This window comes from Streptomyces sp. XH2 (genome assembly GCF_049725035.1).
In the GTDB taxonomy this organism is placed as follows: Bacteria; Actinomycetota; Actinomycetes; order Streptomycetales; family Streptomycetaceae; genus Streptomyces; species Streptomyces roseoverticillatus.
This window is the reverse complement of sequence record NZ_JBMMMZ010000007.1, coordinates 1-55847: the sequence shown is the minus strand read 5'-3', so window position 1 is coordinate 55847 and position 55847 is coordinate 1. Positions and strand designations below refer to the sequence as shown.

54 protein-coding genes and 1 pseudogene (1 of these 55 running past the window's edge) are annotated in these 55847 nt (G+C 72.6%); 29 read left to right on the top strand and 26 right to left on the bottom strand.

All coding sequences use genetic code 11. The annotated features are described in order from the left end of the window. Nucleotides 1–412 carry the 5' portion of a hypothetical protein gene (locus ACOTKD_RS15490; RefSeq protein WP_424889520.1) on the bottom strand. It extends 221 nt beyond the left edge of the window, so 412 of the gene's 633 nt are visible here — the first part of the coding sequence; it begins with the start codon at nt 410–412; the stop codon falls past the left edge of the window. Continuing rightward, nucleotides 409–822, bottom strand: coding sequence for a hypothetical protein (locus tag ACOTKD_RS15485; RefSeq protein ID WP_424889519.1), 414 nt, complete (start codon nt 820–822; stop codon nt 409–411). The genes ACOTKD_RS15490 and ACOTKD_RS15485 overlap by 4 nt, the downstream gene beginning before the upstream one ends. A gap of 99 nt (nt 823–921) precedes the next feature. Between ACOTKD_RS15485 and ACOTKD_RS15480 the strand changes: the two genes are divergently transcribed. After that, nucleotides 922–2457, top strand: coding sequence for an amidase (locus ACOTKD_RS15480; RefSeq protein WP_424889518.1), 1536 nt, complete (start codon nt 922–924; stop codon nt 2455–2457). 48 nt (nt 2458–2505) lie between these two features. Here the strand turns inward: ACOTKD_RS15480 and ACOTKD_RS15475 are convergent. Further along, nucleotides 2506–2838: pseudogene (locus tag ACOTKD_RS15475) on the bottom strand (hypothetical protein); the annotation flags it as partial. Between the two features lie 154 nt (nt 2839–2992). Here ACOTKD_RS15475 and ACOTKD_RS15470 point away from each other — a divergent pair. From ACOTKD_RS15470 to ACOTKD_RS15460, 3 genes are read left to right on the top strand one after another with little or no spacing between them, the layout of a single operon-like run. Next, entirely contained in the window at nt 2993–3940 is a 948-nt protein-coding gene (locus ACOTKD_RS15470; RefSeq protein ID WP_424889517.1) for a helix-turn-helix domain-containing protein, read from the top strand. Between the two features lie 10 nt (nt 3941–3950). Further along, nucleotides 3951–4142 (top strand): DUF397 domain-containing protein, encoded by a 192-nt coding sequence (locus ACOTKD_RS15465; RefSeq protein ID WP_424889516.1) that lies wholly within the window; start codon nt 3951–3953, stop codon nt 4140–4142. Next, complete coding sequence (locus ACOTKD_RS15460) at nt 4135–4323, top strand: DUF397 domain-containing protein (RefSeq protein WP_424889515.1); 189 nt, start codon at nt 4135–4137, stop codon at nt 4321–4323. Before ACOTKD_RS15465 ends, ACOTKD_RS15460 begins: the two co-directional genes overlap by 8 nt. Before the next feature lie 657 nt (nt 4324–4980). Here ACOTKD_RS15460 and ACOTKD_RS15455 read toward each other — a convergent pair. Both ACOTKD_RS15455 and ACOTKD_RS15450 read right to left on the bottom strand, forming a co-directional pair. Then, nucleotides 4981–5172, bottom strand: coding sequence for a hypothetical protein (locus ACOTKD_RS15455; RefSeq protein WP_424889514.1), 192 nt, complete (start codon nt 5170–5172; stop codon nt 4981–4983). A 105-nt stretch (nt 5173–5277) separates the two neighbouring features. Next, nucleotides 5278–5979, bottom strand: a complete 702-nt coding sequence (locus ACOTKD_RS15450) for a FadR/GntR family transcriptional regulator (RefSeq protein WP_424889513.1) — start codon at nt 5977–5979, stop codon at nt 5278–5280. Between the two features lie 128 nt (nt 5980–6107). Between ACOTKD_RS15450 and ACOTKD_RS15445 the strand changes: the two genes are divergently transcribed. The 3 genes from ACOTKD_RS15445 to ACOTKD_RS15435 all read left to right on the top strand — a co-directional run bounded on the left by ACOTKD_RS15445 (nt 6108) and on the right by ACOTKD_RS15435 (nt 8942). Further along, nucleotides 6108–6623: a gluconokinase gene (locus tag ACOTKD_RS15445; RefSeq protein WP_424889512.1), complete on the top strand. Its 516-nt coding sequence runs from the start codon at nt 6108–6110 to the stop codon at nt 6621–6623. 40 nt (nt 6624–6663) lie between these two features. Further along, nucleotides 6664–8061: a gluconate:H+ symporter gene (locus tag ACOTKD_RS15440; RefSeq protein ID WP_424889511.1), complete on the top strand. Its 1398-nt coding sequence runs from the start codon at nt 6664–6666 to the stop codon at nt 8059–8061. A gap of 191 nt (nt 8062–8252) precedes the next feature. After that, entirely contained in the window at nt 8253–8942 is a 690-nt protein-coding gene (locus tag ACOTKD_RS15435; protein WP_424889510.1) for a signal protein, read from the top strand. 35 nt (nt 8943–8977) lie between these two features. Here the strand turns inward: ACOTKD_RS15435 and ACOTKD_RS15430 are convergent, their stop codons facing one another. Then, nucleotides 8978–10663, bottom strand: a complete 1686-nt coding sequence (locus ACOTKD_RS15430; protein WP_424889509.1) for an FAD-dependent monooxygenase — start codon at nt 10661–10663, stop codon at nt 8978–8980. A gap of 69 nt (nt 10664–10732) precedes the next feature. Here ACOTKD_RS15430 and ACOTKD_RS15425 point away from each other — a divergent pair, with 69 nt between their 5' ends. Further along, complete coding sequence (locus ACOTKD_RS15425) at nt 10733–11392, top strand: TetR/AcrR family transcriptional regulator C-terminal domain-containing protein (RefSeq protein ID WP_424889508.1); 660 nt, start codon at nt 10733–10735, stop codon at nt 11390–11392. Here the strand turns inward: ACOTKD_RS15425 and ACOTKD_RS15420 are convergent. The 3 genes from ACOTKD_RS15420 to ACOTKD_RS15410 are packed head-to-tail and all read right to left on the bottom strand — an operon-like array spanning nt 11363 to nt 14867. Continuing rightward, the gene (locus tag ACOTKD_RS15420) at nt 11363–12502 is read right to left on the bottom strand and encodes an acyltransferase family protein (protein ID WP_424889507.1); all 1140 of its coding nucleotides are present in this window, start codon (nt 12500–12502) and stop codon (nt 11363–11365) included. The two genes, ACOTKD_RS15425 and ACOTKD_RS15420, sit on opposite strands and share 30 nt — an antisense overlap. Beyond that, nucleotides 12499–13878, bottom strand: coding sequence for a polysialyltransferase family glycosyltransferase (locus tag ACOTKD_RS15415; RefSeq protein ID WP_424889506.1), 1380 nt, complete (start codon nt 13876–13878; stop codon nt 12499–12501). The genes ACOTKD_RS15420 and ACOTKD_RS15415 overlap by 4 nt, the downstream gene beginning before the upstream one ends. After that, entirely contained in the window at nt 13878–14867 is a 990-nt protein-coding gene (locus tag ACOTKD_RS15410) for a glycosyltransferase family 2 protein (RefSeq protein ID WP_424889505.1), read from the bottom strand. The genes ACOTKD_RS15415 and ACOTKD_RS15410 overlap by 1 nt, the downstream gene beginning before the upstream one ends. A 187-nt stretch (nt 14868–15054) precedes the next feature. Here ACOTKD_RS15410 and ACOTKD_RS15405 point away from each other — a divergent pair, with 187 nt between their 5' ends. The 11 genes from ACOTKD_RS15405 (at nt 15055) to ACOTKD_RS15355 (ending at nt 29586) form a co-directional block, all read left to right on the top strand. Continuing rightward, nucleotides 15055–16395, top strand: coding sequence for a DUF6716 putative glycosyltransferase (locus ACOTKD_RS15405; protein ID WP_424889504.1), 1341 nt, complete (start codon nt 15055–15057; stop codon nt 16393–16395). A gap of 395 nt (nt 16396–16790) precedes the next feature. After that, nucleotides 16791–18110 (top strand): cytidylyltransferase domain-containing protein, encoded by a 1320-nt coding sequence (locus tag ACOTKD_RS15400; RefSeq protein WP_424889503.1) that lies wholly within the window; start codon nt 16791–16793, stop codon nt 18108–18110. 54 nt (nt 18111–18164) lie between these two features. After that, nucleotides 18165–19106, top strand: a complete 942-nt coding sequence (locus tag ACOTKD_RS15395; RefSeq protein WP_106678201.1) for an N-acetylneuraminate synthase family protein — start codon at nt 18165–18167, stop codon at nt 19104–19106. A gap of 398 nt (nt 19107–19504) precedes the next feature. Then, nucleotides 19505–20737 (top strand): hypothetical protein, encoded by a 1233-nt coding sequence (locus ACOTKD_RS15390; RefSeq protein WP_424889834.1) that lies wholly within the window; start codon nt 19505–19507, stop codon nt 20735–20737. A 113-nt stretch (nt 20738–20850) separates the two neighbouring features. Beyond that, a complete protein-coding gene (locus ACOTKD_RS15385) occupies nt 20851–22092 on the top strand; it encodes an amidohydrolase (RefSeq protein ID WP_424889833.1) in 1242 nt (413 codons plus the stop codon). Between the two features lie 349 nt (nt 22093–22441). Beyond that, a complete protein-coding gene (locus ACOTKD_RS15380) occupies nt 22442–23470 on the top strand; it encodes a BMP family lipoprotein (RefSeq protein WP_424889502.1) in 1029 nt (342 codons plus the stop codon). A 267-nt stretch (nt 23471–23737) separates the two neighbouring features. After that, complete coding sequence (locus tag ACOTKD_RS15375; protein ID WP_424889832.1) at nt 23738–25420, top strand: ABC transporter ATP-binding protein; 1683 nt, start codon at nt 23738–23740, stop codon at nt 25418–25420. Next, nucleotides 25417–26523 carry an ABC transporter permease gene (locus ACOTKD_RS15370; RefSeq protein WP_424889501.1) on the top strand — a complete coding sequence of 369 codons (1107 nt, stop codon included), beginning with the start codon at nt 25417–25419 and terminating at the stop codon, nt 26521–26523. Before ACOTKD_RS15375 ends, ACOTKD_RS15370 begins: the two co-directional genes overlap by 4 nt. Beyond that, nucleotides 26520–27812 (top strand): ABC transporter permease, encoded by a 1293-nt coding sequence (locus tag ACOTKD_RS15365; RefSeq protein ID WP_424889500.1) that lies wholly within the window; start codon nt 26520–26522, stop codon nt 27810–27812. Before ACOTKD_RS15370 ends, ACOTKD_RS15365 begins: the two co-directional genes overlap by 4 nt. Beyond that, on the top strand, nt 27809–28204 hold the full coding sequence (locus ACOTKD_RS15360) for a cytidine deaminase (RefSeq protein WP_424889499.1): 396 nt from the start codon (nt 27809–27811) through the stop codon (nt 28202–28204). The genes ACOTKD_RS15365 and ACOTKD_RS15360 overlap by 4 nt, the downstream gene beginning before the upstream one ends. A 98-nt stretch (nt 28205–28302) precedes the next feature. Further along, a complete protein-coding gene (locus ACOTKD_RS15355) occupies nt 28303–29586 on the top strand; it encodes a thymidine phosphorylase (protein ID WP_424889498.1) in 1284 nt (427 codons plus the stop codon). Here ACOTKD_RS15355 and ACOTKD_RS15350 read toward each other — a convergent pair. After that, nucleotides 29549–30058 (bottom strand): hypothetical protein, encoded by a 510-nt coding sequence (locus ACOTKD_RS15350; protein ID WP_424889497.1) that lies wholly within the window; start codon nt 30056–30058, stop codon nt 29549–29551. The two genes, ACOTKD_RS15355 and ACOTKD_RS15350, sit on opposite strands and share 38 nt — an antisense overlap. Before the next feature lie 24 nt (nt 30059–30082). On the opposite strand from ACOTKD_RS15350, the gene ACOTKD_RS15345 reads away from it, so the two are divergent. Continuing rightward, a complete protein-coding gene (locus ACOTKD_RS15345) occupies nt 30083–30409 on the top strand; it encodes an ArsR/SmtB family transcription factor (protein ID WP_424889496.1) in 327 nt (108 codons plus the stop codon). 51 nt (nt 30410–30460) lie between these two features. Then, nucleotides 30461–31141, top strand: a complete 681-nt coding sequence (locus ACOTKD_RS15340; RefSeq protein WP_424889495.1) for an NAD(P)H-dependent oxidoreductase — start codon at nt 30461–30463, stop codon at nt 31139–31141. 113 nt (nt 31142–31254) lie between these two features. Here the strand turns inward: ACOTKD_RS15340 and ACOTKD_RS15335 are convergent, their stop codons facing one another. Beyond that, complete coding sequence (locus tag ACOTKD_RS15335; protein ID WP_424889494.1) at nt 31255–32562, bottom strand: MFS transporter; 1308 nt, start codon at nt 32560–32562, stop codon at nt 31255–31257. Nucleotides 32563–32624: 62 nt separating this feature from the next. Between ACOTKD_RS15335 and ACOTKD_RS15330 the strand changes: the two genes are divergently transcribed. After that, nucleotides 32625–33611 carry a LysR family transcriptional regulator gene (locus ACOTKD_RS15330; RefSeq protein WP_106681497.1) on the top strand — a complete coding sequence of 329 codons (987 nt, stop codon included), beginning with the start codon at nt 32625–32627 and terminating at the stop codon, nt 33609–33611. A 456-nt stretch (nt 33612–34067) separates the two neighbouring features. Here the strand turns inward: ACOTKD_RS15330 and ACOTKD_RS15325 are convergent, their stop codons facing one another. Further along, a complete protein-coding gene (locus ACOTKD_RS15325) occupies nt 34068–34766 on the bottom strand; it encodes an alpha/beta hydrolase (RefSeq protein ID WP_424889831.1) in 699 nt (232 codons plus the stop codon). Between the two features lie 261 nt (nt 34767–35027). Here ACOTKD_RS15325 and ACOTKD_RS15320 point away from each other — a divergent pair, with 261 nt between their 5' ends. Beyond that, nucleotides 35028–36143, top strand: coding sequence for an adenosine deaminase (locus ACOTKD_RS15320; protein ID WP_424889493.1), 1116 nt, complete (start codon nt 35028–35030; stop codon nt 36141–36143). 187 nt (nt 36144–36330) lie between these two features. After that, nucleotides 36331–36798 (top strand): hypothetical protein, encoded by a 468-nt coding sequence (locus ACOTKD_RS15315; RefSeq protein WP_424889492.1) that lies wholly within the window; start codon nt 36331–36333, stop codon nt 36796–36798. A 139-nt stretch (nt 36799–36937) separates the two neighbouring features. Here ACOTKD_RS15315 and ACOTKD_RS15310 read toward each other — a convergent pair whose 3' ends face one another. The 5 genes from ACOTKD_RS15310 to afsQ1 form a co-directional block, all read right to left on the bottom strand. After that, entirely contained in the window at nt 36938–37153 is a 216-nt protein-coding gene (locus ACOTKD_RS15310; protein ID WP_424889491.1) for a PspC domain-containing protein, read from the bottom strand. Between the two features lie 116 nt (nt 37154–37269). Beyond that, the gene (locus tag ACOTKD_RS15305; protein ID WP_424889490.1) at nt 37270–37824 is read right to left on the bottom strand and encodes a VanZ family protein; all 555 of its coding nucleotides are present in this window, start codon (nt 37822–37824) and stop codon (nt 37270–37272) included. Nucleotides 37825–37999: 175 nt separating this feature from the next. Next, complete coding sequence (locus ACOTKD_RS15300; RefSeq protein WP_424889489.1) at nt 38000–38614, bottom strand: hypothetical protein; 615 nt, start codon at nt 38612–38614, stop codon at nt 38000–38002. After that, entirely contained in the window at nt 38611–40101 is a 1491-nt protein-coding gene (locus ACOTKD_RS15295) for an ATP-binding protein (RefSeq protein ID WP_424889830.1), read from the bottom strand. Before ACOTKD_RS15295 ends, ACOTKD_RS15300 begins: the two co-directional genes overlap by 4 nt. A 38-nt stretch (nt 40102–40139) precedes the next feature. Further along, nucleotides 40140–40817, bottom strand: coding sequence for a two-component system response regulator AfsQ1 (afsQ1, locus tag ACOTKD_RS15290; RefSeq protein ID WP_173864811.1), 678 nt, complete (start codon nt 40815–40817; stop codon nt 40140–40142). A gap of 214 nt (nt 40818–41031) precedes the next feature. Here afsQ1 and ACOTKD_RS15285 point away from each other — a divergent pair, with 214 nt between their 5' ends. After that, on the top strand, nt 41032–41811 hold the full coding sequence (locus tag ACOTKD_RS15285) for a SigE family RNA polymerase sigma factor (protein WP_424889488.1): 780 nt from the start codon (nt 41032–41034) through the stop codon (nt 41809–41811). Nucleotides 41812–42082: 271 nt separating this feature from the next. Here ACOTKD_RS15285 and ACOTKD_RS15280 read toward each other — a convergent pair whose 3' ends face one another. Further along, a complete protein-coding gene (locus ACOTKD_RS15280) occupies nt 42083–42739 on the bottom strand; it encodes an ATP-binding protein (protein ID WP_424889487.1) in 657 nt (218 codons plus the stop codon). A 192-nt stretch (nt 42740–42931) separates the two neighbouring features. Between ACOTKD_RS15280 and ACOTKD_RS15275 the strand changes: the two genes are divergently transcribed. Continuing rightward, nucleotides 42932–43336: a hypothetical protein gene (locus ACOTKD_RS15275; RefSeq protein ID WP_424889486.1), complete on the top strand. Its 405-nt coding sequence runs from the start codon at nt 42932–42934 to the stop codon at nt 43334–43336. Between the two features lie 82 nt (nt 43337–43418). Here the strand turns inward: ACOTKD_RS15275 and ACOTKD_RS15270 are convergent, their stop codons facing one another. Genes ACOTKD_RS15270 through deoC form a run of 3 tightly spaced genes read right to left on the bottom strand, consistent with a single transcriptional unit; the run spans nt 43419 to nt 46733 of the window. After that, a complete protein-coding gene (locus ACOTKD_RS15270; protein ID WP_424889485.1) occupies nt 43419–44303 on the bottom strand; it encodes an aldehyde dehydrogenase family protein in 885 nt (294 codons plus the stop codon). Then, nucleotides 44296–45735 carry an aldehyde dehydrogenase family protein gene (locus ACOTKD_RS15265; protein ID WP_424889829.1) on the bottom strand — a complete coding sequence of 480 codons (1440 nt, stop codon included), beginning with the start codon at nt 45733–45735 and terminating at the stop codon, nt 44296–44298. The genes ACOTKD_RS15270 and ACOTKD_RS15265 overlap by 8 nt, the downstream gene beginning before the upstream one ends. A gap of 14 nt (nt 45736–45749) precedes the next feature. Continuing rightward, entirely contained in the window at nt 45750–46733 is a 984-nt protein-coding gene (deoC, locus tag ACOTKD_RS15260; protein ID WP_424889828.1) for a deoxyribose-phosphate aldolase, read from the bottom strand. A 587-nt stretch (nt 46734–47320) separates the two neighbouring features. Here deoC and ACOTKD_RS15255 point away from each other — a divergent pair. Further along, entirely contained in the window at nt 47321–47881 is a 561-nt protein-coding gene (locus ACOTKD_RS15255) for a PH domain-containing protein (protein ID WP_424889484.1), read from the top strand. A gap of 109 nt (nt 47882–47990) precedes the next feature. Here ACOTKD_RS15255 and ACOTKD_RS15250 read toward each other — a convergent pair whose 3' ends face one another. The 3 genes from ACOTKD_RS15250 to ACOTKD_RS15240 form a co-directional block, all read right to left on the bottom strand. Continuing rightward, entirely contained in the window at nt 47991–49667 is a 1677-nt protein-coding gene (locus tag ACOTKD_RS15250; RefSeq protein WP_424889483.1) for a phospho-sugar mutase, read from the bottom strand. 443 nt (nt 49668–50110) lie between these two features. Continuing rightward, nucleotides 50111–50932 (bottom strand): purine-nucleoside phosphorylase, encoded by an 822-nt coding sequence (locus ACOTKD_RS15245; protein WP_030369995.1) that lies wholly within the window; start codon nt 50930–50932, stop codon nt 50111–50113. A 116-nt stretch (nt 50933–51048) separates the two neighbouring features. Beyond that, a complete protein-coding gene (locus ACOTKD_RS15240) occupies nt 51049–51486 on the bottom strand; it encodes a gamma-glutamylcyclotransferase (protein ID WP_030369994.1) in 438 nt (145 codons plus the stop codon). A 165-nt stretch (nt 51487–51651) separates the two neighbouring features. On the opposite strand from ACOTKD_RS15240, the gene ACOTKD_RS15235 reads away from it, so the two are divergent. Together ACOTKD_RS15235 and ACOTKD_RS15230 are read left to right on the top strand one after the other, a co-directional pair. Continuing rightward, nucleotides 51652–53100 (top strand): NAD(P)H-quinone dehydrogenase, encoded by a 1449-nt coding sequence (locus ACOTKD_RS15235; RefSeq protein WP_424889482.1) that lies wholly within the window; start codon nt 51652–51654, stop codon nt 53098–53100. A 139-nt stretch (nt 53101–53239) separates the two neighbouring features. Then, on the top strand, nt 53240–54301 hold the full coding sequence (locus ACOTKD_RS15230) for a DeoR/GlpR family DNA-binding transcription regulator (RefSeq protein WP_424889481.1): 1062 nt from the start codon (nt 53240–53242) through the stop codon (nt 54299–54301). Between the two features lie 424 nt (nt 54302–54725). On the opposite strand, the gene ACOTKD_RS15225 is transcribed toward ACOTKD_RS15230, so the two are convergent. Together ACOTKD_RS15225 and ACOTKD_RS15220 are read right to left on the bottom strand one after the other, a co-directional pair. After that, complete coding sequence (locus ACOTKD_RS15225) at nt 54726–55292, bottom strand: TetR/AcrR family transcriptional regulator (protein ID WP_424889827.1); 567 nt, start codon at nt 55290–55292, stop codon at nt 54726–54728. Between the two features lie 196 nt (nt 55293–55488). Further along, nucleotides 55489–55847: acetyl-CoA carboxylase biotin carboxyl carrier protein subunit (locus ACOTKD_RS15220; RefSeq protein ID WP_424889480.1), on the bottom strand; the 359-nt coding region annotated here is incomplete at its 5' end.

The window sequence follows — 55847 nt, the reverse complement described above, 5'->3', positions numbered from 1 at the left end:
CGTTGACGGGGTTGTCGGCGAGGATCTCGCTCATGGACTTCTTCTCGACGTCCTCTTCCAGGAGGTGCGGATTGCCCATGGCGGCGTTCACGCCGACCTTGAACGAGTCCCGGATGTACACGTCCTGCTCGTGGTAGTAGCCCGCGGCGAGGCCGACCCGCTCGGCGAACCGGCTGCCGTCCTGGACCAGGGTCCGGACGCCCCAGTCCCACCGGTCGCAGAACGTCTTGAAGGCGGCGGCCAGCCCCTCGTGGCCCAGCTCGACGCCGCTGAGGGCGAGTTCGTCGAAGCCGCGGCCGACAGCCGCCTCGCCGGGGGTGCCGAGGGACTTCAGCTCGCCTATGGCTTCGTTGATGCCCTTGGCGATGTTGTTGAGTGCCGCCGCGTCTGCGGCGAGGTTGGGGTCGTTCACGCCGCACCCTCAGCGTCCGCGTCCGCATCAACGGCGTACGCGTCCGGCACGATCCCGACCACCGGCGGGAACAGCACCGGCTCCGGGCTGCCGACATCGAGCGCGACGCCCGCCGGTACGCCGACCGCCGGCACGACCACGTCCAGCAGCCGCGCGCCCAGCACCGTCCGGTACGCCCAGTCCGCCGTCCCGTCAGCCCCCTGCGCGAGCGCGAACCGCCCGAGAGCCGCCTCGTTCGTGAACGCGTAGATCCACCGGATCCCGCCGTATTCGGCGGACCACAAACCGTCCTGACTGTCCGACGGCACCAGCACCGCCGTGCGCCGGAACCGGCCGACCAGTGCGGCCGGCCGCCCCTCCTGCGCGTGCAGTGCGCGGATTTCGTCCGTCAATGCCGTCGATGACGTCAACTCTCGCCTCCCCAAGCCAGAGGAAGGGTACAAAATGAGGCCAGAGGTGCACTCACGGTATTCGGAGCGAAGGGCTTCGAACCACGGGGGAGGGACCGGATGACAGACAGGGCGGACACGACAGACACGACAGACACGGCAGATACAGCAGACACCTCGGGCTTAACGGACCTGACGGGCAGTGGACTGGTGGCCCAGGCACGGGCACTGGCCGCCGGCGACGTCTCCTCGCGCGAGCTCGTCGAGCGCGCGCTGGCCCGTATCGCGGCGACGCAGCCCCTGCTCAACGCGTTCCGCCGCGTACGGGCCGGGGCCGCGCTCGCCGAGGCGGACGCGGCGGACCGGCGGCTCGCGGACGGCGGGCGAGCCCCGCTGCTGGGCGTCCCCGTCGCCGTGAAGGACGACATCGACGTCGCCGGGGAGCCCACCGCCTTCGGCTGCGCAGGCGATTTCCCGCCGAAATCCGCCGACAGCGAGGCCGTACGACGGCTCCGCGCCGCGGGCGCGGTCATCGTCGGCAAGACGAACACGCCGGAGCTCGGGCAGTGGCCCGTCACGGAAGGCCCCGCGTTCGGCGCGACCCGCAATCCCTGGAGCACGGAGCACACGCCCGGCGGCTCCTCGGGCGGCGCCGCGGCAGCCGTCGCCGCGGGCCTCGTACCGGCCGCCCTCGGCTCGGACGGCGCCGGCTCGCTCCGGATCCCCGCCGCCTGGACGCACCTGGTCGGCATCAAACCGCAGCGCGGACGCGTCTCCACCTGGCCCGAGCCGGAGTCCTTCCGCGGCATCACCTGCCACGGCCCCCTCGCCCGTACGGTCGCCGACGCCGCGCTCCTGCTCCACGCGGCGAGCGGCAGCCACGGCGGGGACCTCCACCGGCCGCGCCCTGTGGACGTCCTCGGCGCCGCCGACCGCGACCCCGGCCGGCTGCGGATCGCGCTCTCCCTGCGCCCCGCGTTCGCCGCCGCCCGCCAGCGGCTCGACCCCGAAGCCCGGTCCGCGACCCTCCGCATCGCGGAACGACTGGCAGTTCTCGGGCACGAGGTGGTCGAGGAGGAGCCGCGCTACGGGCTGATCGGGCTCACGTTCGTGCCGCGCTCGATGTCCGGCGTACGGGAATGGGCCGGGCGCGTCCCCGACCCCGCCCTGCTGGACGCCCGCACGAGGGTGAACGCGCGCGGCGGGCTGCTGCTGGGCGGCGGGATCCTGCGTGTGGCCCGGGCGGCGGAGGAGCCGCTGCGGCGGCGCGTGGGGGAGATCTTCGACCGCTTCGACGTCGTCCTGACCCCGACCACGGCGGTCCCGCCGCTGCGGATCGGGGACCTGACCGGCCTGTCCAGCAGCCGTACGGACGCGGCGATGATCTCGGCCTGTCCGTACTCCTGGCCGTGGAACGTCCTCGGCTGGCCGGGCATGAGCGTCCCGGCCGGCTTCACGACCACCGGCCTCCCGCTCGGCGCCCAGCTTCTCGGCCCGGCCGACAGCGAGCCGCGGCTCATCTCACTCGCTGCGCAACTGGAGGCGTCGGAGCGGTGGTTCGAGCGCCGGCCGGGGCCGGGGCCCGTCGGCGACGTGGCTGCGGGTGAGCGAACACCAGACGGCCTTGGAGGCGCCGCACGTGAAGCCATGGGGTGAGGAGTAGACCCCCCACTTGTCGGCGAGCGAACGGACGAGGATCAGGCCGCGGCCGTCGACGTCGTAGGGGCAGGGGTCCGGCCGTGGTGCCGGCGGCAGATCCTCGGTGTCCCACGCTGTGAGCGTGAGCACGTCCCACTGCGACCAGGAGATACGGAGTTCCGCCTCGTCGACGGTGTGCACGATCGCGTTCGTGAGCAGCTCGGTAGCCAACAGCTCGGCCCTCGGGACGAGTTCGCCCAGCTCGTGGGCGGTGAGTGCGGCCCGGACGGTGCCGCGCGCGAGGGGAATGGCGCGGGCGTCGTTCGGCACGCGCAGCCGGTATTCGAACGGCTCGATCTCAGGAGCGACGGGCGCGGGCTTCGGGGCAGGCAGGAACATGGCGCCTCCGGCGGGGTGGGGTGAAGTGATCGCGCGCCCGGTGTCATTGCCGCGGCGCCTGCCCACTGCGTGGGGGCAGGGTGGGGCGGTGCGCTTCCGGGTGGGCGGTGAGCTCGCGGTGTGAGCTGCGCGACACTCAACGTAGGAGCCAAATTTGGTACTGCGCAAGCGATCCCGTGAAGTTCGCCCCATCGGGGCTCGCTGTGACACATTGGCGCCGCAAGCGCGCGAGAAAGAGGACGACATGGCGAGGCGGACCATCGTCACGGCCCGGCAGGAGCGGCTGGGCGCCGAGCTGCGGAAGCTGCGCGAGTGGGCGGGCGTTTCGGCGCGGGACGCTGCCGCGGCCGTCGGGCGCGATCAGGCGTGGCTGTCCCACATCGAGGCGGGCAACGCGGCGGTGGGCGCCGAGAGGACGCGTCTCCTGGCGGAGCGGTACGGCGTGGAGGACGCCGCCTTGGTTGATGCCCTCGCGGAGCGGGCGGCGGAGCGATCTCGGGGGTGGTGGGAGAAGTACCGGGGACGCATGAGGAGTCAAGCCCTGGACCTGGCGGAGCTGGAGTGGCACGCGAGTGCCTTGCGCAGCGTGCAGATCGTCAACGTGCCGGGGTTACTGCAGACTGAGGACTATGTGCGGTCGCTATTTGCCTACGTGGCTGATGAACTTGAGCCGTATGACGTCGATGTCGATACGGTCACTGCATTTCGCTTGCAGCGCCGAGCGGTACTCGAGCGTGACAATCCTCCGGCCATCTCCACGATCGTGCATGAGGCTGCGCTGCGAATGAGGGTGAGCGATCGCAAAGTCGCCCGCGATCAACTCCACTTCCTGCTGGCCGTATCCGACCGGCCGGGGGTCACGATCCGGGTTGTGCCGTTCGAGGCTGAGGGCTTCGCGGGTATGGGGTACTCGATGCTCTACGCGGTCGACCGCGTGGCCGCCCTCGATACGGTCCAGGTAGACCACCTCCACGGCAGCGCTTTCTTTCACGCTAAGGAGCAACTCGCCAAATACCGCAACCGTTGGAACAAGGTGGAGCGTGCGGCACTTGGCCCGCGGGAGACTCGCGACTTGATTCATCGGATCGCATGCGAGCTGTGAGGGGCTGACGATGCATATGGTTGCCTGGCAGAAATCCACGTTCTCGGGGAACGAACAGACCAACGATTGCGTGGAGGCCGCCGCGGCCGGAGCCGCGATCGCCCTCCGCGAGAGCGACGCCCCCGCCACCGTCGTGCGGACCACCCCACCCGCCTTCGGCGCACTGATACGCGCCATCAAGGCGGGAGTGCGCCATGAGTGATAGGTGGCAGAAGTCCACGTATTCGGGAACCGGCGACAACAACGACTGCGTCGAGGTCGCCGCGACCGGCGCCGCGATCGCCCTCCGCGAGAGCGACGCCCCCCGCACCGTCGTGCGGACTACCCCACTCGCGCTCGGCAGCCTGATACGCACCCTCAAGGCGGGGACCCGCGGCGGCTGAGATCCGTGCTGTGACTGCAGGTCAGAACAGGCTGGCAGCGGGGGCGGGGGCGCCCCCTCGGCGCGGAAATCCACCGGCCGGGCAGGCCTGCCTGGTGTACAAGCGGGCTGGGGGCGAGGCCCGCCGGCCCCAGCGCCACCCAGGCCTCACCGGTCCCTCTGCCCGTGCTGCCCAACTCGGCACGGCCGCGGCTGTCATGAGGGCGATGGGTCGTGCCTGCCGCCGCCGGATCCGGTACCGTGAACACGAAGGGCCCCCGCCCGGGGCCGGGAAACCACAGGGCGGGAGCTTAGAATCCGAACAGGTGCTTGACCTGAGCCTCGTTCTCTGAGGCTCAGATCAGCCCTTGAACCACCTCCCCAGCTTCCACGCTGCGCGGACCAGAACGTCCTCGACGCGCTGCCGGATCGACGGCTTCGGCTTCCTGCGACGCCCCATGGGCGCCTCCCCTCAGACCGGCCGCCGAGATCCCGGTCGACGGCCTTTCCTCAGGGTCGGGCCGGGCCCCGAGGGCACGAGGCCCGGAGACGATCCATGAGGGGAGGCGCACCGCGGTGCGCTGAGATCACCCTAGTGGCCCAACTCGGTGGGGAAGTAAATCCGTTGGGTGATGACGGGCGATGATAAATATCGACCTGCGATGTTCGCCCGCTTTCACTACCGACCCGCTCCGCGGGTCATCAGCAGCAGCGCCCCGATCGCCACGATCGGCACGATCATGATCAGTGCGAGGCCCACCGGGTTGCGGTGGTTGTAGACCCAGCGGGTGCCGTAGCGCTGGCGGATGAAGACGGGCTGGTCTTCGTCGTCGTGGGCGCGGTCCCGGGCGTGGTCGTTCTCGTGGCGCATGGGATCAGGCTACGGACGGTCGTTCGAGATGGCGATCATTTTGTCGCACCTCTGTCGTTTTGTGGCGCGCCCGCGACACTCCCGTCACGGCCCCGCCATGACCCGCTACGGCGCGAGGATGTCGAGTTCGGCCATCGCGCCGGCCGTGATCTCGCGCGTCAGGGCCTCCGCGCGGGCGGCGTCCCGTTCCCGTACGGCTTCGGCGACGCGGACGTGGAGGGTGACGGCGGCCGGGTCGGGGTCGGTGAACATGACCTGGTGTTCGGTGCGGCCGGTGAGGACCTCGGCGACGACGTCGCCCAGGCGGGCGAACATCTCGTTGCCGGAGGCGCGCAGGATCACCCGGTGGAAGGCCACGTCGTGGACCAGGTAGGCGCCGAGCTGCTGGCCGCGTGAGGTGGCGACCATGCCGAGGGCGTGCCGGGTGAGCTCCTCGCACTGCTCGGGCGTGGCGAGGCGGGCGGCGAGCCCGGCCGCCACCGGCTCGACGGCCGAGCGGAGCACGGTGAGGGAGCGCAGCTGGCGCGGCCGGTCGGCGCCGGCGAGGCGCCAGCGGATGACCTGGGGGTCGTAGACGTTCCACTCCTCGGTGGGGCGGACGGTGACGCCGACCCTGCGCCGGGACTCGACCAGGTGCATGGACTCCAGGACGCGTATGGCCTCGCGGATCACGGTGCGCGAGACCTCGAAGCGGCGTTCCAGCTCGTCGGTGCGCAGGACGCTGCCCGGCGGGTACGTGCCCGAGGTGATCGCGGGCCCGAGGGACTCCAGCACGCGCGCGTGCAGCCCCTGCCCCTGGTTTTCCATGGGGCAAGCCTACGATCCCCGCCCACGGCAAATTAAGTATGACGTTTGAGTCACAGGGGCTTGAATATGTCGTACGTAATGCGTTTCAGTGTGGCCACACCCCCGTCAATGAAGACAGTGAGGCCCCGATGAGCAGCCGTCCGGCACACCCCCGCGTCGTCGTCGTGATGGGCGTCGCCGGCACCGGCAAGACCACCGTCGGACCGCTCGTCGCCCAGGCCCTCGGGGTCCCTTACGCCGAGGGCGACGACTTCCACCCGGCCGCCAACATCGCCAAGATGTCCGCCGGGACCCCGCTCGACGATGCCGACCGGGCCCCCTGGCTCGACGCCATCGGCGCGTGGGCCGCGGACCGTGCGGGCCGCGGCGGGGTCGTCAGCTGCTCCGCGCTCAAGCGGGCCTACCGGGACCGGCTGCGCGCCGCCGCGCCCGGACTCGTCTTCCTCCACCTCACCGGCGACCACGATCTGATCGCCGGCCGCATGGCGGCCCGCAAGGGCCACTTCATGACCACCAGGCTGCTGGACTCCCAGTTCGCGACCCTCGAACCGCTGGGCGCGGACGAGGCGGGCATCGACGTCGACGTCGCGCCCGGCCCGCAGGCCATCGCCGAGCGGGCCGTAGGGGCCCTGAGGCAGCTTTAGCCCCCTTCTCTCCCTCCACCTCCTCCTCCAAGGAAGCCCCGTGAGCACTCTCAGCGTCGAGATGCTGGCCGCGGCCCCCGCCGGACCGATCACGTCGGCGGGTCACGCACAGCTGGGGATCGCCGTCCTCGTCGGCATCGCCGTCATCGTTCTCCTCATCACCCGCCTCAAGCTGCACGCCTTCCTCTCCCTGACCATCGGCTCGCTGGTGCTCGGGGCCGCGGCGGGCGCGCCGATGGACAAGACCATCGCGAGCTTCACCGCAGGACTCGGGGCGACGGTCTCGGGCGTCGGCGTCCTCATCGCGCTCGGCGCGATCCTGGGCAAGCTCCTCGCCGACTCCGGCGGCGCCGACCAGATCGTCGACACGATCCTGGCGAAGGCGGGGCCGCGCTCGATGCCGTGGGCGATCGTGCTGATCGCGGGCGTCATCGGCCTGCCGCTGTTCTTCGAGGTCGGGATCGTGCTGCTGATCCCGGTGGTGCTGCTCGTGGCCAAGCGGGGCAACCACTCCCTGATGCGGATCGGCATCCCCGCGCTCGCCGGGCTCTCCGTGATGCACGGCCTGGTGCCCCCGCACCCCGGCCCGCTGGCCGCCATCGACGCCATCGGCGCGAACCTCGGCGTGACCCTCGCCCTCGGCGTGCTGATCGCCGTGCCGACCGCCGTGGTCGCCGGGCCGCTGTTCTCGCGGGTGGCCGCCCGCTGGGTGGACATCGCCCCGCCCGAGAAGCTGATACCCCAGCGGCCCTCGGCCGAGCTGGAGCGCCGCCCGGGCTTCGGGGTCACCGTCGCCACGGTCATGCTGCCGGTCGTCCTCATGCTGGCGAAGGCGCTCGTCGACATCGTCGTGGACGACCCCAAGGACCACGTCCAGCGCGTCACCGACGTCGTCGGCTCGCCGCTGATCGCCCTCCTCGCCGCCGTCCTCGTCGGACTGTTCACGCTGGGCCGGGCCGCCGGCTTCGGCCGCGACCGGCTCGCCGGGACCGTCGAGAAGTCCCTCGCCCCCATCGCCGGCATCCTGCTGATCGTGGGCGCGGGCGGCGGCTTCAAGCAGACGCTGATCGACGTGGGCGTCGGCCGGATGATCCTCGACTTCTCCAAGGGCTGGTCGATCTCGGCCCTGCTGCTGGCCTGGCTGATCGCCGTCGGCATCCGGCTCGCCACCGGCTCGGCGACCGTCGCCACCATCTCCGCCGCCGGGCTCGTCGCCCCGCTCGCCGAGGGCATGAGCACCACTCACACCGCGCTGCTCGTCCTCGCCGTCGGCGCCGGCTCGCTGTTCTTCAGCCACGTCAACGACGCCGGCTTCTGGATGGTGAAGGAGTACTTCGGCATGGACGTCGGCCAGACGATCAAGACCTGGTCGCTGATGGAGACCGTGATCTCCGTCGTCTCCCTCGTCCTCGTCCTGCTGCTGTCGCTGGTCCTCTGACCCGCTGTCCCCGCTTCCCCGCCCCGCCGTCGCCGGTCCTCCGGCCCGCACCGGCCGGCGGCCACCGGTTCTCCGAGCCGCCGGCCGCCGGCCCGCCGGTCCTCCGTACGTCCCCCGCGTTGCTCCTCTCGGCCCTGGCCGTTCTGCGTTGCTCCCGCTCCAATGGACATATCGGACCTTAGGGTTCGCCTATGCGTATTGGAAGACCTGTCGCCCCCGCAGCGGTGCTGCTCGGCGCCGCCCTGCTGGCCGCCGGCTGCGCGGGCGCGCCCGCCCCGAAACACGCGGACGCGAAGAGCACCCCGAACGGCGGAGCCACCGCCACCGCGGCCCCCGACGCGGCGGCGGGCCCGCTCAGCCCCTCCGACCTCCAGGGACGCTGGTGGACCTGGGCGTCCTCCAGCCCCAGCGGCTCCAACCCCGTCGAGGACCGGGACGGCAGCATGTGCGCCCAGGGCCAGAAGGACGGCGGCGTCTGGTTCCTGGCCGGCACCTTCGGGGAACGCGCCGAGCGCACCTGCGCCGTCCCCGCGAACCGGCGCCTGGCCTTCCCCCTCGTGAACCTGATGAGCGACCAGGCCGGCTGCTCCGAGTTCATGGCCCCCGCCAAGGGCACCGCCACCCTCGACGGCAAGCCCCTGCGGGCCGAGCGCTACGACGCCACGCCCGTACGGGTCACCGCCGAGGAGGGCAACCCGCTCACCGACGGCGGTGGCACCTTCCGCAGCCACGCCTGCGGGCTGTGGGTGCAGACGGAACCGCTGCGCCCCGGCAACCACACCCTGCAGATCCGCGGCTCCTCCGGGCGGTTCACCGTCTCCGTCGACTACACCCTCAAGGTCCCGGCGGCGGGGGCGGCGACGAACCATGACGCGGTCTGACGCCGTCCACAGCCGCCGGGCCCGCCGGCCGCGGCTCAGTCCCGTATCGCCCGCGCCGGTGCCTGAGCCGGCACCGGTGCCTGAGCCGACACCTGCGCCAGGTAAGCCCGTACGTCCTCCGCTTCATCCGTGGCCAGCCCCACATAGCCGTCAGGCCGGACCAGGAACAGCCCCGTGCCGTACGCGGCCTTGGCGTGGCCGCCGGCGTCGACCAGATCGGGCGTAGGCCCGCCCACCCGGTACGTACGCACCCACTCGACGTCCGCCACCGCCGCCGCGGCCGGCGCGCCCGCGGCCTCCGACCCGGTGAGGTCTAGCAGGGTGAAGTGCGGGCCCCGGAAGGCGTCGAAGAGGCTGAAGGGCGCGCCCGAGGCGTCGGTGCAGGGCGCGTCGGGGGCCCGGTCACCCGCCCGCAGCCCGTCCTCCGGCAGATCCCGGCGCAGCTCGCGGGCCAGCGGGCCCGTGCGGTAGTTGAGGGTGAGCTGGTGGGTCTCCTTGCCGCGCCGTGACATGCCCCGCTCGAAGCCGACGTTGCGGTCCTGCCCGTGGACGCGGGTGCTCAGCTCCAGCACGTCGGCGGCCACCTGCGTGCGCTCGGTGTCGTACGTGTCGAGCAGGGCGTCCGGCGCGCCGTGCCGCAGGACGGCGCCGAGCTTCCAGCCGAGGTTGTAGGCGTCCTGCAGGCTGGTGTTGAGCCCCTGCCCGCCGGCGGGGGAGTGGATGTGCGCGGCGTCCCCGGCGAGGAGGACCCGGCCGGTGCGGAAGCGTGCGGCCATGCCGGCCTTCGGCTGGAAGGCCGACGCCCAGATGACCTCCTCGGGCACGAGGCCGGTGAGCCCCGTGCGCTCGGTGATGAGCCGCGTCAGGGCCTCGGGCGTGGCGTCGCGCGCCGGGTCCGGCACGTAGGAGGTGTCCGACCAGAAGGCCATGACCTGGATGGTGTCCGTCGTGAGCTCCAGCGGGCGCAGGCCGAGCAGCCCGCCGGGGGCGCTGGTCCACATGTGCCAGTGGCCGCGGTCGATCCCCGCGCGATCGAAGCCGGTCATCCGCACGTCGGCGACCATCGCGTGGCGCTCGTCGACGACCTTGACCTCGAAGGGCACGCCGAGCGCCTTCCGCACGGCGCTGCGCCCGCCGTCCGACGCGACGAGATAGCCGGCCCGCACCGTCTCCACCGTGCCGTCGGCGTGCCGCAGCTCGGCCGTGACGCCGTGCTCGTCCTGCGTGAAGCCCGTCAGGCCGGTGCTGAAGTCCACCCGGCCGCCCAGCTCTTCGAGGCGCTGGTACAGCACCTCCACCGTGCGCCACTGGGGGCACATCAGCGCATTCGGGTAGGGCGTGCCGGGCGAGGGGTCGCCGGGCTCGACGAGGGGCCACTCGCGCCCGCGCTCGGTGCCCTCCCACGACTGCACGGGCGGGATGGGGCCGGCCGAGGCGAGCAGGGCCGTGATGGCCCCGAGGTCGTCCATCACTTCCAGGCTGCGCGGCTGGAGGCCCGTGCCGCGCGAGCCGGGGAAGCCGCGCGCCTCCTGCTCGACGAGCCGGTGGCGGATGCCGCGCCGGGTCAGGTCGATGGCGAGGACGAGGCCGGTGGGCCCGGCGCCGGCGATGAGCACTTCGACGTCGGGCGCCGGAGCGGGAGCCGGACCCGAAGCGGGCAGGGCGGCAGAGTTCGGTGCGGTGGTGTCCAGTGCGGCAGTGGTCGGTGCTGCAGCGTTCACGAGATCCCCCTTAACGTTGTTAAGTTCGCGCTGTCCCCAGAGTGAACTGAACACCGTTAAGCTGTCAAGGTGGCAACTCGCATCGACCGCGCCCAAGTGGCCGAAACCGCACTCGACCTGCTCAACGAGGTGGGCCTCGAAGGCCTGACCCTGCGCAGGATCGCCAAGGAGCTGGGCGTCCAGGCCCCGGCGCTCTACTGGCACTTCAAGAACAAGCAGGAGCTGCTCGACGAGGTCGCCACGGAGATGTTCCGCCGCATGGCCGAGCCGCTGTCGGCCGTCGACAGCAGCACCTGGCAGTCGTGCCTGGCCGGATCGGCCCGCGTGATGCGCCGCTTCCTGCTCGGCTACCGCGACGGCGCCAAGGTCTTCGGCGGCACGCGTCTGACCGGCCGCAGCTACGCCGGGCCGGTCGAGGAGATGATGGAGAAGATCGTGGCGGCGGGCTTCACGCCGAGTGCCGCCGCCCGCGCCTGGTTCACCGTCAACACGTACACGATGGGGTACGTGATGGAGGAGCAGTCCGTGCACCCGGTGCCGGGCGGCGAGCGCGACCCCGCCTACGACCTGGAGGACCGCGCCGACCGCCTGAAGGGCTACCCCCTCGTCATAGCGGCCGGCGTGGAGTTCTTCGGCGAGATGGAGGCCGGTTTCGAGACCGGCCTGCACGCCGTCGTCGCCGGCATCGAGGCCACGCTGCTACCGCCGGGCGCCGCCGGGGTCGAGTGACCTGCGCAGGAGCGGCGTCAGCCGCCGCTCCACGAAGCGGTGCAGGAGCCAGGCCAGGCCCAGCATCAGGGCGATGGTCAGACCGAGCGTCGCGTACGCGGGGATGCCCAGGCCGCGGTGCAGGGCGCCGATCACGACCCACCCCAGGTGCTCGTGCACCAGATAGAACGGGTACGTCAGCGCGCCCGCGACCGTCAGCCAGCGCCAGTTCATCCAGCCGGCCCTGCCCAGGGCGACGGCCGCCACCGCCGCGTACCCGAGCGCCACGACGGCCACGATCACGTACGGGGAGCGGTACGAGAAGAAGTGCGGGTTCGGCACGTGCCACAGGCCCGCCACCGCGTAGTGCTGCCCCACGAGGAAGCTCACGGCCACGATCCCCCAGTGCAGGAGGTCGTTCCCGAAGCGGTGGACCAGGTACAGGCCGATGCCGCCGATGAAGTACGACGAGTACTCCGGCATCACGACGACCCGCAGGAACTCCACGTGCGAGGCGGTCGTCACGACCGTCGCCAGCGTCCACACCGCGCAGAACATCACCACGCGGTGCCGGGTCGCGCCCGGCAGGACGACGAAGAGCGCGAAGAGCGCGTAGAAGCGCAGCTCGGCCCAGAGAGTCCAGCACACGCCGAGCACGCGCTGGGCGCCCACCGGCTGCTGCAGCATCGTCAGGTTCACGAGCGTGTCGCTGAACGACACCGTCCTGAACCCCACCCACGGCAGTGCGAACGCCACGGTGACCAGCACGATCGCCGCCCAGTAGGCGGGGTAGAGGCGGGCCGCGCGCGAGGCGAAGAACGAGCGCAGGGGGCGGCCCCAGCCGCTCATGCAGATCACGAAGCCGCTGATGACGAAGAAGATCTCGACACCCAGGCAGCCGTAGGCGAAGGCGCCCGACAGGGTGGGGAACTCGTGCCGCGGAGACGCGCCCCACGCGCGGCTCACGTCGCCGTCGCGCCCGCCGTAGTGGTAGAACGCCACCATCAGGGCGGCGATCAGGCGCAGGGCGTCCAGAGCGCGGAGGCGGCTGCCGCCGTGGGTGCCCTGTAAGGGCGCGGGTTGCTCGGTGGGCGCCTTCCGGCGCGGCCGGGGGAGGGCCGGGGCGGTCATGAGTTCACCATCGCCTTGGCCGGTGCCTTCGCCTTGGTCAGGCGCCGCTGCAGCGCCCGTGCCCGCCGGGCGACCCTGCGGACGGCCGCGTTGCGCGGCAGGAACGACAGCTGCGACGGGATTCCGCCGGGGAGGGCGAGGGCGGTGAGGCGGCGGCGCTTGAAGTAGCGGCGGCTGCGGGGGGTGAGGCGGGTGCGGAGGTAGTCTTCGGCGGCTTCGCGCAGGTGCGGGTAGATCTGGGGCTGCATGGCGAAGCCGACCGCGGCCAGGAGGCCGTTGAGGTCCGCTTCGGGCTCAGGGTCCTGAGCGCTTGCGCTCAGCTCCGGCAGGAGCGCGTCCACCAGCGTCACCGGCACCCTGTTGCTGTTCTGGTACGGGCTCAGCCGTTCCAGGAGGAGGTCCGTGCCCGTGCGCGCCGCCCGCAGGCCGTAGAACGTCCTCGCCGTCACCAGCGCCGTCGAGAAGCAGCCGGCCACCAGCGCCGGGCGCAGCCGCTGGTAGACCACCTCCGCCAGGACCGGCGTGTCGAGGACCGTCAGGGTGACGCCGAGCCGCTCCGCCTCCTCCTCCAGCATCCGCGACCAGCGGGCCGGCGCGGCCGGGTGCGGCTTGAAGACGAGTTCGCGGTGGCCGCGCCCGGCCGCCCCGCGCAGCATCCGTACGTGCAGCTGCTCCTCTTCCTCGGGGGTGAGGATGTCGAGCGCCGACAGGTACTGGCCGAGCAGGAGCGCCGCGCCCTCGGGCGCGTCCGGGGCGGGCGCGTCCTCGGCGAGTTCGGCGAGCACCTTGGCGAAGGCCTCCGTGGGGACGATCTCCGGTGCGACGCCGAACTCCGTGAGCAGCAGCGGCCGCAGCCCGGGCACGAGGTCCAGGTGGAGCAGCCGGCCGGCGCGCGTGCCGGTCAGCGGGTCGAGCTTGTTGCGGGTGGGGCCGTAGCTCATGAGGCCGTCGGCGTAGACGTCGAGCGCGGCGTCGGGGAAGCACTGGACGATCGCGCCCGCCGGGCTGACCTGGATGGACTCGACGACGAGCGACACGTCGTCGTCGCCCAGGCCCCAGAGCAGCCTCAGGTGCCGCTCCCACAGGGGCGCGTCGTCGGGCCGGGGCGACCAGCCGGACGGGTGGAAGGGGCGGATCGCGTCGTTCCAGGACAGGACGCCGTCGAAGCGGGTGCGCAGCCGCCCGAAGCCGGGCGCCTCGTCGAGGGCCGGGGTGGTCTCCGGGACGGCGGCGGTGTTGGCGACGAGCAGCAGCCGGCGGTCGGCGGGGGCGAAGCAGCCGGCGTCCAGGGCTGCGGCGAGCGTGGCGGCGCCGTACAGCGTGGACGCGAGGAAGATCTGCGTGCGGCGGCGGGCGGGGGGCGGCGGGGCGGGCATCAGGCGGCCACCCCGGCAGTGCCCGGGGCCCCGGCCGGCCGCCGCCTCAGCCTGCGCAGCAGGACCGCGCGGTCGTAGTCCATGGAATTCACGGCGTCCTTGACGAGTTGCGGTGGCAGTCGGCGCAGTGCGCCCGCGCTCTTCGTACGCAATGCGCGGGCTACCTGCGGCTCAAAACGTTCGATATTCGTGAGGTGGTGGGCAATGATTGCGCAATACGTTCGAACGGCTTTCGGGAGGAATTCCTCCGCGTTCCGGTCGAGGGCCGTCTCCTCGATGACCTGATCGAATGCGCGCAGGAAATCGAGCTGCCGTACGTCCCCGATCTGGGTGAGTGAAGTCGCCACCCCGCGCCGGTAGAAGACGCCCAGCAGGCCGGCCACCGCGAAGGTGCGCGCCTCGCGGTGCAGCCGCCAGATCCACGGCCGGTCCTCCGCCGTCCGCAGGCCGTCCCGGAAGTGCAGCAGGCCCTCGTCCAGCAGCCGCCGGTGGTAGATCCCCGCCCACGCGTACGGGTAGTCGACGGACGTCGAGCGGTCCGCCGGCAGGATCGCGCCGCGCGGGTCCAGGACCACCCCGCGGCGGCCGTGCGGCACGCGCTGCACGGTGCGGGTGCGGCCCGTGCACTGCACGTGGTCCGTGCGGACGAAGTCCACGGCCAGCTCCTCGATGTACGCGACGAGCCGGGCGTAGTAGCCGGGCGCCAGCCAGTCGTCGCCGTCCAGGAAGGTCAGGTATTCGCCGCGCGCCGCGTCGAGCCCGGTGTTGCGGGCGGTGGCGAGGCCGCCGTTGCGCTCGTGGCGCAGGACCACGGCCCCCGGCAGCTCGCGCCCGGCGCGCTCCAGCAGCGCCGGCGTGCCGTCGGTCGAACGGTCGTCCACGAGAATGAATTCGAAATCCTCACGGGCGTTCGCCCGCAGACTTCTCAGCACGTCGGGCGCGAAGGTCTGAACATTGAAGAACGGGACGATGACGGAGAGCTTGACCACCCCGGCGACATTAGGCGGCCCCCCGGCATTCGTCTTGGCCGCGGGCGGGCGCGGAGGTGAACGAAGCGCGGCGGAATGATGAACCCGCCCCTCCGCCGGGCCGATTCGCCGATCGTCGGTGTGCTGTTTACCGGCTGTTGCCCTCGCGTTGGGCAACGAAACGGAATGGATTTCTATCGTCGGCGACGTGCCATCACGTACGCCATCACGTACCGAAACCCCGCTGCGGATCGCCGTCCTCGCCGACTCCGACACCCGGTGGAAATGGGGCGCGCTCACCGCGCACCGGCTCGTCCCGGGCGCCCGGCTCGACGGCCGCCTCCTGCGCGGCCGCGCGACCCCCACCGCCCGCCAGCTCGGCGAGGTGGGCGTGCGCGCGGCGGAGATCGGCGAGGTCACCGGGACCGAGTTCGTGCGCACGGCCGGCCGCGACCGGTACGACGTCGTGGTCCTCGCCTGCGTCGGCGGCGCCGTCCAGGCCATGCTGCACGGGCTCGCCGCCGCCTGGGAGGGCGCGCCGTCCAGGCCCGTCGTCGTGACCGGCTACGTGGGCGTCGTCTACGAGAAGCTCGCCGACGGGCTGCTGCTGCGCCACGGCGCGGACGTCGTCCTCGCCAACTCCCCGGACGACGCGGCCCGGTTCCGCGCCGTCTACGAGGGCGTGGGCGCCGACGCGGACTGCGTGACCGAGTGGGCGCTGCCGTTCCTCGGCGACCGCCGCACCGGCCCGCCGGACGGGCAAGTCCGCCCGTACACCGTCGTGTTCGCCGCGCAGCCCTCCGTGCCCGAGAGCCGCGCCGACCGCGGCTACCTGCTCCGCCGCGCCGTCGCGCACGCCCGGGCGCACCCGGAGCGCGAGGTGCTCATCAAGCTGCGCAGCAAGCCCGGAGAGCACACGACGCACATCGAGGAACTCCCGTACCAGAAGCTGGCCGCCCGCCTGCCCGGCGGGCTGCCGCCCAACTGCCGCCTCGTCTACGGGCACATGGGCGAGGTCCTCGACCGCACGGACCTCCTCGTCACCGTCAGTTCCACCGCGGCCCTGGAGTCCCTCCACCGCGCCATCCCCACGGCCGTGCTCACCGACCTCGGCGTCCGCGAGGCCCTCGGCAACCACCACTTCCTCGGCTCGGGCTGCCTCGCCTCCTGGGACCAGCTCGACGCCGGCCACGTGCCCGGGGCCGACCCGGAGTGGGCCGCCCGCCACGGCGTGCCCGCCGACGGCTCCGGCGAGGCCGTCTTCGCCGCCGCCCGGCAGCGCGTCACCGGCCTCGCCGCCCGGCCCTGCCTCCCCCCGCTCGCCCCCTACTACACCCCGGCCACCGCACCCGGCTACCTCCCCGCCGTCCTCGCCCGCCACGGCCTCGACCACCGAGGCCGTCCCCTTCCCGGCCGGGCGGGGGCTCCCCGCGAGGAGAGCGCCCTGCGGCGCGCGGGCCGCGCCGCCCTGCGCGACGCGGCCCGCGGCGCGTACCGCCACGGCGTCCAGCGGGTCGCTCCGCTGATCCGCCGCGTGGGGGAGCTGTGACCGTCCCTGCGGCGTCCGGCCCCCGGAAGAACGCCGCCGGAGCCCGGCGGGCCCTCACCGTGGGCCCGGGGCGGTGCGGCACCGCCGGGACGGCCCGCGGTGCGGCACCGCCGGGCTCCGCCGCGCCGGTTGCTCGCCGTTGCGGCGGAGGGAAGCGCTCGGCTCCGCCGGGTCGTGGTCGCCGCCACGGCGCCTTCCTTCCGCCGCAGCGCCGGAGCACCACCGCGGTGAGGGACCGCCGGCACACGCAACGGCCGCCACAGGCGGTGGGGTCCGCACAGGTACCGCCACGGGCACAGGGGTCCGCACAAGGCGCCCGCACACGCGCCGTCGTCGGCAGGCGCCCCGCCGTCGTCCGCCCGCCCCAGAACTCCCGGACACGCAAGGAGCCCGTCATGCAAGCCGTCCCGGCTACTCCGACCGCCATGGTCACCCCGGCCGAACCGGTCGCCGCGCCGGCTTCCCCGGCCGGTCCGGCCGCCGCCCCGGCGGCTTCGGCCGCCCCGGCTGACCGGCCCGCCCCGGCTGACCGGCCCGCCCCGGCCGTCCTGGCCGTCATCCCCGCCCGCGGCGGGTCCAAGGGCGTCCCCGCGAAGAACCTCGCCCCCGTCGGCGGCGTGCCCCTCGTGGCCCGCGCCGTCCGCGAGTGCCGCGCCGCCCGCCTCGTCACCGACGTCGTCGTCTCCACCGACGACCCCGGCATCGCCGCCACCGCGCGCGGCGCCGGAGCCGTCGTCGTCCAGCGCCCCGCCGCCATCGCGGGGGACACCGCCACCAGCGAGGCGGCCGTGCTGCACGCCATGGACGCGTACGAGGCGATGCACGGCACCGAAGTGGGCACGGTCCTGCTGGTGCAGTGCACGAGCCCCTTCCTGACCAGCGGCGACGTCGACGGCGTCGCCGAGGCCGTGGTCGAGGGCGGCGCCGACAGCGCCCTGACCGTCGCCCCCTTCCACGGCTTCCTCTGGCGGCAGGACTCCGCGGCCCACGGCGTCAACCACGACAAGAGCCGCCGCCCCCGCCGCCAGGACCGCCCCCAGGACCTCCTGGAGACCGGCGCCGCCTACGCCATGCGCGCCGACGGCTTCCGCGCCGCCCGGCACCGCTTCTTCGGCCGCACCGAGCTCGTCCCCACCGAGGCCGCCCGCGTCCTGGAGGTCGACGACCCCCACGACCTGGCCCGCGCCCGCGCCCTCGCGCCGCTCCTCGACGGCCCCGGCACCGCCGCGCTCCCCGCCCGCGCCGACGTCGACGCCGTCGTCATGGACTTCGACGGCACCCAGACCGACGACCGGGTCCTCATCGACGCCGACGGCCGCGAACTCGTCGCCGTCCACCGCGGCGACGGCCTCGGCGTCGCCGCCCTGCGCCGCGCCGGCCTCGCCCTGCTGATCCTCTCCACCGAGGAGAACGCCGTCGTCGCCGCGCGCGGCCGCAAGCTGCGCGTGCCCGTCCTGCACGGCGTCGACCGCAAGGACCTCGCGCTCAAGCAGTGGTGCGAGGAGCAGGGCATCGCGCCCGACCGCGTGCTCTACGTCGGCAACGACGTCAACGACCTGGCCTGCCTCGGGCTCGTCGGCTGGCCCGTGGCGGTCGCGGACGCCCACGACGCGGTACGCGGCGCCGCCCGGGCCGTGACCTCCGCGCCCGGCGGCAGCGGCGCCCTCCGCGAGATCGCCTCCTGGCTCCTGGGACCCGCCCTGACCGCCCCCTGAGCCCCCCCGATCACCACTTCCCACCGTCCCCGCACCGCGAAGGAACCGCCCCGTATGAATTCCGTGCACGCCGCCCCGTACGCCCCGGTCCGGGCCCTCGGCCGCAAGCTCGCCGGCCCCGGCCACCCCGTCTACGTCACCGGCGAGATCGGCATCAACCACAACGGCGACCTCGCCAACGCCTTCGCCCTCATCGACGCCGCCGCCGACGCCGGCTGCGACGCCGTCAAGTTCCAGAAGCGCACCCCCGAGATCTGCACGCCCCGCGACCAGTGGGACATCGAGCGCGACACGCCCTGGGGCCGGATGCGCTACATCGACTACCGCCACCGGGTGGAGTTCGGCGAGGACGAGTACCGCGCCATCGACGCCCACTGCCGCGAGCGCGGCATCGACTGGTTCGCCTCGCCCTGGGACACCGAGGCCGTCGCCTTCCTGGAGAAGTTCGACGTCCCCGCCCACAAGGTCGCCTCCGCCTCCCTCACCGACGACGAGCTGCTGCGCGCCCTGCGCGCCACCGGCCGCACGGTCATCCTCTCCACCGGCATGTCCACCCCGAAGCAGATCCGGCACGCCGTCGAGGTGCTCGGCAGCGAGAACATCCTGCTCTGCCACGCCACCTCCACCTACCCCGCCAAGGCCGCCGAGCTCAACCTCCGCGTGATCCACACCCTCCGCGCCGAGTACCCCAACGTGCCCATCGGCTACTCCGGCCACGAGACCGGCCTGCAGACCACCCTCGCCGCCGTCGCCCTCGGCGCCGCCTTCGTCGAGCGCCACATCACCCTCGACCGCGCCATGTGGGGCTCCGACCAGGCCGCCTCCGTCGAGCCCGGCGGTCTGCAGCGGCTCGTGCGCGACATCCGCGTCGTCGAGGAGTCCCTCGGCGACGGCGTGAAGCGCGTCTACGACAGCGAGCTCGGCCCGATGCGCAAGCTGCGCCGGGTCGCGGGCGTCGTCGCCGAGGCCGGCGACCGCGAGCCGGTCACGGCCTGACGGGCGGCCACGTGACCCCGAGCGCCGCCGACGAGGGCGGCCCCGCACCGGGCCCACGGGCCCGCCCGCCGGGCTCGCGAGCGATCCCGAGCGCCGCCGAGAGCGCCCCCGTGCCGGGCCTGCGGGCCCGACGGGCATCTCGCTCCCGGCGCGACGGCGAGCAACCACGCACCACGCCGGCGGTGGTGCCGAACCCGCCGGAGGCCGTTCCGGCACCACCGGAGTCCGTTCCGGCACCGCCGGACACCGCCGCGGAGGCCGGGCGCCGTCGCGGCGGGACGGAGGAGCGGCAGCCCGCCCCGCCGGCCCGGCCGGAGCCCGCCCCCGACCCGGACTCCGGCCGGGCGCCCGCTGCCGTGCCGGCCCCGGACCGTCCGCTGGACACCCCGCCGGAGCCGCTGGGCGGCCCGGACCCTGACCCGGCCTCCGGCCTCGGCGGCACCCTCGCCTTCGTCGAGAGTCCCGTCCAGCTCCTCAACGTCCTCGAATGGGCGTACGCGACGGAGCCGGACGGGCAGCGGGCCCGGCCGCCCCGTACCGCCGACCGGCCCGCCCCCGGACTGCCCGGCTCGCCCCTCGCGCGCGGAGTTCCCCGGCAGCCCGGGCCGCGCGACCAGAACGCCGGTGCCGGGCCGGGGGCCTCACCCGTACGGCCCCGCCCCACCGGCCTCGTCGTCGTCGTGCTCGCGCCGCACGACCCGATGTCGCGCGGCCAGCTGCGCCGGATGGCCGAACTGGCCCGGGACCAAGGGCACGAGGTGCGCTGGGAGGAGGCGCGGGGCGGGCCCACAGCGCCCGTGGCCACGGTCGGCGGCCTCGCGGGACCGCTCCGCCGGGCGCACCGGATCGTGATCGGGGACCCGTTCTCGCGCTACGTCCAGCTGCTGCTGACGATCACCCGGGCCCGTGAGCTGGTGGTGGTCGACGACGGCACGGCCACCATGGAGTTCATCGCCCAACTCGCGCGGGGCGAAAGCCTCGTACGGTGGCACCGGCGCGGAAGTCGAGGGGCGCGCGATCTCCTCTTCGCGCCGGTCTCTGCTTCAGCGCGCCGGATGCTGACACCCAACGATCGCCGGAGCGTGGAGGTGTTCACCTCGTTCACTTCCCTCCCGGTGGAACCGCCACCCGGCGTACAGGTCAGGGCCAACGACTTCGCCTGGACGCGCTCCGCCTTCGGCCCGCCCCGGATCACCCGCGGCACGGACCTCGTGGGAACGTCCCTGGTCGAGACCGGGGTCGTGGACCCCGAGCACTACCTCGGGGCCGTCGCGGCGCTGGCCCGCGCCCACGGCGCCACGCGCTACTTCGCCCACCGCCGCGAGAGCGCGGAGAAGCTGCGCCGCATGGCGGACCGGACGGGGCTGGAAGTCGTGCGCCCCGAACTGCCGCTGGAGATCGTGGCCCGCCGGGGGCCCGTCGGCCGCACCGTCCTCAGCTTCCCGTCGACCGTCGTCCACACGCTGCCGCTGGCCCTCGCGGACACCGGGATCACCGTCGCGGTCTGCGACATCGACCCCGTATGGCTCACGGAGCACGCCTCGCCGCGGGCCGAGGGCTTCCTGTCCGAGGTGACGGACACGGCCCGGGATGTGCGGCGACTTCCGGCCAGCCCCCTGAGCGCTCCCTGAGCCGTAAAGACTGGTCATACCCCTCCGATGCGCCATCCATGCGGCTGAACTTTTCTTGATCGGGGGGCAGTTGCCCGGGTGGGGGCTCTACTCTTCCCTGCGTGAACCATCTGATGCCTTGCGACGCCGGGACTGCCACTTCTCAGGGGACGGGCGAGGGGGTGCTCGCCGGTGCGCTCCCCCCGGGGCTGCGCGACGAACTCATCGCGTTCCGGCGGGATTTGCACATGCACCCCGAGCTGGGCAACCGGGAGTTCCGGACCACGGCGGCGGTCAAGGCGAGACTGCAGCGGGCCGGGCTCTCCCCGCGGACGCTGTCCACGGGCACCGGGCTGTTCTGCGACATCGGCCGGGAGCCGGGGGTGCCCGCCCGGCCGATGCTGGCGATCCGCGCCGATCTCGACGCGCTGCCCATCCCGGACACCAAGACGGTCCCGTACCGCTCGACCGTCCCCAGGATGGCGCACGCCTGCGGGCACGACGTGCACACCACCGCGGTCCTCGGCGCCGGCCTGGTCCTCGCCGACCTCGCCGAGCAGGGCCGGCTGCCCAACCCCGTGCGGCTGATCTTCCAGCCCGCCGAAGAGGTGCTGCCGGGCGGAGCCCTCGACGCCATCGAGTGCGGGGCCCTGAAGGGCGTCGGCAAGATCATCGCGGTGCACTGCGACCCGAAGGTCGAGGTCGGCCGCATCGGCCTGCGGGTCGGCCCCATCACCTCCGCGTGCGACCGGCTGGAGGTCACCCTGGCCGGCCCCGGCGGCCACACCGCCCGCCCGCACTTCACCACCGACCTGGTGACCGCCGCCGCCCGGATCGCCATCGACGTGCCCGCGGTGCTGGCCCGCCGGGTCGACGCCCGCTCGGGCCTCTCCCTGACCTGGGGCCGGATGGAGACGGGCCACGCGCCGAACGTGATCCCGCAGCACGCCGAGCTCTCCGGCACCGTCCGCTGCCTCGACCTGCACGCCTGGCGGGACGCCCCGGACCTGGTGCACGCGGCGATCGACGAGGTCGCGGCCCTCCACCGGGCCAAGTCGGAGATCAATTACGTCCGCGGGGTGCCCCCCGTGGTCAACGACGCGGAGATCGCGGATCTGCTGCGGCGCGCGATGGCCGCCCGCCGCGGCCCCGACTCCGTGGAGGACACCGAGCAGAGCCTGGGCGGCGAGGACTTCTCCTGGTACCTGGAGCACGTGCCGGGGGCGATGGCCCGGCTGGGCGTCCGCCCCGTGGGCGATACGACCCGCCGCGACCTGCATTGTGGCGATTTCGACGTGGATGAGGGTTCGATCACCGCCGGAGTCGAGCTCTTCACCGCCGCGGCATTGCTGGACGGGCACCGGGTTCAGGTGTAGCGGGCACCCAATTTGGGACGGGTTGAGGGGACGTATTGCTTGCACATTGGCGTGCATATTGCCTTCGTTGATGCCGGACCGGTCGCTGATCAAGCGTCGCAGGTCACGTTGTACGTAAAACCTGGCCGATTGGGGCCAGATCACGTTGTACGTAAAACCTGTGAGAGGGTCCGGATGGCGGATCCTAGGCGGGACTGGGCCGGATGCGTCTATCAAGGACGTAAACGGGTCAATAGTGGTTCGCCTCGATCCGATAACGGCTTTCTTCTACCCCCTTTCACTCCATCTACGCGCGTTACGATTCCGGCGACCAGCGCCAATGGAGGCGCTTCGAGTGAAGGGGCCCCTCGTGCGCCGGGTATCCACCATCGCTGTCGCGGGCATCAGCACCGCGGCTCTCGCATTCACCCTCACCGCCTGCGGTGAGTCCTCCACCGAGTCCGGTGGCGGCTCGGGCCAGGGCGTCGGCCTTGCGTTCGACGTCGGCGGTCGTGACGACCACTCCTTCAACGAGTCCGCCGCTCGTGGCCTGGACAAGGCCGAGAAGGAACTGGGCATCAAGAGCAAGATGATGACCGCCAAGAACGGTGAGACCGAGGCCGAGCGCGAGCAGCGCCTGAGCTCCCTCGCCGACAAGGGCTACAACCCGGTCATCGGCGTCGGCTTCAACTACGCGAAGTCGATCGAGAAGGTCGCCAAGGAGTTCCCGAAGACCAACTTCGCGATCGTCGACTCGGTCGTTCCGGGCCCCAACGTCGACAGCATCACCTTCGGTGAGCACGAGGGTTCCTACCTCGCGGGTGTCGCCGCTGCCCAGAAGTCCAAGACCAAGAAGGTCGGCTTCATCGGCGGCGTGGACAACGAGCTGATCAAGAAGTTCCAGGCGGGCTTCGAGCAGGGCGCCAAGGAGTCCGACTCCAAGGTCGAGGTCACCTCCGAGTACCTGGGCAGCACCGACAAGGGCTTCAACGACCCGGCGGCCGCCAAGGACAAGGCCAAGGGCATGCTCGACCGCGGCATCGACGTGATCTACACGGCGGCCGGCCTCTCCGGCAACGGCTCCATCGAGGCCGTCGCGGGCCAGAAGGACGCCTGGGCCATCGGCGTGGACTCCGACCAGTACCAGCAGCCGGGCCTGGAGAAGTACAAGGACCACATCCTCACCTCGGTCGTGAAGAACGTGGACGTGGCGGTCTTCGACATGATCAAGAGCGTCAAGGACGGCAAGCCGCTCACCGGCCAGCACGCCTACCTGCTCAAGGACGGCGGCGTCTCGCTGGCCACCTCGGGTGGCTTCATCGACGACATCAAGGCGAAGATCGAGGAAGCGAAGAAGAACATCGTCGACGGCAAGGTCAAGGTCAAGACCACCCCGTGACGCCCCGCCGGTCCCCGACCGGCACCTTCCGGCCGGTCCGCGTGACCGGCCGGATCCGCAAGGCCTCGGGCCCGGCGAAGAGAGGACCTCTCCGCCGGGCCCGCACACACGCCCCCGGCCCCCGGCTGGGGGCACTGCGGCTGACGCTACGCGCGTAGCGTGACGTTGACGCGTGTAGCCTCACCCCCGCCCGACGGAGCTTGATCCGGTCCCCGCCCGGTCGGCTCCGCCCCTTCCTCCCGCTCCCTTCCCCGAGGAGAGTGCGCCATCAAAGCGTCCACCAGTACCGAAGCCGAAGGTACGCAGGCCCCCGCAGTAGAACTCGAGGGCATCACCAAGCGGTTCCCCGGTGTCGTGGCCAACCACGACATCCGCCTCACGGTCCGCCGCGGCACCGTCCACGCCCTCTGCGGCGAGAACGGCGCCGGCAAGTCCACCCTGATGAAGATCCTCTACGGCATGCAGAAGCCGGACGAGGGCACCATCACGCTCGACGGCGAGCAGGTCACCCTGCACAGCCCGAGCGACGCCATCGCGCGCGGCATCGGCATGGTGCACCAGCACTTCATGCTCGCCGACAACCTCACCGTCCTGGAGAACGTCGTCCTGGGCGCCGAGAAGCTGCACGGCATCGGCGGCAAGGCGCGCGCGAAGATCAAGGAGATCTCCGACGCGTACGGCCTGGCCGTCCGCCCCGACGCCCTCGTGGAGGACCTCGGCGTCGCCGACCGCCAGCGCGTGGAGATCCTCAAGGTCCTCTACCGCGGCGCCCGCACGCTGATCCTCGACGAGCCGACCGCCGTCCTGGTCCCGCAGGAGGTCGACGCGCTCTTCGGCAACCTGCGCGAGCTCAAGTCCGAGGGCCTCACGGTCATCTTCATCTCGCACAAGCTCGGCGAGGTGCTGTCCGTCGCCGACGACATCACCGTCATCCGGCGCGGTACCACCGTCGGCACCGCGGTCCCCAGCGAGACCACCCCCAAGCAGCTCGCCGAGCTGATGGTCGGCAGCGAGCTGCCCTCGCCGGAGACCCGCGAGTCGACGGTCACCGACGTCGAGATGCTGAAGGTGGACGGACTGCACCTGTCGGCGACCGACCCCGACGGCGTGGTCCGCGCGGTCCTCGACGGCATCTCCCTGACCATCCACAAGGGCGAGGTCCTCGGCATCGCCGGTGTGGAGGGCAACGGCCAGGCGGAGCTCGTCGAGGCCATCATGGGCATGCGCGACCCCGACGGCGGCACGATCCTCCTCGACGGCAACGACATCAGCCACGCGCCGACCCGCAAGCGGCGTGAGGACGGCATCGGCTACGTCCCCGAGGACCGCCACCGGCACGGCCTGCTGCTGGAAGCCCCGCTGTGGGAGAACCGCATCCTCGGCCACGTCACCGAGAAGCCCAACAGCAAGCGCGGCGTCCTCGACAACAAGGCCGCCCGCACCGACACCGAGCGCATCGTGCGCGAGTACGACGTGCGCACGCCCGGCATCGAGGTCACCGCGGCCTCCCTGTCCGGCGGCAACCAGCAGAAGCTGATCGTCGGCCGCGAGATGAGCCACGCGCCCAAGCTCCTCATCGCCGCGCACCCCACCCGGGGCGTGGACGTCGGCGCGCAGGCGCAGATCTGGGACCAGATCCGCGAGGCGCGCCGCGAGGGCCTGGCGGTGCTGCTGATCTCCGCCGACCTGGACGAGCTGATCGGGCTCTCCGACACCCTGCGGGTGATGTTCCGCGGCCGCCTGGTCGCCGACGCCGACCCCGCCACGATCACCCCGGAGGAGTTGGGCTCGGCCATGACCGGCGCCGCAACCGGCCACCTCGAACACGCCGAGGAGACCGAAGAGACCGCGGAGACCGCCTCCGGCGAGGAGACCGCCTCCGGCGAAGACACCGCCAAGGGCGAGAAGAACGCTACCGACGAGGCCGCGGGGGAGGGTGACGAGAAGTGAAGAAGTTCGACAAGAACAAGGTGATTCTGGGGATCGCCGCCCCGCTCCTGGCCATCGTGGCCGCCCTGGTGATCACTTCGATCATCATCGCCGCCACCGGCAAGGACCCGTTCCACGCCTACGAGGTGATGGTCGACTTCGGCTCCAAGGCCGACAGCCAGGTCTGGATCATCAACAAGGCCACCCCGTACTACCTGTCCGCGCTGGCCGTCGCCATCGGCTTCCGGATGAACCTGTTCAACATCGGCGTCGACGGCCAGTACCGCATCGCGGCCTTCTTCGCCGCCGCCGTCGGCGGCGCGCTCACGCTGCCCGGCATCATCCAGATCCCGGTCATCATCATCGTCGCGATGCTGGTGGGCGCCCTCTGGGCGGGCATCGCCGGTCTGCTGAAGACCACCCGCGGCGTCAGCGAGGTGATCAGCACGATCATGCTGAACGCCATCGGCGCCTCGGTGATCGCCTACTTCCTGAAGGACGGCCGGCTCGCGGTGAAGGAGGGCAACCTGGTCCACACGCCCTACCTGCCCGACTCGGCGCACTTCTTCGAGATCCCGACCACGCCCAAGCCGATCTACGGCTTCGTGGTCATCGCGGTGCTGGCCGGCATCGCCTACTGGTTCGTGCTCGGCCGCACCCGCTTCGGCTTCGACCTGCGCACCGTGGGCCAGTCCGAGTCCGCCGCCCACGCCTCCGGCGTGAGCGTCAAGCGCATGGTGATCACCGCCATGCTGCTCTCCGGCGCCATGGCCGGCCTCGTCGGCATGCCGACCCTGCTCGGCGTCTCGTACAACTACGGCACCGACTTCCCCGCCGGCATCGGCTTCACCGGCATCGCCATCGCCCTCCTGGGCCGCAACCACCCCATCGGCATGGTGGCCGGCGCCCTGCTCTGGGGCTTCCTGGACCGCACCGGCACCCAGCTGGAGTTCGAGGGCTACGCCCAGGAGATCGTCGGAGTCATCCAGGGCGTCATCGTCCTGTGCGTCGTCATCGCCTATGAGCTCGTGCGCCGGTACGGCCTCAAGATGCAGCAGCGCAAGGTCGGCGAGGAGCTCGCCGCCCAGGCCCGTAAGAGCGACAAGGCGGAGGTTTCCGCGTGAGTACGACCTTCACCGCCGCCCTCACCGACCGGCTGAGCGGCAAGAACAAGGACAGCAAGGGCGGGCGCAAGCTCTCCTACCCCGTCGTCCTGCTGATCATCGCGGGCGCCCTGCTCCTGCTCTCCGCCCTGCGGATGATCACGGACGCCAATGACCTGACCTCCTCCGGCCAGTACAGCTCCGCCCTCGCCGCCGCCGTGCCGATCGGCCTCGCCGGCCTCGGCGGGCTGTGGGCCGAGCGCGCGGGCGTCGTCAACATCGGCCTCGAAGGCATGATGATGCTCGGCACCTTCTGCGCCGGCTGGATGGGCTGGCAGCACGGCCCGTGGGTCGCGGCGCTCGCCGGCGTCATCGGCGGCGCGGTCGGCGGCCTCGTGCACGCGATCGCCACCGTCACCTTCGGCGTCGACCAGATCATCTCCGGTGTGGCCATGAACATCCTGGCCCTCGGCGTCACGCAGTACTTCGCCAAGCTGCTGTTCGGCGCGGAGGGCAGCGCGGCTCAGCAGGCCGGCGGCAACGACAAGCAGTCGCCCGTCATGCCGGACATGCCCAACTTCTCCATCCCGGGCCTGTCCGACTGGCTCGGCACCATCGAGAAGCACCACTGGTTCCTCGTCTCCGACCTCGCCGGCATCGTCCGCGGCCTGGTCACCGACGTCTCGTGGCTGACGATCGTCGCCGTGCTGCTCTTCGCCGCCACCTTCTACGTGCTGTGGCGCTCCGCCTTCGGCCTGCGCCTGCGCTCCTGCGGCGAGAGCCCGGTGGCCGCCGAGTCCCTCGGCGTCAACGTCTACACCTACAAGTACGCGGCCGTGGTCGTCTCCGGCGCCCTCGCGGGCCTCGCCGGCGCGTTCCTCGCCATCGGCACGCACATGTACTCCGACGGCCAGACCGCCGGCCGCGGCTACATCGGTCTCGCGACCATGATCTCCGGCAACTGGCGGCCGGGCGGCGTGGCCATGAGCGCCGGCCTGTTCGGCTTCATGGACAGCCTCCAGCTGCGCTCCGGCGGCCCGACCGTCCACGCGCTGCTGCTGCTCCTGGCCGTGCTGCTGGTCGGCTTCGCCGCGTGGCGCCTGAAGGCCGGCAAGATGCGGGCCGCGGCCATCGCCGGCGTGATCGGCGCCCTGCTGGTCGTCTGGTACGTCACGACCGACACCGTGCCGCTGGAGCTCGTCGTCGCGACCCCGTACGTGGCGACCCTGCTCGTCCTGTCGGTGTCCTCGCAGCGCCTGCGCATGCCCAAGGCGAACGGCAAGCCCTACCGGAAGGGCCAAGGAAAGTGACCTCTTCCCCCAACTGGGAGGAGCTGCGCGGGAAGGCCCGGGACGCGATGTCCCGGGCCTACGCCCCGTACTCCGGCTTCCCCGTCGGCTCGGCGGCCCTCGTCGACGACGGCCGCGTCGTCAGCGGCTGCAACGTGGAGAACGCGGCCTACGGCGTCGCCCTGTGCGCCGAGTGCGGCCTCGTCTCGGAGCTCGTCGCCACCGGCGGCGGCCGGCTCGTCGCCTTCACCTGCTGCGACCGCCACGGCAACGTGCTCATGCCCTGCGGGCGCTGCCGGCAGCTGCTGTGGGAGCACGGCGGCCCGGAGCTGGCCGTCGACACGGCGACCGGCATCCGCCCGTTGGCGGAGCTCCTGCCCGATGCGTTTGGGCCCGCTGACCTGAATCGTTAAAGATGTCCCTAAGCGCCGGAGGGGTTGCTCTTGCAGCAGCCCCTCCGGGTCACTTTCCGGCCCCGGAAAGACCTGAGGACTACGAACTTAAGGAAAATGTGCTGATGGACGCCATTTCCGTGATCCGCGCCAAGCGCGACCGCGCTCGTCTGACCGACGAGCAGATCGACTGGGTCATCGACGCGTACACGCGCGGCGAGGTCGCCGACGAGCAGATGTCCGCGCTCGCGATGGCCATCCTGCTCAACGGCATGGACCGGGCCGAGATCGCCCGCTGGACCGCCGCGATGATCAAGTCCGGCGAGCGCATGGACTTCTCCTCGCTTCCCATGCCGACCTCGGACAAGCACTCCACGGGCGGCGTCGGCGACAAGATCACGCTGCCGCTGGCGCCCCTCGTCGCGGCGTGCGGCGCGGCCGTCCCGCAGCTGTCCGGCCGCGGCCTCGGCCACACCGGCGGCACGCTGGACAAGCTGGAGTCCATCCCCGGCTGGCGCGCGCTGCTCTCCAACGACGAGATGATGGACGTCCTGCGCAACGTGGGCTCCGTCATCTGCGCCGCGGGCGACGGCCTCGCCCCGGCCGACAAGAAGCTCTACGCCCTGCGCGACGTGACCGGCACGGTCGAGGCGATCCCGCTGATCGCGTCCTCCATCATGTCGAAGAAGATCGCCGAGGGTACGGGCTCGCTCGTCCTGGACGTGAAGGTCGGCTCCGGCGCCTTCATGAAGAACATCGAGGACGCGCGCGAGCTGGCGTCCACGATGGTGGGCCTGGGCACCGACCACGGCGTCAAGACCGTGGCCCTCCTGACGGACATGTCCACCCCGCTCGGCCTCACCGCGGGCAACGCCCTGGAGGTCCGCGAGTCCGTCGAGGTCCTCGCCGGCGGCGGCCCGGCCGACGTCGTCGAGCTGACCATCGCCCTGGCCCGCGAGATGCTCGACGCGGCCGGCATCAAGGACGCCGACCCGGCCAAGGCGCTGCGCGACGGCACCGCCATGGACCACTGGCGCCGGATGATCCAGGCCCAGGGCGGCGACCCGGACGCGGCGCTCCCGGTCGCCCGCGAGCAGCACGTCGTGAAGGCGACCGCCTCCGGCGTCCTCACCAAGCTCGACGCCTACGCCGTCGGCGTCTCCGCCTGGCGCCTGGGCGCCGGGCGCGCGCGCAAGGAGGACCCGGTGCAGTTCGGCGCGGGCATCGAGATGCACGCCAAGCCGGGCGAGAAGGTCACCGAGGGCCAGCCCCTGATGACCCTGCACACGGACACCCCCGAGAAGTTCGACTACGCGCTGAAGGCCCTGGAGGGCGGCGTGGAGATCGCCCCGGAGGGCACGGACTTCACGGCGAACCCGATCGTGCTGGACCGGATCGCGTAACGCGGAGCGTTGTCTTCCCGCGAACGGGGCCGGCGGACTTCCGCCGGCCCCGTTTCGCGTGTCGGCGCGGTGCATCGCTGCCGCTTCCGGCGTGCTTCTCCGCCGGGGCGGTCGAGCGCAGGAAGTCCACCAGGTCGTCCAGGGCAAGTCCGCAGTACGCGGCCCGGTGGACCGCTGCCGGCAGCAGGTGCGCGGTGATCCTCCGGTTCCACTCGTCGCCGAGCCACTCTCCCGGCTTCTCGACGCCCGCGTCATTGAGGAGCACCCCGTGCTTCGCGGCCACTTCGGCCACGACGCTCCCGATGGCGTGGAACTGCGTCGGCGCCGCACGGCGGCCGGTGACGCCCGGGTAGCAGCCCCAGGTCTTGTCCGAGTGGGTGAAGCCGGCCGGAGGATCGTCCGGTGATTCGCGCGCGTGCGGTGGGGGAGGCCGGTGCGCGCGCCCGCCGGATATCGTGGTGCGCCGAAGCATCCGCAAGAGAGGTGGTCCACGGCCGTGACGGCGGACTGGGATCCGGGCGATCTGATCGAGGTGTTCAAGGCCCTGGGGAATCCCGCCCGTTTGCAGATCATGCAGTGGCTGAAGGATCCCGAGACGTCCTTCGCGGCGTACGAGCCGATCGCGGACCGCCGGTCGGTCGGCGTGTGCGTCACGCACATCCAGGCGAAGTCGGGGCTCGCCCAGTCGACGGTCTCCAGCTATATGAGCACGCTCGAACGGGCGGGGCTGGTGCGTCCCACCCGGGTCGGCAAGTGGACCCACTACCGGCGCGACGAAGAGCGGCTGGCGGAACTGGCGCGGATGATCGGCGACGCCCTCTGATCGGCAGCACCATCTGATTGACGCATCGCAATATGTCGATACGATTTCTTCATGCCGAGCTTCGATGCCGCTCCCACCGCCCTCATCGTTCATGCTCACCCCGAACCCCGCTCGTTCAGCACGGCCCAGATGGTCACCGCGGCCCGGGCTCTGCGCGATGCGGGGTACCGCGTCGACGTCCTCGACCTCTACGCCGACGGGTGGGCCCCGGCCCTCACCCGTGAGGAGTTCGCGCCCGTGGAGGGGCACTTCAAGCCGCAGGCCGAACAGCGGCGGGCGGTCAAGGAGGGGACGCTCGACGCGGCCGTCCGGGACCACCTCGACCGGCTGCTCGCCGCCGACCTGCTCATCCTGTCGTTCCCGATGTGGTGGTTCTCGCTGCCCGCCGTCCTCAAGGGCTGGGTGGACCGGGTCTTCGTGATGGGCGGTGTCTTCGGCGGGGACCACGGGCTCTTCGGTGACGCGGCGCTGGCCGGCAAGCGGGCGATGCTGCTGTTCACGACCGGCGGGCCCGGCGAGTGGTTCCGGCCCGGCGGCACCTTCGGGCCGATGGACGACTTCCTGTTCCACATCCGCCGCGGGATGCTGGAGTTCGTCGGCTTCGAGGTCCTCGACCCCGTGATCACCCATGGTCCGGCCCAGCTGACCGACCAGGAACGAGCGGCCGCGCTGGACGCGGTCGGAGCGTCCGTCACCCGCGTCGCGGCGGGTGCCCGGACCGCCGGCCGCTGACCCCGCCCGGGCGACCGCCGCGGCGGCACCGCCCCGTGGCCGGAAACGGCGAAGGCCCGCCCCACCAGGACAGGTGGCGGGGCGGGCCCTTGCGGTTCGCGGTTCGGAGCGGCTCAGGCCCGGACCGCCGTCCGGCGGCGCTCCAGCAGCGCCCGCCGCGTCGCGTACAGCGTGATCGACGCCGCGCCCACCATCGCCAGCAGGCCCAGCACCACCGTGCCGTCCCAGCCCGCCGCGCCGAAGGCGAGCGCGCCGAGCGTGCCGCCGACCGACGAACCCAGGTAGTACGCCGTCTGGTAGAGGGCCGAGGCCTGGGCCCGGCCCGTCTTCGCGGCGCGGCTGACCGAGGACGACGCCACCGCGTGGCCGGCGAAGAAGCCCGCCGTGATGAGGACCAGGCCCGCCAGGACCGTGAGCAGCGACGACGTCAGCGACAGCAGCAGGCCCAGCGTCGTCGTGCCCACCGCCAGGTACAGCGCCCCGCGGCGCCCCAGCCGGCCGACGAGCTTGCCGGCCGCGGCCGACGACGCCGTGCCGACCAGGTAGATCAGGAAGATCGAGCCCACGACGCCCTGGGGGAGGGAGAACGGCGCCTCCGCCAGCCGGTAGCCGATCACGGTGTACACCGCGCCGAAGACCGTCATGAAGAGCGCACCGATCGCGTACAGGCGCCGCAGCAGCGGGTCGGAGAGGTGACCGCCCACCGTACGGGCCAGGCGCTTCGGCGACACCGCCGCCGCCTTGAAGTGCCGCGCCCGCGGGATCAGCAGCCGGAACGCCAGCGCGCACACCACCGCCAGCGCGCCCACCGCGGCCAGGCCGGCCCGCCAGCCCCACGCCTGAGCCACCCAGCCCGCGAGGATCCGGCCGGTCATGCCGCCGATGCTGTTGCCCGCCACGAACAGCCCGATCGCGCCGACCAGCGCCTTCGGCCGGACCTCCTCCGCGAGGTAGGCCATCGCCGACGCCGGCACCCCCGCCAGCGCCGCGCCCTGCACCGCGCGCAGCGCGACCAGCCAGCCCAGGCTCGGCGCGAGCGGCACCAGCAGGGCCACGAGCGCGGCCACGCACAGCGAGGCGGTCATCATCGTGCGGCGCCCGAAGCGCTCGGAGAGGGCGCTGAGCGGGACGACCGCGAGGGCGAGCCCGCCCGTCGCGGCGGAGACCGTCCAGCTGGCCTGATCGGCCGTCACCCCGAGGCCGGCGGAGATGGCCGGCAGCAGCGCCTGCGTGGAGTAGAGGAGGGCGAAGGTGGCGATGCCCGCGGCGAACAGGGCGAAGCTCATCCGGCGGTAGCCGGGGCCGCCCGGCTCCAGCCGGGAGTCCTCGTCGGGAACGGGAGAAGAGAGGTGAAGGGACGACAGAGCAGAGGCACCCGAACGCACGATGACGCTGGATGCCCCGGTATCGGCAGGAGGCATACGAAAACCGTAGGCAGCCTGGGCTGATGCGTCCAATGCACAGAATGGCGATAATCGATCCTGTGTTGCATGAACGCAGGTCACGGCCGCCCTTGTCACCGCCCGGCAATGAAAAAGACATCCCCGTAACAGCGGACGTCGAGGCCGACTCCTGGGCCGCCACCCTCACTCCGCGGCTCGCGCAGTTCGTCGCCGTCGCCCGCCACGAGCACGTGACGCGCGCCGCGCAGCAGATCGGCGTGCCGCAGTCCACGCTCAGCCGCTCGATCGCCCGGCTCGAAGACGACCTGGGCGTCGCCCTGTTCGCCCGCCACGGCCGCACGGTCTCCCTGACCGCGGCCGGCCGCACCTTCCTCGCCACCGTCGACCGCGCCCTGTCCGAGGTCGACCGCGCCGCCGAGTCCGTACGGGCCGACGCCGACCCCGCCGCCGGCAAGGTCGCCTTCGGCTTCCTCCACACGCTCGGCACCGAGACCGTACCCGAGCTCATCCGCGCCTTCCGCGCCGACCATCCGCGCGTACGGTTCCAGCTCGTGCAGAACTACGGCGAGTCCATGCTGCAGCGGCTGCGGGACGGCGAGCTCGACCTGTGCCTCACCTCGCCCGTCCCGGACGCCCCGGACCTCGTCTCCCGCCGCCTCGACGAACAGAAGCTGCGGCTCGTCGTCCCCGACGACCACCCCCTCGCCTCCCGCAAGCGCATCCGCCTCGCCGAGGCCGCCTCCGAGCTCTTCGTCACCCTCGAACCGGGCTACGGGCTGCGGCGCATCACCGACGCGGTCTGCGCGGAGGCGGGGTTCACCCCGAAGATCGCCTTCGAGGGCGAGGAGGCGGAGACGCTCCGCGGCCTCGTGGCCGCGGGCCTCGGCGTGGCCCTCCTGCCCCCGCCCGCCGTCCCGCGGCCCGGCGTCGCCGAACTGACGGTCACCGCGCCGCGCGCGTTCCGCGAGATCGGGGTGGCGTGGCTGGACGGCCATCCGGACACGCCTCCGGTGGCGGCGTTCAAGCGGTTCCTCTTGTCGCGGAGGGGGCAGTTGCTGCCGCGGTGACGGTTCCGCTCCGCGGGGTTCGTTTCGGTGGGGGCGCGCCGGGTCCGGCACCGCCGGTCACGTCCCGTGGGGGGGGCGCGCGCCGTCGCGGCGGGATTTCTTTGCCTGCGGCCAGGTTCGCTCCGCGGGGCGCCGGGTCCGGCACCGCCGGAGACGCCGAGTTCGGTTGCGCGCCGCTGCGGCGGATTCGAGAGGTGAGGCCTCTCGGCGACCCTGCGGGCGCATTCGCAGCTCTTTGCCGCAGGTAAAGAAGTCCCACCGCGACGGCGAGCAACCCCCCCGGGCGCTGAACGGCGGTGCCGGACTCGGCGCCCCCCGAGAAGCGGCCCGGTGCCGAACCCGGCGCCCCCCCCCGCGGAGCGAACCCCGCGGAGCGGACCCGGCCGCAGGCCAAAGTCTCCCGCCGCGACGGCGAGCAACGCCCCGCCGGCGTGACCGGCGGTGCCCGGCGAACCCTCAGTACCCCAGACTCGCCCCGAAGCCGGAGGCCAACGGCATGCGGAGCCCCAGCGGCGGCGGAGCCGCCAGGGCGTCCGCGACCGGCCGGGCGAAGTGGTGGCCGAAGAGCACGCCGCGGACGAAGTCGGCGGCCAGCGCCTGGACTTCCGCGCGGTGCTGGCGCAGACCGTGGCCGTCCGAGTGGACCTCGAAGCGGCACACGTCCCGGTTGACCTTCTTCGCCCGCTGGGCGAGGCGGAACGACAGATCGGGATCCGTGTGCTCGTCATTGGTGCCGTGCACGATCAGCACGCGCCGCCCGCAGAGCTGCCGCACCGGTTCGGGCTCCGGGTGGCCGCCCGCGTCCGGCAGCCACGGGGCGACGGCGAGTACCGCCGTGACGGCCGCGTGCCCCGCCGCCCGGAGCGCCGCGCGGCCGCCCATGTCCGTGCCGACGAGGCAGACCGGTACGTCGCCGTAGCGCCGCACCACCTCGTCGGCCGCCCATTCGGCGTCCCGCACGGGGTCCGCCGCGGAACCGTTCCACCCGCGCAGCCGGTAGTGGACGACGTGGGTGACCAGTCCGTCCGCCGCGGCCGCCGCGGTCAGCCGGCGGGCCAGCGGCCGCTGTGCGGCAAGGGCGAGCGCCGAGGGCGGGCGGGTGCTCTCGGCGCGGCCGCCGGGCAGCAGCAGCGCCACGCCGTGCACGCCGTGCACCGCGCGCCCGGCCCCGAGCGGCTTCCCCAGCCGCGCCGTGGGCCGTGCCGTACCCCGCTTCTCGCGGACCCGCTTCTCCCGATCCCGCTTCCCCCGCGGGGGGTTCGGCTGTCCGTGCGTTCCTTCCGGGTCCCGCTGAGGCAACGCTTGCTGAGCCATGGCAGAACGATGGCAGAAGGACCGGAGGTGTCCACCCCGCCGACGGGTCACCGTTCCGTATCGTTCGCCGACATCTACGCGCGTAGGGGCTAGAGTGCCGAGATGACGACCGAGACCATCTCCCAACCGAACCCCGAACAGATCCGTCGCGCCCCCAAGGTCCTGCTGCACGACCACCTGGACGGCGGGCTGCGCCCCGGCACGATCGTCGACCTGGCACGCGAGACGGGCTACACCGGTCTGCCCGAGACCGACGCGGACAAGCTGGGTGTCTGGTTCCGCGAGGCGGCCGACTCCGGCTCGCTGGAGCGGTACCTGGAGACCTTCGCGCACACCTGCGCCGTGATGCAGACCCGCGAGGCCCTCGTCCGGGTGGCCGCGGAGTGCGCCGAGGACCTGGCCGCGGACGGCGTCGTCTACGCCGAGGTGCGCTACGCACCGGAGCAGCACCTGGAGGCCGGCCTCACCCTCGAAGAGGTCGTGGAGGCCGTCAACGAGGGCTTCCGCGAGGGCGAGCGCCGCGCCAAGGCCAATGGCCACCGCATCCGGGTGGGCGCGCTGCTGACCGCCATGCGGCACGCGGCCCGCGCCCTGGAGATCGCGGAACTCGCCAACCGCTACCGCGACGCCGGCGTCGTCGGCTTCGACATCGCGGGCGCCGAGGCGGGCTTCCCCCCCACCCGCCACCTGGACGCGTTCGAGTACCTCAAGCGCGAGAACAACCACTTCACCATCCACGCGGGCGAGGCGTTCGGCCTGCCGTCGATCTGGCAGGCGCTGCAGTGGTGCGGCGCGGACCGGCTCGGCCACGGCGTCCGCATCATCGACGACATCGAGATCGGCGAGGACGGGAAGGCCAAGCTGGGCCGCCTCGCGTCCTACGTCCGGGACAAGCGCATTCCGCTGGAGATGTGCCCCACCTCGAACCTGCAGACCGGTGCGGCCAGCTCGTACGAGGAGCACCCGGTCGGACTGCTCCGTAAACTGCATTTCCGGGCGACGATCAATACCGATAATCGCCTGATGAGCGGCACCAGCATGAGCCGGGAATTCGAGCACCTGGTGAAGGCCTTCGGCTACACGCTGGACGACATCCAGTGGTTCACCGTCAACGCGATGAAGTCCGCGTTCATCCCATTCGACGAACGTCTGGCGATGATCAATGACGTGATCAAGCCGGGTTACGCCGAGCTCAAGTCCGAGTGGCTCTTCCAGTAGGAGCGGCCGGGCCTTTCTGACCAGCGGCGTTTTCACCGGCCGCAACGGACGGTGAATCCGCGGGGAATAGCGTGCGGCGGCCGGGACGTTTATCGTCCCGGCCGTGTCAATGATTGCGGCGGCCGGGAAGTCGTGGCTAGGTTGCAGTGCCGCTCGAAGAATCCCCCGTCGCGAGGACAGAATTCAGATGAAGCTCGGAAACTTCAGGACTCTCGGTGCCGCCGCCCTCGGTGTTGCCTTCGCCGCCGTGGCGGCGGGGAGCGCGCAGGCGGCCGGCACCGCGGGTGCCGTCGAATCGCTCACGACCACCGCCCGGACCACGACGGCGGGGCTGCCCATCCAGCAGGTCGCCCAGGTCGCCCCCGCGGGCGGCCCGGTGATCTCCGCGGCGGACCGCGCGATCCAGAGCGGCATGCTGCAGGCCCCGGCCCAGGCCGTGGACAAGGCCGTGGCGCCGCAGCTCCCCACGCACGAGCTCGCCCCGAAGGCCGCGACCAGGTCCGCCGCCCCGGAGACCCAGGCCGCCCCGGCGACCAAGGAGGCCCCGGAGACGACCACCGGCCTGCCGACCGACAACAAGGGGAACACGGGCCTGCTGGCGCCCCTGTCCGGGCTGCCGCTCGGCAGCCTGCCGGTGTCCGGCATCGGCGGCTGACCCCACCGGTCCCCGCGAGCCCGTCCCGCTCGTACGACGGCGGGCCGTCCCCGGAACATTTCCGGGAGACGGCCCGCCGTTTTACGTTTTATGTTTTACGTTTTGCGTACGGAACGCTTTTCGGCTCAAAGGCGGTGCTTTACCAGGAGTGCGCGGCCCGGTCGTTGCGCGCGTCCTCCGACGGCAGCAGGATCCACAGCGCGATGTAGAGCAGGAACTGCGGGCCGGGCAGCAGGCACGAGAGCAGGAAGATCACCCGCATCGTCGTGCGGGACGTCCCGAAGCGCTCGGCCAGACCGGCGCACACCCCGGCGATCATCCTGTGGTTGCGGGGACGGACCAGCTTGGCGGACATGACGGCGACTCCTCGTCTTGCGGGAACCCATACGGCGCGGGAACGTTTTTCCCGTCTCTTCCGTCGGCTTCCCGATGACTCCACGTTATGTCCGAGGACCCGGCCGGAACGTCGGCCTAAGGGGCGATCCGAACCCTGGGGATCGTCGGGGTGACACCCTGAGGGGACTCCTCCCGGCGTATGGGCTCCGGGCGCCGCTCGTCCCCCCTGCGACGGAGACGGGCCCGCGCCGCGGGGACGACCGCCAGGTGCACGGCCGCCACCCCCGTCACGTTCAGCAGGAGCGCGTCCACGTCGAGCACCTGGCCCACGACGCCGCTCTGCACCACCTGCAGCGCCAGCGACACCATCGCGCTGGTGAAGACCGTGCGGGTCAGCGAGCCCAGCGGCGACGCCGTGAGGCGGCCCCGCGCCCACGGCAGCAGCACACCCAGCGGGGCGAGCAACAGCACCCCCGCCCCTATGGCCCGCGCCGCCTCCCACGGGCTCAGGGCGAGGTCGGCCCGGATCGTGGCCAGCGGCTCCAGGTGCGCGGCGGACACCCAGGGCACGGTCAGCGGGCGCAGGGCGAGCCAGCCGACCGTCAGCAGATGGACGACGAGGAGCACGCAGCCCGCGAGGCGGTAGCGGTATCGGAGGGCGGGCGTACCGCCGTAACCATGACCCTGCACGCCCCACATGACGCGGTGCGCCGGTCGCACGGTTCCGGCCGACGGGAGCCTCCGGCGGTTCCCGGTGCGCGAGGCGGTTCCGCCTGCGTGTGCCGCCGGACTCGCACCGCGGTGACGGGCGCCGTCGCGGCGGAAAAGGATGGCCCGCCGCAACGCCGGGACGCCGCGACAGGTCCTACGAAACAGCCGTGCCCGTGATGTCCGCGCTGTCCGGATGTGCCCGGAGCTCGTCCGTGCAGGCGTAGCTCTTGGGGCGCTCCTCCGCCGGCCCGCCCAGGATGACCGCCCGCTTGCCGTCGGCCGCGGCCGTGCCCGCGTACGTGCACACGAGCTGCGCCAGGCCGACCTGCGGCAGGTCGCCGGGGTCCCGGCCGAGCCGCAGGGTCCCGGCGGGGTCGCCGGGCCGCGGCCCGGACACGGTCAGCCGCTGCGGCACGGCCGTGGACATGCCCGCCTCGGCCTCCTGGTTCGAGGGCGCCTTGCGGAGCTCGTCGAGCAGCAGGCGGGCGACGGCCACGGCGTCCTCGGAGGTGTCGGGCCCGGCGACCGCGCGGGTGACGGGCACCAGCTGCGAGGTGCACTCCAGCTGGACGGTCACGGTGGCGGAGCCCGAGGGGACGGTGCGCTCGGGCTTGACGACGCACGACGAGCGCGACGGCGCCCCGCCCGCGTCCACCGGCACGGCGGTGCCGCGGATGCCGCAGGCCGTGGCCGTGCCGAGCAGGGCGAGGGCCAGACCCGCGCCGCGCAGGGCCTTCCCCAGCGCTCTCGGATGCGGGGTGCTTCTCACTTGCCGCCCTCCCCGTCCCCGGCCGGCTGCTCCGCGAGGGCGGAGGCGTCCCGCGGGAGGGTGAGCGTGAAGACCGCGCCGCCCTCGGGGGAGTTGGCCGCGGTGATCTCACCGCCGTGGATGTGGGCGTTCTCCAGGGCGATGGACAGGCCGAGGCCGCTGCCCTCGGAGCGCGGCCGGGACGCGCTGGCCTTGTAGAAGCGGTCGAAGACGTGCGGCAGGACGTCCTCGGGGATGCCCGGGCCGTGGTCGCGCACGTCGATGCGCAGCGCGTCGTCCTCCGTGCGGACCGAGACGCGCACCGGGGAGCCGCCGTGCTTGAGGGCGTTGCCGATGAGGTTGGCGAGGATGACGTCGAGGCGCCGCGGGTCGAGCCGGGCCACGATGCCGCGCTCGGCGTCGAGCTCGACGGCGTCGAGCCAGGCGCGGGCGTCGATGCAGGCGGTGACCTGGTCGGCGACGTCCACGTCGTCCAGCACGAGCCGGGCCGTGCCCGCGTCGAAGCGGGTGACCTCCATCAGATTCTCCACCAGGTCGTTCAGCCGGCGGGTCTCGCTCACGACGAGCTGCACCGCCGGGGCGATCATCGGATCGAGGTTGTCCGCCTCGTCCTCCAGCACCTCGGTCACCGCCGTGATGGCCGTGAGCGGGGTCCGCAGCTCGTGCGACATGTCGGCGACGAAGCGGCGGCTCGCGGCCTCCCGGGCGCTGAGCTCCTCGACGCGCTTCTGCAGCGACTCCGCGGTCCTGTTGAAGGTGCGCGACAGGTCGGCGAGCTCGTCCGTGCCGGAGACGCGCAGCCGGGTGTCCAGCTTGCCCTCGCCGAGCCGCCGGGCCGCGTCGCCGAGCCGCTGCACGGGCCGCAGCACGGTGGAGGCGGCGGCCTGCGCGAGCAGCGCGGAGCCGATGAGCGCCAGGCCGGTGGCGATGCCCAGCGACCAGGCCAGCGAGTTGAGGTCGGCGCGCTCGTTCTCCAGGGACTTCAGCAGATAGCCCGTGGGGCCGCCGCCGATCACCTTCGCGCCGCCCACCAGGTACGGCTTGCCGTCCAGCGTGATCCGCTGCCAGTACAGGTGGTACGCGTAGCGGTTGGAGTCGTCCACGCGCCGCTCGCGGTTCACGGCCGCCTGCAGGGACTTCGGCACGACCTTGAGGGAGAACAGGTCGCGGTCCGAGGGCGCGGCGCAGGCCTTGCCGCCCTCGCCGCTGCCGATCAGCAGCACCTCGTACTTCTGCGACGTGGCCGCCATCCGGTCGGCCGCCGCCTGCAGCTCCTGGCAGGTCGGCCCGAGGGGCAGCGTGCCGGTGTTGTCCTGCAGGGACTTGCGGAAGTCGTCGAGGGCCGCGTCCTGGGTGCGGGTGAGCACCGCGTCGCGGTTGAGCCAGTACGCGATCGCCGACGCGGAGACGGCCGCGGCCAGGGCGACCAGGGCGAAGACGAGCATCAGCCGCAGCCGCAGGCTTATCCAGCGCAGGCTGAGCTTCATCACGTTGCGGGCGGCGGCCCAGCGGCGCACGCGTCCGGTCACTGCGGAGCGTCCAGGCGGTAGCCGACGCCGCGCACGGTGCGGATCAGGGTCGGGGACGACGGCACGTCCTCGACCTTGGCGCGCAGCCGCTGCACACAGGCGTCGACCAGCCGGGAGTCGCCCAGGTAGTCGTGCTCCCAGACCAGGCGCAGCAGCTGCTGGCGCGAGAGGGCCTGGCCCGGCCGGCGGCTGAGCTCCAGCAGCAGCCGCAGCTCGGTCGGCGTGAGCTGCAGCTCCTCGCCGTTCTTGGTCACGGTCATCGCGGAGCGGTCGATGACCAGCGAGCCGAAGGCGGCGGAGTCGTTGGTCTCGCGCTCGCCGCGGCGCAGCACCGCGCGGATCCGGGCATCCAGCACCCGGCCCTGCACGGGCTTGACCACGTAGTCGTCCGCGCCGGACTCCAGTCCCACCACGACGTCGATGTCGTCGCTGCGCGCGGTGAGCAGGATGATCGGCAGCTGGTCGGTGCGGCGGATGCGCCGGCACACCTCGAAACCGTCGATACCGGGCAGCATCACGTCCAGCACGATCAGATCCGGCCGCTGCTCACGGAGCAGCTTCAGGCCGTCCTCGCCCGTCGCCGCGGTCACCACACGGTGGCCCTGACGGGACAGGGAGAACTCGAGAGCGGTGCGGATGGCGTCGTCGTCCTCGATCAGCAACAGGGAAGGCACGGTGGTCATTCTGGCCTACGTCAGCCCGGTAGTTCGACCGGCGCCCTCCCCGCGGTGTTCCGCCGGGCTCCTCCGTGCCCCGCCGAGCTGTTGCAGGGCTGTGACAGTCGGCGGACAGCGCGATGAAACTGGCCCGGCAGGCTTTTGGTCATCGGGCAGCGAGGCCCGGTACGGAAATCGGACCGAGGCTGGCTCCACCGACGGGGGGCGCGAGATGAACACACTGCACAGCACCACGACCAGCGCAGTCATTCGCACGCGCCTGCACGACGCCGTGCGGGGCCCGGAGAAGTCCGGTGCCGTGGGCGGGCGGGGGTGCGCCCGCGGCACCGGACGCGTTCGGCCGCCTTACATGGTGGCGATCGACGCGGTCACGTACGGGGAGGCCAAGGGAGCCGCGGGGGCGGCTCCGGGGGCCACGGGGGAGAAGACGGGGGACGTCGCGGGGGCGTCCCGGACGGAGGCCGTGTCCGCCGAAGCGGCGTTCACCGCCTACGTCCAGGAGCGCCGTGCCTCCCTGTACGCGACCGCCTACCACCTGACCGGCGACCGCCACGAGGCGGAGGACCTGCTGCAGAGCGCGCTGTTCTCCACCTACCGGGCCTGGGACCGGATCACGGACAAGGCGGCCGTGGGCGGCTACCTGCGCCGCACGATGACCAACCTGCACATCAGCGCCTGGCGCCGGCGCAAGCTCAACGAGTACCCGACCGAGGAACTGCCGGAGATGCCCGGCGAGAGCGACGCGATGCGCGGCACCGAGCTGCGCGCCGTCCTCTGGCAGGCGCTGGCCCGGCTGCCCGAGCTGCAGCGCACGATGCTCGTCCTGCGCTACTACGAGGGGCGGACGGACCCGGAGATCGCCGAGATCCTGGACATCAGCGTCGGCACGGTCAAGAGCAGCATCTGGCGCTCGCTGCGCCGCCTGCGCGACGACGAGGTCATCGGCTCCGGCCGTGACCAGCTGGAGTCCTTCGGCGAGCTGGTCGCCTGAGAGAGGTCAACGGACGGCAAAGGGCCCTGAACGGGGGGCGCTTCGGGGGGAGCGCGGACAGGGCCACGGGGGAGCGGGAGCGGGTCGGACAGCCGGGGGGCCTGTCCTGACCCGCTTCCGCGCGTCTTCCGCGCCGGGGCCGCGCGCCTCGGCGCGCTTCCGTGCGCGTCCGGCCGCTTCCCGTGCCCCGGTCGGGCGGCGCGCACGGCGATGACGGGCCGGCCGCTCCGTGCGCCGCCCCGTGCGTCCCCGGTGGGATCCGGCGTCCCGGTCAGATCCGTACGCCCTCGCGGCGGCCCGCCGCCGCGGCGGCTATCCGGCCCATGGCCGTCTCCTTGCCGCACGCGTACGCGCCCAGCGCCGTCTGCCGGGCCACGATGCCGCGCTCGGCGCGCATCAGCCGCAGGCCGCGCCGGACCAGGTACGGCACGGGCTTGCGGGCCTCGCGCAGGTCGCGCAGCAGACGGCGGCGGAAGGTCGTCGAGGGGCGGCCGCGCAGGCACAGCGCGTCGGCCAGCACGCCCAGGTCGCGGCAGCGGTCGATGATGTGGGCGGCGAAGATGCCCTCGGCGATGAACAGCGGCGTGCGGCCGATGTCGAGGACGCTCGTGCCCGTGATCGAGCTGCTGGCGATGGAGTACAGCGGCACGTCCGTGCGTGACGTGCGGCACAGCTGCTCGATCGCGGCGACGGCGGCGTCCGCGTGCCACGAGAGCGGGGAGTCCCAGTCCGTGCCCGAGCCGTCCGCGAGGAGCGGCAGCGTCGGGTCGGTGCCCTCCTTGTAGAAGTCGTCCAGGTTGAGGACGGGCAGCCCGGTACGGGCCGCGAGGGACGACTTTCCGGAACCGGACGGGCCGGTCAGGAGGATGACGCGCGCGGGGCTCAAATGGGGAGTCACGGGACACCAGTGTGAGGCATTGGTCCGCATGGGGGATCCCCCCGGGTCGCATGGTGCGCACAGTGTCACGACTCGCATACTCTGCGTTGTCGTTCGTCCGCATCCCGCGACCGTCCGCAACACACGACTCCGGCAGGGCAGGTGGCCATGGCCTCGCACGCACGACACGCACACTCCGCCAGCAAGGCGTCGAGAGCGCTCCGGCGCCGGATGCTGCTGCGCGTGGGGCTGACCGTATCGGCGGGCGCGGCCCTCGCCGCGGGCGGCGCGGCCTCCGCGAGCGCCGCCGGCCCGGACACGGGCATGGGCAGCGGCCTGGCCCGCGCCCAGTTCGGCGAGACCAACATCCCCGCGGCCATCGAGGGGGCCGACAAGGGCCTGGAGGCGGGAGCGGAGGGGATCTTCGACACCGTCAAGACCCTGCGGACCAACCCGCTGGCCGGCACGCCCGTGGACCCCTTCGACAACACGGTGGGCACGAAGGTGGGCCAAATGCAGCCGGTCACCACCAAGCCGGCGACGGCACCGATCTCCAAGGGCGGCAGCCTGACGGACCTGCCGGTGGCGAGCAACCTGACCTCGCTGCTGCCGACCGGACGGCCGGCGGTGCCTCCCAAGGCGCACTGAGGCCGGATACGAGGAGGCGGGGCGGGCCAGTGGCCCACCCCGCCTCCTCGTGCCGTTCAGGCCGGTACGACCCGCTCAGGGGTCAGTACGACGAGCCGCCCGCGCCCAGCGACCCCGTCGGGTGCCAGACCGTGCGCGTCTCCAGGAACGCCGTCATGCGGTCCGTGCCGGGCGCCGCGGCCCAGTCCACAGGCTGTGGACGCAGCACGCGCTTCAGGTTGTCCGCCGCGGCGATCTCCAGCTCCTTCGCCAGAGCGGCGTCCGCGCCCGCGAGGTCGATCGCGTTGACGTCCTGGTGCGCGGCCAGCGACGGCGCGATCTCCGCCGTACGGCCCGACAGGACGTTCACGACGCCGCCCGGGACGTCGGAGGTGGCCAGCACCTCGCCGAGCGACAGGGCGGGCAGCGGGGCCTTCTCCGAGGCCACCACGACCACGGTGTTGCCGGTGGCGATCGCCGGGGCGATCACCGAGACCAGGCCGAGGAACGACGACTCCTGCGGCGCGAGCACGGCAACGACGCCGGTCGGCTCGGTGGAGGAGACGTTGAAGAACGGGCCCGCCACCGGGTTCGTCGCACCGGTGATCTGGCCGATCTTGTCGGTCCAGCCCGCGTACCAGACCCAGCGGTCGATCGCGGCGTCCACCTGGGCCGCGGCCTTGGCCTTCGACAGGCCCTCGGCGTCGGCGACCTCCGCCACGAACTGGTCGCGGCGGCCCTCCAGCATCTCGGCGACGCGGTAGAGGACCTGGCCGCGGTTGTACGCGGTCGCGCCGGACCAGCCGCCGAACGCCTTGCGCGCCGCCACGACGGCGTCACGGCCGTCCTTGCGGGACGACAGGGGGGCGTTGGCGAGCCACTTGCCCTTGGAGTCGGTCACCTCGTACACCCGCCCGCTCTCGGACCGGGGGAACTTGCCCCCGACGAACAGCTTGTAGGTCTTGAAGACAGTCAAGCGCTCAGACATCGAGGTACGCCTCCAGGCCGTGGCGGCCGCCCTCGCGGCCGAAACCCGACTCCTTGAAGCCGCCGAACGGCGACGTCGGGTCGAACTTGTTGAACGTGTTGGCCCAGATGACACCCGCGCGCAGCTTGCTCGCGACGGCCAGCATGCGCGAGCCCTTCTCCGTCCAGATGCCGGCGGAGAGGCCGTACTGCGAGTTGTTCGCCTTGGCGACCGCCTCGCCCGGGGTGCGGAACGACAGCACCGACAGGACCGGCCCGAAGATCTCCTCGCGGGCGATCCGGTGGGCCTGGGTGACGCCCGTGAACAGCGTCGGACGGAACCAGAAGCCGTTCTCCGGCAGCTCGCACGCCGGGGCCCAGCGCTCCGCGCCCTCGGCCTCGCCGCTGTCGGCCAGCTCGGTGATCCGCGCCAGCTGCTCCGCGGAGTTGATCGCACCGATGTCGGTGTTCTTGTCCAGCGGGTCGCCGAGGCGCAGCGTGGACAGGCGGCGCTTGAGGGCGTCCAGCAGCTCGTCCTGGATCGACTCCTGGACCAGCAGGCGCGAGCCCGCGCAGCAGACCTGGCCCTGGTTGAAGAAGATGCCGCCCACGATGCCCTCGACGGCCTGGTCGATGGGCGCGTCGTCGAAGACGATGTTGGCGCCCTTGCCGCCCAGCTCCAGCGTGAGCTTCTTGTCCGTGCCCGCGACCGTGCGGGCGATGGCCTTGCCGACCGCCGTGGAGCCGGTGAACGCGACCTTGTTCACGCCCTCGTGCGCGACGAGCGCGGCGCCCGTGGTGCCGTCACCGGTGACGATGTTGACGACGCCCTTGGGCAGGCCCGCCTGGCGGCAGATGTCCGCGAAGAACAGCGCCGACAGCGGCGTGGTCTCGGCCGGCTTGAGGACGACCGTGTTGCCCGTGGCGAGCGCCGGGGCGATCTTCCACGCCAGCATCAGCAGCGGGAAGTTCCACGGGATGACCTGGCCCGCGACGCCCAGCGGGCGGGGGTTCGCGCCGTAGCCCGCGTGGTCGAGCTTGTCGGCCCAGCCCGCGTAGTAGAAGAAGTGCGCGGCGACCAGCGGGAGGTCCGCGTCGCGGGTCTCCTTGATCGGCTTGCCGTTGTCCAGGGTCTCCAGGACGGCGAGCTCGCGGCTGCGCTCCTGGATGATCCGGGCGATCCGGAACAGGTACTTGGCGCGCTCGGCGCCCGGCAGCGCCGACCACTTCTCGAAGGCCTTGCGGGCGGCCTTCACCGCGCGGTCCACGTCCTCCGCGGAGCCCTGGGCGACCTCGGAGAGCACCTCCTCGGTGGAGGGGCTGATCGTCTTGAAGACCTTGCCGCCCGTCGCCTCGGCGAACTCGCCGTCGATGAACAGGCCGTAGGACGGGGCGATGTCGACGACCGCGCGCGACTCGGGCGCGGGTGCGTATGCGAATGCCTTGTTAGCCATCTCAGCCATGTCGGTCAGTCCACCGTCACGTAGTCGGGACCGGAGTAACGCCCGGTGCTCAGCTTCTGCCGCTGCATCAGCAGGTCGTTGAGGAGGCTGGAGGCGCCGAAGCGGAACCAGTGGTTGTCCAGCCACTCCTCGCCCACGGTCTCGTTGACCAGGACCAGGAACTTGATCGCGTCCTTGGTGGTGCGGATGCCGCCGGCCGGCTTCACGCCGACCTGCACGCCGGTCAGCGCGCGGAAGTCCCGCACGGCCTCCAGCATCAGCAGGGTGTTCGCCGGGGTGGCGTTGACCGCGACCTTGCCGGTCGAGGTCTTGATGAAGTCGGCGCCCGCGAGCATGCCGATCCAGGACGCGCGGCGGATGTTGTCGTACGTCGACAGCTCGCCCGTCTCGAAGATCACCTTCAGGCGGGCCTTGTCGCCGCACTCGGCCTTGACGGCCCGGATCTCCTCCAGGACGTCCATGTACCGGCCGGCGAGGAAGGCGCCACGGTCGATGACCATGTCGATCTCGTCGGCACCGGCCTCGATCGCATCGCGCGTGTCCGCGAGCTTGACCGGCAGCGCGGCGCGGCCGGCGGGGAACGCGGTGGCGACGGAAGCGACCTTCACGTCCGTGCCGGCGAGGACGGCCTTGGCCGTCGCCACCATGTCGGGGTAGACGCAGACGGCGGCCGTGCGGGGCGTCGTCCGGTCGGTGGGGTCGGGGTGGACGGCCTTGGCGGCCAGGGCCCGGACCTTGCCCGGGGTGTCGGCACCCTCGAGCGTCGTGAGGTCGATCATCGAGATCGCCAGGTCGATGGCGTACGCCTTCGCCGTGGTCTTGATCGAGCGGGTGCCGAGCGAGGCGGCGCGGGCCTCCAGCCCGACCGCGTCGACCCCCGGGAGTCCGTGCAGGAAGCGGCGCAGCGCACTGTCGGAGGCGGTGGCGTCCGCCAGCTCCTTCAGCCGCGTCGCGGCGTCGTTGCCGTGTGCGGTATCTGTGGTGGGCATGGTCACCAGATGAGCATATCTACGCGCGTAGCGCGTGTACACCCCTGCTGGTGGTGGCGCTCTTTCGAGCGGGGCGGCCGTCCGGCCGGGGTGCGGTGTACGGGGCGCGGCACGCATGCTTGCCGCGGTCTTCCGCCGCGACGGCGGTGGGCCGCGGCGGTGGGGCCCGGCGGTTCGGGGCGGGCGTCCGGCCCGGGGCTGCGCAGGGGGCGCCGCACGCGTGGTTTCCGCGGCGGCGGCGATGTGCCACGGCGGTTCGGGGCGGGCCTTGCGGTTCGGGTGCTGTGCCCTGGGGCGCGCCCCGTCCTTCCGCCGCGGCGGTGACGTGCCACGGCGGTGGGGCCCGGCGGTGCCGGGCGGGCCGTTCGGTCCGGGTACGGGGTGCGTATGTGCTGCGTGTTCGTCCCGCCGTGGTGGCGCGTAGCCACGGCGGCGCGGTCCGGCGGTGCCGGACCCGGCTCGTGGCGTTGCCGCGGGCGCGTCCCGGCAGCGCCGGGCCGGCCTCGCACTCCGCCGCGGTGCGCCCCCGGCCGTGCCGGGACGCCGTGCCCGAGGCCCCCGCCGGAGGCGTCAGGCACAATCTGCCCATGACGAGCCCTAGCCCCGAACAGGAATACGCCGATAGGCGCTACCGCTCGCCCGCCGGCATCGCCGGCGGCGTGCTGCTGCTGGCCCTCGCCGGCTGGCTGGGCGGCGACGCCGTGGCCCGCGGCGAGGGCAGTACGCCCTGGCTGGCCCTGGCCGGCCTGCTGTGCGTCGTGCCGTTCATCATCGCCTTCACACTGCGGCCCGCCGTCTTCGCCGGGGCCTCGCGGCTGCTCGTGCGCAACCCGTTCCGGACGATCACGCTGCCCTGGGCGGCGGTGGACGCGGTGCGGGCCGGGTACTCCAGCGAGGTGCTGGCCGGGGGCTCCACGTACCAGCTGTGGGCCGTGCCGGTGTCCCTGAGGAAGCGCAAGCGCGCGGCCCGGGGCGGGGCGGAGGCGGCTCCCGCCGACCAGACCGTCGCGGAGCTGCAGGAGCTGGCCGAGCGGGGCGCTTCGCGGGAGGACGCGAAGGGGGACGTCGCGGTGCGGTGGGCGTACGAGGTGCTGGTGCCCGCGGCGGTCGGGCTGGTGTTGTTCGTGGTGTTGCTGGTCGTCGGCTGACGGCCGCCGCGGCTGACGGCTGTCGCCCCGAAATCCTCCGCCGGGCGGGCTGAATTCGTTCAGCCCGCCCGGCGTTCGAGGACCGGGGCCCGGGGCGGAGCCCCGGGAATCAGATGCCCGCTGCCTTCGACAGGTCCGTCTTGATCGAGGCCAGGACCTCCGCGGCCTTGGCGCGCGCGTCCGCGAGGGCCGCCGCGTCCGCCACCGGGACCACGACCTCCAGGTAGCACTTGATCTTCGGCTCCGTGCCGCTCGGCCGCACGATCACCCGCGCGGCGGAGACCGTCCCCGACTCGTCACCGGCGAGGTGGTAGCGGAGGCCGTCCGTCGGCGGCAGGGACTCCGTGCCCTTCGCCAGGTCCTCGGCCGACGTGATGTGCAGGCCCGCCAGAACCGTCGGCGGCTGCTCGCGCAGCCTCCGCATCGCGTCCGCGATCAGCGACAGGTCCTGGACGCGCACCGACAGCTGGTCCGTGGCGTGCAGGCCGTGCTCGACCGCCAGGTCGTCCAGGAGGTCGCTGAGGGTGCGGCCGGACTCCTTGAGCTCGGCGGCCAGCTCGGCGACCAGCAGGGCCGCGGTGATGCCGTCCTTGTCGCGGACGCCCTCGGGGTCGACGCAGTAGCCGAGCGCCTCCTCGTAGGCGTAGCGCAGGCCGTCGACGCGGGCCAGCCACTTGAAGCCGGTCAGGGTCTCCGTGTACGGAGTGCCCGTGCTCGCGGCGGCGATGCGGGAGAGCAGGGACGACGAGACGATCGTCGTGGTGAACGTGCCGCGGGCGTTCTTGTGCACCAGGTGCGTGGCGAGCAGGGCGCCGACCTCGTCGCCGCGGAGCATGCGCCAGCCCTCGGGGCTGTCCTGGTCGGGGACGGCGACGGCGCAGCGGTCCGCGTCCGGGTCGTTGGCGATGACGATGTCCGGCCGGGCCTCGCGGGCGGTGGCGAACGCCAGGTCCATGGCGCCCGGCTCCTCCGGGTTGGGGAACACCACGGTCGGGAAGTCCGGGTCCGGCTCGGCCTGGGCGGCGACCACGGTCGGGGCGGGGAAGCCGGCGCGCTCGAAGGCGGCGGTCAGGACGTCGCGGCCGACGCCGTGCATGGGCGTGTAGACGACGCGGACGTCGCGGGCGGAGCCGCCGGTCAGGACGGCGTCGGTGCGCTCCAGGTAGGCGCCGACGACGTCCTCGTAGCGGAGGGTCTCCCAGCCGGCGGACGGGCGCGGGACGTCGTCCAGGCTCGCGACCGCGGCGATCTCGGCGGCGATCTCGGCGTCGGCCGGCGGCACGATCTGGGAGCCGTCGCCGAGGTAGACCTTGTAGCCGTTGTCACGGGGCGGGTTGTGGCTGGCCGTGACCTCGATGCCGGCGACGGCGCCGAGGTGGCGGATCGCGAAGGCGAGGACGGGGGTGGGCAGCGGCTTGGGGAGGAGGGCGGCCTTGAGGCCGGCGCCCACCATGACGGCCGCCGTGTCGAGGGCGAAGTCGGCGCTCTTGTAGCGGGCGTCGTAGCCGATGACGACCGTGCCACCGGTGTGGCCCTGCTTCTTCAGGTACGCGGCGAGGCCGGCTGCTGCGCGGATCACGACGGAGCGGTTCATGCGCATGGGGCCGGCGCCGAGTTCGCCGCGGAGGCCGGCGGTGCCGAACTGGAGGGTCCCGGCGAAGCGGGCGGCGAGCTCGGCGGTGTCCCCGGCGTCGATGAGCCGGGCGAGCTCCTCGCGGGTGTCGGGGTCGGGGTCCTCGGCGAGCCAGGTCCGGGCCTGGGCGATGAGGACGTCGTCTCGCTCCACGGTGTCTCCTACGGAGGGTTCGGGGTATGGGGTCTGTGTCGGGTGGGGCGGGTGCGGGGCGGGCCGAGCCCTACGGGGCTGCATGATTTACGGGCCCTCTGGCCCAAGCTTTGGGTGCCCGGAAGGTCGGCCCACAAATCACGCTTTACGCCCCTTGCCGGGCCCGGCCCGCCCCGCACCCTCCCGTGCGTACGCATCCTGCGGGCCCGCTCGGGCTTGTGGTCCGCGGTACGCCGGTGGCTGCCGGGCCCGCCCCTGACCGTGAACCGCGCGGTTCCGGGCAATCGGGCGGGTGGGTGGGCGTGTCGCGCGCCGCAGGCGCGCGGGGGCGGCGAGGCGCGGCGCCGCACCGGCATACGGCACCCCCGGCGAGGGGATCCGCACCCCCGGCAAGGGGAACGGCGCCGCACCCCACGAGGGGAAACGGCGCCGCACCGGCAAGGTCAGAGCTTCGGGAGGACCCGGGCGAGGAGCTCGCCCATGCGGGACGCGGAGTCGCGCCCGGCCTGGAGGACCTCTTCGTGGTTGAGGGGCTCGCCGGTCATGCCCGCGGCGAGGTTCGTCACGAGGGAGATGCCCAGGACCTCGGCACCGGCCTCGCGGGCCGCGATGGCCTCCAGCGTGGTGGACATGCCGACGAGGTCGCCGCCGAGGGTGCGGACCATGCGGATCTCGGCCGGGGTCTCGTAGTGCGGGCCGGGGAGCTGGACGTAGACGCCCTCCTCCAGGGTCTCGTCCACCTCCTTGCAGAGCGCGCGCAGGCGGCGGGAGTACAGGTCGGTGAGGTCGACGAAGTTGGCGCCGACGATCGGCGAGGTCGCCGTCATGTTGATGTGGTCGCTGATCAGCACGGGCTGGCCGGGGCGCATGCCGTCGCGGAGGCCGCCGCAGCCGTTGGTGAGGACGACGGTCTTGCAGCCGGCGGCGACGGACGTGCGGACGCCGTGGACGACGGCGGCGACGCCGCGGCCCTCGTAGTAGTGCGTGCGGCCGAGGAAGACCAGGGCGCGCTTGTCGTTGACCTTGTACGAGCGGACCGTGCCGGCGTGGCCCGCCACGGCTGCCGCGGTGAAGCCGGGGAGCTCGGTGACCGGGAACTCGGCCTCGGGGGTGCCGAGCGCCTCGGTCGCGGGGAGCCAGCCGCTGCCCATGACCAGGGCGACGTCGTGGGTCTCGGCGCCGGTGAGCTCGCGCAGACGGGCGGCGGCGGCGTCCGCCGCGGCGTACGGGTCGGCCTGGATGTCGGGAGTAACTGATGCGTTCACGCGGACGAGGGTAGCCGCTTATCGCCTACGCGCGTAGATGTCACTGGTCACGGTGTTCCGATTGTTGCTTTGTGGGTTGTGACGAGATGCAATCGTCACAACCCGGGCGCGGCGCGTCAGCAGGGGCGCTTGCGCAGCTCCATGACGTAGTCGTGGGGGGCGCCGGCGGACTCGGCCGCGTCGGCGATCTCGCCGAGGTAGCGGGCGGAGGGCAGGCCGCCCTCGTAGCCGTTCAGGACGTAGATCCACGCGGGCTCCTCGCCGTCCAGGGTGTGCACGCGGACGCGCATCCGCCGGTAGATGTCGAGGCCGACACCCTCCCAACGGTCCATCGAGTCCTCGTCCATCGGAGCGATGTCGTAGAGCGCGACGAAGACCTGGGAGCGGGGGGCCTCGACCACGGTCGCGAGGGCGCCCTCCCAGCCCAGCTGCTCGCCGCCGAAGGTCAGCCGCCAGTCGGCGAGCCAGCCCGTGCCGCGCAGGGGCGAGTGGGGTGCGCGGCGGGACATCAGCCGCGCGTCGAGGTTGCCGGCGTACGCGGCGTAGAGCGACATGGTTTCGAGGGTACGGGAGTGAGGCGCGACGGCATTTGGGATGGCAGGCTCGAAGGGAGGTTCGTCCGGAACCTCCTGCCGGTTCTCGCACGGATTGCCGCACGGTTGCGGGGAGCGATCCGCGGGGGAGGCCCCGGGAGAAGTCGCTTTGATGGGTGCGGGACAATGGAGTACGTGACTCGGATCGTGATCATCGGTGGCGGACCCGGCGGCTATGAGGCGGCGCTCGTCGCCGCGCAGCTCGGTGCGGAGGTGACCGTCGTCGACTGCGACGGTCTGGGCGGGGCGTCGGTGCTGACCGACTGCGTGCCCTCGAAGACGCTCATTGCGACGGCCGAGGTGATGACGACCTTCGACTCCTCGTACGAGGAGCTCGGGATCATCGTCGCCGACGACACGCCGCACATCGAGCAGGCGGCGCGGGTCGTCGGCGTGGACCTGGGCAAGGTGAACCGCCGTGTGAAGCGGCTGGCGCTCGCGCAGTCGCACGACATCACGGCGTCCGTCACCCGTGCGGGCGGGCGCGTGCTGCGCGGCCGGGGCCGGCTGGAGCCGAACCAGGCGCCGGACGGTTCGCGCCGTGTGATCGTGCGGGCCGCGGACGGCACCGAGGAGACGCTGGTCGCCGATGCGGTGCTGGTCGCCACGGGCGCGCACCCGCGGGAGATCCCCGACGCGCTGCCGGACGGCGAGCGCATCCTGAACTGGACCCAGGTGTACGACCTCGATGAGCTCCCCGAGGAGCTCATCGTGGTCGGCTCGGGTGTGACCGGCGCGGAGTTCGCCGGCGCGTACCAGGCGCTGGGGTCCAAGGTGACGCTGGTCTCGTCGCGGGACCGCGTGCTGCCGGGCGAGGACCCGGACGCCGCGGCCGTGCTCGAGGACGTCTTCCGGCGCCGCGGCATGAACGTCATGGCGCGGTCGCGGGCGCAGTCCGCGAAGCGTGTGGGTGACCGGGTCGAGGTCACGCTGGCCGATGGCCGCGTGATCACGGGCACGCACTGCCTGATGGCGGTCGGCTCGATTCCGAACACCGAGGGGATCGGGCTGGAGGAGGCCGGGGTCCGGCTCAAGGAGTCCGGGCACGTCTGGACCGACCGGGTGTCGCGCACGAGCGCCCCGGGCGTCTACGCCGCCGGTGACTGCACGGGCGTGCTCGCGCTCGCGTCGGTCGCGGCCATGCAGGGACGCATCGCGATGTACCACTTCCTGGGTGACGCGGTGGCGCCGCTCAATCTGAAGTCGGTTTCCGCGAACGTCTTCACGGACCCGGAAATCGCGACCGTCGGATACACCCAGGCCGACGTCGACAGCGGCAAGATCGACGCGCGGGTGGTCAAGCTTCCGCTGCTGCGGAACCCGCGCGCGAAGATGCAGGGCATCCGGGACGGCTTCGTGAAGATGTTCTGCCGTCCGGGCACGGGCATCGTGGTCGGCGGCGTCGTGGTCGCCCCGCGGGCCAGTGAGCTCATCCACCCGATCTCCATCGCCGTCGACAACAGCCTCACGGTCGAGCAGATCGCCAATGCGTTCACGGTCTACCCGTCGCTTTCCGGCTCGCTGGCGGAGGTCGCGCGGCAGCTGCACACCCGGAAGACCCAGCGCGAGGCGTAAACGCTCCGCGAGGGTTTGGGGATTGATTGTTGCGCTGAGTGGTCGGGAGGCGCCGGTCGTTGAGACCGGGCCTCCTATACCACTTTGAGCGTTCCGGAGCGGACAACTTCCGTTAATTGCTGCAACCTGCTGAAAACGGATGGTCGTTGGCGTTACTGTCGGTTTCGTGTTCGCTGCAGAACGTCGCCAATTGATCCTCGAAATGGTGCGGGCCAACGGAGCGGTTTCGCTCCGTGAGCTCGCTCGCGTCGTCCAGACCTCCGAAGTGACCGTACGGCGGGACGTGCGGGCGCTGGAGGCCGAAGGACTCCTCGACCGCCGGCACGGCGGTGCGGTGCTGCCGGGCGGCTTCACCCGGGAGTCCGGCTTCCCCCAGAAATCCCATCTAGCGACCGCCGAGAAGACGGCCATCGCCGATCTCGCGGCGAGCTTCGTCGAAGAGGGCGAAGCCGTCGTCGTCGGCGCCGGCACGACCACGCAGGAGCTGGCCCGCCGGCTCGCGCGCGTGCCCGGTCTGACCGTCGTCACCAATTCCCTGCTCGTCGCCCAGGCGCTCGCCCACGCCAACCGGGTCGAGGTCGTCATGACCGGCGGCACGCTGAGAGGGTCCAACTACGCGCTGGTGGGCAGCGGGGCGGAGCAGTCCCTGCACGGCCTGCGGGTCACGCGGGCGTTCCTGTCCGGGAGCGGGCTGACCGCCGAGCGGGGCCTCTCCACGTCCAACATGCTCTCGGCGAGCGTGGACCGGGCGCTGGTGCAGGCGGCGGCGGAGGTGGTCGTGCTCGCGGACCACACGAAGCTGGGCACGGACACGATGTTCCAGACGGTGCCGACGGATGTCATCACGCGGCTCGTGACGGACGAGCCGCCGTCCCACGACGACCGCGCGGCGACGGAGCTGCAGGCCCTCGCCGACCAGGGCGTCCACATCTCGGTCGCCGGGCCCGGCGCGGGGGCCCCTGCGGGGGCGGTGCCGGGGCCGGGGCCCGAGCAGGTGCCGCAGCAGCAGCGGCGGCGGGATGTGCCGCCGCTGCCGGGGCAGCGGCGGACGCACGGGGGCCATCACCCGTTGCCCCCGGGCGGCCCCGCCGCCCAGTCCGGCGGCGGCGCCTCCCCGCCCTCCCAGCTCCGCAGCGCGGGGTCACTGGGCGCGGAGCCGCCGACGGCGAGGGTGGCGGACCTGGCCCCGAGGCGGCGCTAGCGGGTCGCCTCGCGGCGCGTAGGCGGCACGTATGCGGCCGGGGCGCCCCATCTCTTTCCGCCGCGGCGGTGATCAGCCCCCGTGTGGCTGTCCGGCGGTGCCGTGCCGTGCCGGGCTTCGGGGGTACGGCACCGCCGGTGTGCGCCGCGGGGGCGGGCCGCCGTTGCGGCGGGGGAGAGGTGCGGGCATCTGTTCCGCGGGCCTGCGGCCGGGGTCTTGCCGTGGGTCGCCGGGGAGGAGTGCGGGCGTTCTCTCTTGTCGGCCTGTGGCCGGGTTTTTGCTTCCGCCGCGGCGGTGATCAGCCCCCGTGTGGCTGTCCGGCGGTGCCGTGCCGTGCCGGGCTTCGGGGGTACGGCACCGCCGGTGTGCGCCGCGGGGGCGGGCCGCCGTTGCGGCGGGAGGAGGGGTGCGGGCGCCGGGCCCGCTACTCCGCGTCGGGGCACGGCACCGTCTGGAGGCCCCGTAGCGTGAGTTTCAGGAGGCGGTCCGGGAGTTCCGGGTCGTCGGGGGACTGCTCCGCGGCCAGGGAGATCGCGTTCGTCAGCTGCATGACGTCGGTGATGCCGACGTCGGGGCGGACCGCGCCCACCGCCTGCGCCCGGGCCAGCAGCACGCTCCCCGCCTCCCGCAGCGGCAGGCTGCACCGTGACATCGCCGAGGCCTCGTCCGACTGAGCGGCCAGCAGGGCCCGCGAGAGCCCCCGGTACGTGCTGGCGTGCGCCACGCACGCCCGGAGCCAGTCGACCAGGGCCCGGCACGGCTCGGGGGCGGCGAGGAGCTCGCGGGAGCGGGCGAGGAGGCCGTCGACCTCGACTTGGAAGACGGCGCTCATGAGCGCCGTGCGGTTGGGGAAGTGGCGGTAGAGCGTGCCGATGCCGACGCCGGCCCGGCGGGCGACGTCCTCCAGAGACGCGTCGGTGCCGTGCTCGGTGAACGCGGTCCGCGCCTCCACGAGCAGCCGCTCGTAGTTGCGCCGCGCGTCCGCGCGCATGGGGCGTGGTGACGCCTGTGTGATCTCCGTGGCCATGGCTGCCGAGTCCTCCCTCTCGCTCCCCGTTTGCCAAGCATGCCACCGGCCTTGCCGGCCGCCGGGGGACGGCTTGAAGCATCGAACGCCCGCGGGCCCCCACCGATCACTCGGCAGGGGCCCGCAGGGCGTTGCTGGACGCGTTGCGTCAGTCCTTGCGTCAGTCCTTGATTTCGCAGATGACGGCGCCGGAGGAGACGGACGCGCCGACTTCGGCGGTGATGCCCTTGATCGTGCCCGCGCGGTGGGCGTTGAGGGGCTGTTCCATCTTCATCGCCTCGAGAACCACGATCAGTTCGCCCTCGGCGACTTCCTGGCCCTCCTCGACCGCGACCTTCACGATCGTGCCCTGCATCGGCGACGTCAGCGCGTCACCCGACGCGGCCGAGCCGGCCTTCTTCGCCGCACGCCGCTTCGGCTTCGCCCCACCCGCAGCCGCCGTGCGCGCCAGCGTCATCCCCAGCGACGACGGCAGCGAGACCTCCAGACGCTTGCCGCCGACCTCGACCACCACGGTCT

Coding starts and splice junctions, on each gene's coding strand:
- ACOTKD_RS15450 (WP_424889513.1), bottom strand. CDS start 5,979: ATGGAAAACCAGGGGCAGGGGCTGCACGCGCGCGTGCTGGAGTCCCTC.
- ACOTKD_RS15445 (WP_424889512.1), top strand. CDS start 6,108: ATGAGCAGCCGTCCGGCACACCCCCGCGTCGTCGTCGTGATGGGCGTC.
- ACOTKD_RS15280 (WP_424889487.1), bottom strand. CDS start 42,739: ATGCGGACCAATGCCTCACACTGGTGTCCCGTGACTCCCCATTTGAGC.
- ACOTKD_RS15455 (WP_424889514.1), bottom strand. CDS start 5,172: ATGCGCCACGAGAACGACCACGCCCGGGACCGCGCCCACGACGACGAA.
- ACOTKD_RS15400 (WP_424889503.1), top strand. CDS start 16,791: ATGCAAGCCGTCCCGGCTACTCCGACCGCCATGGTCACCCCGGCCGAA.
- ACOTKD_RS15435 (WP_424889510.1), top strand. CDS start 8,253: ATGCGTATTGGAAGACCTGTCGCCCCCGCAGCGGTGCTGCTCGGCGCC.
- deoC (WP_424889828.1), bottom strand. CDS start 46,733: ATGCCCACCACAGATACCGCACACGGCAACGACGCCGCGACGCGGCTG.
- ACOTKD_RS15310 (WP_424889491.1), bottom strand. CDS start 37,153: ATGTCCGCCAAGCTGGTCCGTCCCCGCAACCACAGGATGATCGCCGGG.
- ACOTKD_RS15415 (WP_424889506.1), bottom strand. CDS start 13,878: ATGCCCGCCCCGCCGCCCCCCGCCCGCCGCCGCACGCAGATCTTCCTC.
- ACOTKD_RS15225 (WP_424889827.1), bottom strand. CDS start 55,292: ATGCGCGCGGACGCGCGGCGCAACTACGAGCGGCTGCTCGTGGAGGCG.
- ACOTKD_RS15235 (WP_424889482.1), top strand. CDS start 51,652: ATGGAGTACGTGACTCGGATCGTGATCATCGGTGGCGGACCCGGCGGC.
- ACOTKD_RS15255 (WP_424889484.1), top strand. CDS start 47,321: ATGACGAGCCCTAGCCCCGAACAGGAATACGCCGATAGGCGCTACCGC.
- ACOTKD_RS15335 (WP_424889494.1), bottom strand. CDS start 32,562: ATGCCTCCTGCCGATACCGGGGCATCCAGCGTCATCGTGCGTTCGGGT.
- ACOTKD_RS15320 (WP_424889493.1), top strand. CDS start 35,028: ATGACGACCGAGACCATCTCCCAACCGAACCCCGAACAGATCCGTCGC.
- ACOTKD_RS15385 (WP_424889833.1), top strand. CDS start 20,851: ATGCCTTGCGACGCCGGGACTGCCACTTCTCAGGGGACGGGCGAGGGG.
- ACOTKD_RS15350 (WP_424889497.1), bottom strand. CDS start 30,058: ATGCTTCGGCGCACCACGATATCCGGCGGGCGCGCGCACCGGCCTCCC.
- ACOTKD_RS15460 (WP_424889515.1), top strand. CDS start 4,135: ATGAGTGATAGGTGGCAGAAGTCCACGTATTCGGGAACCGGCGACAAC.
- ACOTKD_RS15420 (WP_424889507.1), bottom strand. CDS start 12,502: ATGACCGCCCCGGCCCTCCCCCGGCCGCGCCGGAAGGCGCCCACCGAG.
- ACOTKD_RS15395 (WP_106678201.1), top strand. CDS start 18,165: ATGAATTCCGTGCACGCCGCCCCGTACGCCCCGGTCCGGGCCCTCGGC.
- ACOTKD_RS15230 (WP_424889481.1), top strand. CDS start 53,240: ATGGTCGTTGGCGTTACTGTCGGTTTCGTGTTCGCTGCAGAACGTCGC.
- ACOTKD_RS15285 (WP_424889488.1), top strand. CDS start 41,032: ATGAACACACTGCACAGCACCACGACCAGCGCAGTCATTCGCACGCGC.
- ACOTKD_RS15315 (WP_424889492.1), top strand. CDS start 36,331: ATGAAGCTCGGAAACTTCAGGACTCTCGGTGCCGCCGCCCTCGGTGTT.
- ACOTKD_RS15265 (WP_424889829.1), bottom strand. CDS start 45,735: ATGGCTAACAAGGCATTCGCATACGCACCCGCGCCCGAGTCGCGCGCG.
- ACOTKD_RS15465 (WP_424889516.1), top strand. CDS start 3,951: ATGCATATGGTTGCCTGGCAGAAATCCACGTTCTCGGGGAACGAACAG.
- ACOTKD_RS15340 (WP_424889495.1), top strand. CDS start 30,461: ATGCCGAGCTTCGATGCCGCTCCCACCGCCCTCATCGTTCATGCTCAC.
- ACOTKD_RS15240 (WP_030369994.1), bottom strand. CDS start 51,486: ATGTCGCTCTACGCCGCGTACGCCGGCAACCTCGACGCGCGGCTGATG.
- ACOTKD_RS15295 (WP_424889830.1), bottom strand. CDS start 40,101: ATGAAGCTCAGCCTGCGCTGGATAAGCCTGCGGCTGCGGCTGATGCTC.
- ACOTKD_RS15480 (WP_424889518.1), top strand. CDS start 922: ATGACAGACAGGGCGGACACGACAGACACGACAGACACGGCAGATACA.
- ACOTKD_RS15270 (WP_424889485.1), bottom strand. CDS start 44,303: ATGTCTGAGCGCTTGACTGTCTTCAAGACCTACAAGCTGTTCGTCGGG.